The 56,284-nt window shown below is 71.0% G+C and carries 53 protein-coding genes and 1 pseudogene (2 of these 54 only partly in view); 18 read left to right on the top strand and 36 right to left on the bottom strand.

The window, feature by feature from the left end; all coding sequences use genetic code 11:
• Positions 1 to 692, bottom strand: partial view of an acetoin utilization protein AcuC gene (locus tag VTA80_RS11595; RefSeq protein ID WP_407341266.1) — the 5' portion only. It extends 490 nt beyond the left edge of the window; 692 of the gene's 1,182 nt are visible here — the first part of the coding sequence; its start codon is at positions 690 to 692; the stop codon falls past the left edge of the window.
• Positions 693 to 830: 138 nt separating this feature from the next.
• Here VTA80_RS11595 and VTA80_RS11590 point away from each other — a divergent pair, with 138 nt between their 5' ends.
• Positions 831 to 2,213: a TrkH family potassium uptake protein gene (locus VTA80_RS11590; RefSeq protein WP_407341265.1), complete on the top strand. Its 1,383-nt coding sequence runs from the start codon at positions 831 to 833 to the stop codon at positions 2,211 to 2,213.
• Positions 2,206 to 2,904 carry a potassium channel family protein gene (locus tag VTA80_RS11585; protein ID WP_407341264.1) on the top strand — a complete coding sequence of 233 codons (699 nt, stop codon included), beginning with the start codon at positions 2,206 to 2,208 and terminating at the stop codon, positions 2,902 to 2,904. The genes VTA80_RS11590 and VTA80_RS11585 overlap by 8 nt, the downstream gene beginning before the upstream one ends.
• Positions 2,905 to 3,008: 104 nt before the next feature.
• Here VTA80_RS11585 and mmsB read toward each other — a convergent pair whose 3' ends face one another.
• The 6 genes from mmsB to VTA80_RS11555 all read right to left on the bottom strand — a co-directional run bounded on the left by mmsB (position 3,009) and on the right by VTA80_RS11555 (position 10,338).
• Positions 3,009 to 4,190: a multiple monosaccharide ABC transporter permease gene (gene mmsB, locus VTA80_RS11580; RefSeq protein ID WP_407341263.1), complete on the bottom strand. Its 1,182-nt coding sequence runs from the start codon at positions 4,188 to 4,190 to the stop codon at positions 3,009 to 3,011.
• A 6-nt stretch (positions 4,191 to 4,196) separates the two neighbouring features.
• Positions 4,197 to 5,726 carry a multiple monosaccharide ABC transporter ATP-binding protein gene (gene mmsA / locus VTA80_RS11575; RefSeq protein ID WP_407341262.1) on the bottom strand — a complete coding sequence of 510 codons (1,530 nt, stop codon included), beginning with the start codon at positions 5,724 to 5,726 and terminating at the stop codon, positions 4,197 to 4,199.
• A 109-nt stretch (positions 5,727 to 5,835) separates the two neighbouring features.
• On the bottom strand, positions 5,836 to 6,966 hold the full coding sequence (gene chvE / locus VTA80_RS11570) for a multiple monosaccharide ABC transporter substrate-binding protein (protein WP_407341261.1): 1,131 nt from the start codon (positions 6,964 to 6,966) through the stop codon (positions 5,836 to 5,838).
• Between the two features lie 103 nt (positions 6,967 to 7,069).
• Positions 7,070 to 7,822 (bottom strand): DeoR/GlpR family DNA-binding transcription regulator, encoded by a 753-nt coding sequence (locus VTA80_RS11565; RefSeq protein ID WP_407345756.1) that lies wholly within the window; start codon positions 7,820 to 7,822, stop codon positions 7,070 to 7,072.
• A 282-nt stretch (positions 7,823 to 8,104) separates the two neighbouring features.
• Positions 8,105 to 9,613, bottom strand: a complete 1,509-nt coding sequence (gene araA / locus VTA80_RS11560) for an L-arabinose isomerase (RefSeq protein WP_407341260.1) — start codon at positions 9,611 to 9,613, stop codon at positions 8,105 to 8,107.
• A complete protein-coding gene (locus tag VTA80_RS11555) occupies positions 9,610 to 10,338 on the bottom strand; it encodes an L-ribulose-5-phosphate 4-epimerase (RefSeq protein ID WP_407341259.1) in 729 nt (242 codons plus the stop codon). Before VTA80_RS11555 ends, araA begins: the two co-directional genes overlap by 4 nt.
• Positions 10,339 to 10,814: 476 nt before the next feature.
• Here VTA80_RS11555 and VTA80_RS11550 point away from each other — a divergent pair, with 476 nt between their 5' ends.
• Positions 10,815 to 12,449, top strand: coding sequence for a xylulokinase (locus VTA80_RS11550; protein WP_407341258.1), 1,635 nt, complete (start codon positions 10,815 to 10,817; stop codon positions 12,447 to 12,449).
• Positions 12,450 to 12,509: 60 nt separating this feature from the next.
• Here the strand turns inward: VTA80_RS11550 and VTA80_RS11545 are convergent, their stop codons facing one another.
• The 3 genes from VTA80_RS11545 to VTA80_RS11535 are packed head-to-tail and all read right to left on the bottom strand — an operon-like array spanning position 12,510 to position 15,225.
• Complete coding sequence (locus VTA80_RS11545) at positions 12,510 to 13,532, bottom strand: LacI family DNA-binding transcriptional regulator (protein WP_407341257.1); 1,023 nt, start codon at positions 13,530 to 13,532, stop codon at positions 12,510 to 12,512.
• 29 nt (positions 13,533 to 13,561) lie between these two features.
• Positions 13,562 to 14,386, bottom strand: coding sequence for a pyrroline-5-carboxylate reductase (gene proC / locus VTA80_RS11540; RefSeq protein WP_407341256.1), 825 nt, complete (start codon positions 14,384 to 14,386; stop codon positions 13,562 to 13,564).
• Complete coding sequence (locus VTA80_RS11535) at positions 14,383 to 15,225, bottom strand: hypothetical protein (protein ID WP_407341255.1); 843 nt, start codon at positions 15,223 to 15,225, stop codon at positions 14,383 to 14,385. The genes proC and VTA80_RS11535 overlap by 4 nt, the downstream gene beginning before the upstream one ends.
• 94 nt (positions 15,226 to 15,319) lie before the next feature.
• On the opposite strand from VTA80_RS11535, the gene VTA80_RS11530 reads away from it, so the two are divergent.
• From VTA80_RS11530 to disA, 3 genes are all read left to right on the top strand, one after another.
• Positions 15,320 to 16,123 carry a hypothetical protein gene (locus tag VTA80_RS11530; protein ID WP_407341254.1) on the top strand — a complete coding sequence of 268 codons (804 nt, stop codon included), beginning with the start codon at positions 15,320 to 15,322 and terminating at the stop codon, positions 16,121 to 16,123.
• Between the two features lie 79 nt (positions 16,124 to 16,202).
• On the top strand, positions 16,203 to 17,702 hold the full coding sequence (radA, locus tag VTA80_RS11525) for a DNA repair protein RadA (protein WP_407341253.1): 1,500 nt from the start codon (positions 16,203 to 16,205) through the stop codon (positions 17,700 to 17,702).
• A 52-nt stretch (positions 17,703 to 17,754) separates the two neighbouring features.
• The gene (disA, locus tag VTA80_RS11520; RefSeq protein ID WP_407341252.1) at positions 17,755 to 18,840 is read left to right on the top strand and encodes a DNA integrity scanning diadenylate cyclase DisA; all 1,086 of its coding nucleotides are present in this window, start codon (positions 17,755 to 17,757) and stop codon (positions 18,838 to 18,840) included.
• An 18-nt stretch (positions 18,841 to 18,858) separates the two neighbouring features.
• Here disA and VTA80_RS11515 read toward each other — a convergent pair whose 3' ends face one another.
• Entirely contained in the window at positions 18,859 to 19,470 is a 612-nt protein-coding gene (locus tag VTA80_RS11515; protein WP_407341251.1) for a hypothetical protein, read from the bottom strand.
• Between the two features lie 106 nt (positions 19,471 to 19,576).
• On the opposite strand from VTA80_RS11515, the gene VTA80_RS11510 reads away from it, so the two are divergent.
• Positions 19,577 to 20,527, top strand: coding sequence for an A/G-specific adenine glycosylase (locus VTA80_RS11510; RefSeq protein ID WP_407341250.1), 951 nt, complete (start codon positions 19,577 to 19,579; stop codon positions 20,525 to 20,527).
• A gap of 48 nt (positions 20,528 to 20,575) precedes the next feature.
• Here the strand turns inward: VTA80_RS11510 and VTA80_RS11505 are convergent, their stop codons facing one another.
• Complete coding sequence (locus VTA80_RS11505) at positions 20,576 to 21,085, bottom strand: amino-acid N-acetyltransferase (RefSeq protein WP_407341249.1); 510 nt, start codon at positions 21,083 to 21,085, stop codon at positions 20,576 to 20,578.
• 142 nt (positions 21,086 to 21,227) lie between these two features.
• Here VTA80_RS11505 and VTA80_RS11500 point away from each other — a divergent pair, with 142 nt between their 5' ends.
• Positions 21,228 to 21,935: a DUF1989 domain-containing protein gene (locus VTA80_RS11500; RefSeq protein ID WP_407341248.1), complete on the top strand. Its 708-nt coding sequence runs from the start codon at positions 21,228 to 21,230 to the stop codon at positions 21,933 to 21,935.
• On the opposite strand, the gene VTA80_RS11495 is transcribed toward VTA80_RS11500, so the two are convergent.
• Complete coding sequence (locus VTA80_RS11495) at positions 21,871 to 22,914, bottom strand: sugar-binding transcriptional regulator (RefSeq protein ID WP_407341247.1); 1,044 nt, start codon at positions 22,912 to 22,914, stop codon at positions 21,871 to 21,873. The genes VTA80_RS11500 and VTA80_RS11495 overlap by 65 nt on opposite strands.
• 158 nt (positions 22,915 to 23,072) lie before the next feature.
• On the opposite strand from VTA80_RS11495, the gene VTA80_RS11490 reads away from it, so the two are divergent.
• The 3 genes from VTA80_RS11490 (at position 23,073) to glpK (ending at position 27,335) form a co-directional block, all read left to right on the top strand.
• Positions 23,073 to 24,821, top strand: coding sequence for a glycerol-3-phosphate dehydrogenase/oxidase (locus VTA80_RS11490; RefSeq protein WP_407341246.1), 1,749 nt, complete (start codon positions 23,073 to 23,075; stop codon positions 24,819 to 24,821).
• A 133-nt stretch (positions 24,822 to 24,954) separates the two neighbouring features.
• Complete coding sequence (locus VTA80_RS11485; RefSeq protein WP_407341245.1) at positions 24,955 to 25,674, top strand: MIP/aquaporin family protein; 720 nt, start codon at positions 24,955 to 24,957, stop codon at positions 25,672 to 25,674.
• A 143-nt stretch (positions 25,675 to 25,817) separates the two neighbouring features.
• Entirely contained in the window at positions 25,818 to 27,335 is a 1,518-nt protein-coding gene (gene glpK, locus VTA80_RS11480; RefSeq protein WP_407341244.1) for a glycerol kinase GlpK, read from the top strand.
• Between the two features lie 106 nt (positions 27,336 to 27,441).
• On the opposite strand, the gene VTA80_RS11475 is transcribed toward glpK, so the two are convergent.
• The 9 genes from VTA80_RS11475 to VTA80_RS11435 form a co-directional block, all read right to left on the bottom strand.
• Complete coding sequence (locus tag VTA80_RS11475; RefSeq protein ID WP_407345755.1) at positions 27,442 to 28,545, bottom strand: sugar kinase; 1,104 nt, start codon at positions 28,543 to 28,545, stop codon at positions 27,442 to 27,444.
• Between the two features lie 8 nt (positions 28,546 to 28,553).
• A complete protein-coding gene (eda, locus tag VTA80_RS11470; RefSeq protein WP_407341243.1) occupies positions 28,554 to 29,198 on the bottom strand; it encodes a bifunctional 4-hydroxy-2-oxoglutarate aldolase/2-dehydro-3-deoxy-phosphogluconate aldolase in 645 nt (214 codons plus the stop codon).
• A 145-nt stretch (positions 29,199 to 29,343) separates the two neighbouring features.
• Positions 29,344 to 30,099 (bottom strand): SDR family oxidoreductase, encoded by a 756-nt coding sequence (locus VTA80_RS11465; protein ID WP_407341242.1) that lies wholly within the window; start codon positions 30,097 to 30,099, stop codon positions 29,344 to 29,346.
• A complete protein-coding gene (locus tag VTA80_RS11460) occupies positions 30,096 to 31,151 on the bottom strand; it encodes a zinc-binding dehydrogenase (protein ID WP_407341240.1) in 1,056 nt (351 codons plus the stop codon). The genes VTA80_RS11465 and VTA80_RS11460 overlap by 4 nt, the downstream gene beginning before the upstream one ends.
• The gene (locus VTA80_RS11455) at positions 31,148 to 32,182 is read right to left on the bottom strand and encodes a C-terminal binding protein (RefSeq protein WP_407345635.1); all 1,035 of its coding nucleotides are present in this window, start codon (positions 32,180 to 32,182) and stop codon (positions 31,148 to 31,150) included. Before VTA80_RS11455 ends, VTA80_RS11460 begins: the two co-directional genes overlap by 4 nt.
• A complete protein-coding gene (locus VTA80_RS11450) occupies positions 32,179 to 32,976 on the bottom strand; it encodes an SDR family oxidoreductase (protein ID WP_407345634.1) in 798 nt (265 codons plus the stop codon). Before VTA80_RS11450 ends, VTA80_RS11455 begins: the two co-directional genes overlap by 4 nt.
• A 101-nt stretch (positions 32,977 to 33,077) precedes the next feature.
• Positions 33,078 to 33,872: an IclR family transcriptional regulator gene (locus VTA80_RS11445; RefSeq protein WP_407345633.1), complete on the bottom strand. Its 795-nt coding sequence runs from the start codon at positions 33,870 to 33,872 to the stop codon at positions 33,078 to 33,080.
• 33 nt (positions 33,873 to 33,905) lie between these two features.
• Positions 33,906 to 34,745: a 5-dehydro-4-deoxy-D-glucuronate isomerase gene (gene kduI / locus VTA80_RS11440; protein WP_407345632.1), complete on the bottom strand. Its 840-nt coding sequence runs from the start codon at positions 34,743 to 34,745 to the stop codon at positions 33,906 to 33,908.
• 122 nt (positions 34,746 to 34,867) lie between these two features.
• Entirely contained in the window at positions 34,868 to 36,163 is a 1,296-nt protein-coding gene (locus VTA80_RS11435; protein WP_407345631.1) for an MFS transporter, read from the bottom strand.
• 401 nt (positions 36,164 to 36,564) lie between these two features.
• Here VTA80_RS11435 and VTA80_RS11430 point away from each other — a divergent pair, with 401 nt between their 5' ends.
• Both VTA80_RS11430 and nhaA read left to right on the top strand, forming a co-directional pair.
• A complete protein-coding gene (locus VTA80_RS11430) occupies positions 36,565 to 37,605 on the top strand; it encodes a DUF4862 family protein (protein WP_407345629.1) in 1,041 nt (346 codons plus the stop codon).
• A gap of 95 nt (positions 37,606 to 37,700) precedes the next feature.
• Positions 37,701 to 38,954 carry a Na+/H+ antiporter NhaA gene (nhaA, locus tag VTA80_RS11425; RefSeq protein ID WP_407345628.1) on the top strand — a complete coding sequence of 418 codons (1,254 nt, stop codon included), beginning with the start codon at positions 37,701 to 37,703 and terminating at the stop codon, positions 38,952 to 38,954.
• Positions 38,955 to 39,072: 118 nt separating this feature from the next.
• Here nhaA and VTA80_RS11420 read toward each other — a convergent pair whose 3' ends face one another.
• From VTA80_RS11420 to VTA80_RS11410, 3 genes are all read right to left on the bottom strand, one after another.
• The gene (locus tag VTA80_RS11420) at positions 39,073 to 40,125 is read right to left on the bottom strand and encodes an aldo/keto reductase (protein ID WP_407345627.1); all 1,053 of its coding nucleotides are present in this window, start codon (positions 40,123 to 40,125) and stop codon (positions 39,073 to 39,075) included.
• 101 nt (positions 40,126 to 40,226) lie between these two features.
• Entirely contained in the window at positions 40,227 to 41,549 is a 1,323-nt protein-coding gene (locus tag VTA80_RS11415; RefSeq protein ID WP_407345626.1) for an NAD(P)/FAD-dependent oxidoreductase, read from the bottom strand.
• Between the two features lie 62 nt (positions 41,550 to 41,611).
• Positions 41,612 to 42,163: a TetR/AcrR family transcriptional regulator gene (locus VTA80_RS11410; protein WP_407345624.1), complete on the bottom strand. Its 552-nt coding sequence runs from the start codon at positions 42,161 to 42,163 to the stop codon at positions 41,612 to 41,614.
• A 141-nt stretch (positions 42,164 to 42,304) separates the two neighbouring features.
• On the opposite strand from VTA80_RS11410, the gene VTA80_RS11405 reads away from it, so the two are divergent.
• From VTA80_RS11405 to VTA80_RS11390, 4 genes and pseudogenes are all read left to right on the top strand, one after another.
• Positions 42,305 to 43,177, top strand: coding sequence for a hypothetical protein (locus VTA80_RS11405; RefSeq protein WP_407345622.1), 873 nt, complete (start codon positions 42,305 to 42,307; stop codon positions 43,175 to 43,177).
• Positions 43,178 to 43,246: 69 nt separating this feature from the next.
• Positions 43,247 to 43,711: a tRNA (cytidine(34)-2'-O)-methyltransferase gene (locus VTA80_RS11400; protein WP_407345621.1), complete on the top strand. Its 465-nt coding sequence runs from the start codon at positions 43,247 to 43,249 to the stop codon at positions 43,709 to 43,711.
• 184 nt (positions 43,712 to 43,895) lie between these two features.
• Positions 43,896 to 44,852 carry an IS1595 family transposase gene (locus VTA80_RS11395; protein WP_407345371.1) on the top strand — a complete coding sequence of 319 codons (957 nt, stop codon included), beginning with the start codon at positions 43,896 to 43,898 and terminating at the stop codon, positions 44,850 to 44,852.
• A gap of 34 nt (positions 44,853 to 44,886) precedes the next feature.
• Positions 44,887 to 46,476 (top strand): annotated as a pseudogene (locus VTA80_RS11390) (DUF222 domain-containing protein).
• Between the two features lie 195 nt (positions 46,477 to 46,671).
• Here the strand turns inward: VTA80_RS11390 and VTA80_RS11385 are convergent.
• The 10 genes from VTA80_RS11385 to VTA80_RS11340 all read right to left on the bottom strand — a co-directional run bounded on the left by VTA80_RS11385 (position 46,672) and on the right by VTA80_RS11340 (position 55,444).
• Positions 46,672 to 49,239 carry an ATP-dependent Clp protease ATP-binding subunit gene (locus VTA80_RS11385; protein WP_407345620.1) on the bottom strand — a complete coding sequence of 856 codons (2,568 nt, stop codon included), beginning with the start codon at positions 49,237 to 49,239 and terminating at the stop codon, positions 46,672 to 46,674.
• Positions 49,240 to 49,361: 122 nt separating this feature from the next.
• Positions 49,362 to 49,922 carry an O-acetyl-ADP-ribose deacetylase gene (locus tag VTA80_RS11380; protein ID WP_407345754.1) on the bottom strand — a complete coding sequence of 187 codons (561 nt, stop codon included), beginning with the start codon at positions 49,920 to 49,922 and terminating at the stop codon, positions 49,362 to 49,364.
• A gap of 2 nt (positions 49,923 to 49,924) precedes the next feature.
• Positions 49,925 to 50,350, bottom strand: a complete 426-nt coding sequence (dtd, locus tag VTA80_RS11375) for a D-aminoacyl-tRNA deacylase (RefSeq protein WP_407345618.1) — start codon at positions 50,348 to 50,350, stop codon at positions 49,925 to 49,927.
• A complete protein-coding gene (locus VTA80_RS11370) occupies positions 50,347 to 51,369 on the bottom strand; it encodes an asparaginase (RefSeq protein WP_407345617.1) in 1,023 nt (340 codons plus the stop codon). The genes dtd and VTA80_RS11370 overlap by 4 nt, the downstream gene beginning before the upstream one ends.
• On the bottom strand, positions 51,366 to 51,716 hold the full coding sequence (locus VTA80_RS11365) for a DUF2516 family protein (protein WP_407345753.1): 351 nt from the start codon (positions 51,714 to 51,716) through the stop codon (positions 51,366 to 51,368). The genes VTA80_RS11370 and VTA80_RS11365 overlap by 4 nt, the downstream gene beginning before the upstream one ends.
• A gap of 127 nt (positions 51,717 to 51,843) precedes the next feature.
• Positions 51,844 to 52,263 (bottom strand): type II toxin-antitoxin system VapC family toxin, encoded by a 420-nt coding sequence (locus tag VTA80_RS11360; protein WP_407345616.1) that lies wholly within the window; start codon positions 52,261 to 52,263, stop codon positions 51,844 to 51,846.
• Between the two features lie 12 nt (positions 52,264 to 52,275).
• Positions 52,276 to 52,524 carry a type II toxin-antitoxin system Phd/YefM family antitoxin gene (locus tag VTA80_RS11355; protein ID WP_407345615.1) on the bottom strand — a complete coding sequence of 83 codons (249 nt, stop codon included), beginning with the start codon at positions 52,522 to 52,524 and terminating at the stop codon, positions 52,276 to 52,278.
• A gap of 61 nt (positions 52,525 to 52,585) precedes the next feature.
• The gene (locus VTA80_RS11350; protein WP_407345614.1) at positions 52,586 to 53,701 is read right to left on the bottom strand and encodes an FUSC family protein; all 1,116 of its coding nucleotides are present in this window, start codon (positions 53,699 to 53,701) and stop codon (positions 52,586 to 52,588) included.
• Positions 53,701 to 54,831 (bottom strand): YgfZ/GcvT domain-containing protein, encoded by a 1,131-nt coding sequence (locus VTA80_RS11345; protein WP_407345613.1) that lies wholly within the window; start codon positions 54,829 to 54,831, stop codon positions 53,701 to 53,703. Before VTA80_RS11345 ends, VTA80_RS11350 begins: the two co-directional genes overlap by 1 nt.
• A gap of 1 nt (position 54,832) precedes the next feature.
• Complete coding sequence (locus tag VTA80_RS11340; protein ID WP_407345612.1) at positions 54,833 to 55,444, bottom strand: FABP family protein; 612 nt, start codon at positions 55,442 to 55,444, stop codon at positions 54,833 to 54,835.
• A 213-nt stretch (positions 55,445 to 55,657) separates the two neighbouring features.
• Between VTA80_RS11340 and VTA80_RS11335 the strand changes: the two genes are divergently transcribed.
• The gene (locus tag VTA80_RS11335; RefSeq protein WP_407345611.1) at positions 55,658 to 56,029 is read left to right on the top strand and encodes a DsrE family protein; all 372 of its coding nucleotides are present in this window, start codon (positions 55,658 to 55,660) and stop codon (positions 56,027 to 56,029) included.
• Between the two features lie 76 nt (positions 56,030 to 56,105).
• On the opposite strand, the gene VTA80_RS11330 is transcribed toward VTA80_RS11335, so the two are convergent.
• Positions 56,106 to 56,284: the 3' portion of a hypothetical protein gene (locus VTA80_RS11330; RefSeq protein WP_407345610.1), read on the bottom strand. It continues 556 nt past the right edge of the window; 179 of the gene's 735 nt are visible here — the last part of the coding sequence; the start codon falls outside the window, past its right edge; the stop codon is at positions 56,106 to 56,108.

Below are 56,284 nucleotides of genomic sequence, written 5' to 3'. Positions count from 1 at the left end.
CAGCCCGCGTCGCCGGTCCCGGCGGGCAGGGCGACGTTCACCGCCGTCCCCTCGGCGCCCGCGCCGCCGACCTCCGCGGCGTGGCCGGTGCCGGGGAAGAGGCTGCGGCCGCTCTCGTGCACCGAGACGGTGAGCACCCGCGGGTCGTCCCAGAAGATGTGCTCGACGCCGTCGCCGTGGTGGGCGTCGACGTCGACGTACGCCACGCGGCGGGCGCCGTCGGCGAGCAGCTGGCGGATGGCGACCGCGGCGTCGTTGTACACGCAGAAGCCGGAGGCGCCGTCGGGCATGGCGTGGTGCATCCCCCCGGTGATGTTCACGGCGTGCACGGCCGCGCCCGACCAGACCGCCGCGGCCCCCGCGAGGCTGCCCGCCACGATCCGGGCCGCGGCCTCGTGCATGCCGGCGAACACCGGGTCGTCCTCCGTGCCGAGCCCGTGCGCGGCGTCGGCCCGCCCGTGGTCCGAGGCAGCCCGCACCGCCGCGACGTAGGGCGCGCCGTGCACCGTGAGCAGCGATGAGTCGGAGGCCGGCTCCACGCCGATCACCTCGACGCCGGGCGCATCGAGGAGCCCGAGCGCCGCAGCCAGGTCGATCGTGAGCTTGAGCCGGACCGGGGACATCGGGTGCCCCCGGCCGAAGTCGTACCCGAGCAGCGCGGGCGACCACACGATGTGCACCGATTCCGCCATGATCCACACCGTAACCCCCACCCCGCGCCGCGAGTGCGGGTTCTCACGGGCTGTCGAACCGGCGGAAATGACCTCCCCCCGCAGGCTGTGCGCCCGGACGTGCCACAGTGGTTCCGACAACAGCCGGCCGGAGGTGCGATGCGTCAGGGGCTCGGGGGCACCGCCCGATCGGCACGCGAGTTCGTCGACCGCCTTGCCCGGCAGTCACCGGCACGACTGGCGCTCGGGGTCTTCGGCTCCGTGATCGCCGTCGTGACGGCCCTGCTGTCGACGCCGTTCGCGACCTCCAGCGGGGCGCGGGCACCCTTCGTCGACGCGCTGTTCACCGCGACGTCGGCCGTGTGCGTGACGGGTCTGGTGACGGTGCCGACCGGGAGCTACTGGTCGCCGTCGGGCCTGGTCGTGATCCTGGTCGCGATCAAGATCGGTGGGCTCGGGGTGATGACCCTCGCCTCGCTCCTCGGGCTGGCCGTCTCGCGCCGGATCGGGCTGACCCAGCGTCTGCTGGTCTCGTCCGAGACGAAGATGACGCGGCTCGGCGAGGTGGGCTCGCTGCTCCGCGTGGTCATCGTGACCTCGACGTTGTTCGAGGTGGCGATCGCACTCGTCCTGGTCCCCCGGTTCCACGCGCTCGGCGAGGAGTGGGGCGAGGCCACCTGGCACGGGGTGTTCTACGCGATCTCGGCGTTCAACAACGCGGGCTTCATCCCGACGACCGAGGGGCTGGCGCCCTACGGCTCGGACTGGTGGATCCTGCTGCCGATCATCATCGGCGTCTTCGTCGGGTCGCTCGGGTTCCCGGTGATCCTCGACGTCATCCGGCGAGCGCGGGTCCCGCGTCGCTGGAACCTGCACTCCAAGCTCACCCTCGCGACGAGCGGGAGCCTCGTGGTGCTCGGCACGGTCGGTGTCGGGGCGCTCGAGTGGGCGAACCCGAAGACGTTCGCCCCGCTGGACTGGGCGGGCACGATCCTCGCGTCGCTGTTCGCCGGCGTCATGCCGCGTTCGGGGGGCTTCGCGACCGTCGACGTCGACCAGATGCACCAGAGCACCTGGCTGCTCACCGACGCGCTGATGTTCGTCGGTGGCGGCAGCGCGTCCACCGCCGGCGGCATCAAGGTGACGACCCTGGCCGTCATGCTCCTGGCCATCCTCGCCGAGGCGCGCGGTGACAAGGATGTGGAGGCCTTCGGGCGGCGGATCCCGCGCGAGGCGATGCAGGTCGCCATCGCGGTCTCGCTCGTCAGTGCCACGATCATCCTCGTCGCCAGCCTCGTGCTGCTCACGGTCACGGACTGGACGCTGGACGTGGTGCTGTTCGAGGTGATCTCGGCCTTCGCGACCTGCGGGCTGTCGGCCGGCGTGACCGCGGACCCCACCCTGCCCGACGTCGCGAAGTACGTCCTGGCGCTCACCATGTTCATCGGCCGTACTGGCACGATGACCTTTGCCGCGGCCCTCGCCCTGCGCAGCCGCCGTCGCGTGATCCGGTTACCGGAAGAAAGGCCGATCATTGGCTGAGAACGCTCGGGCCCCTCGGGCCCCCAAGGAGACCAAGGCACGCAAGGACGCCGGCGTGCTCGTCATCGGGCTGGGCCGCTTCGGCTCGGCGCTCGCGAGCACCCTCGAGGCGCTCGGCCGGGACGTGCTGGCCGTCGAGAAGTCCCCCGACCTGGTCGCGCAGTGGGCCGGCCGCATCCCGCTGGTCGAGGCCGACGCGACCAACCCCGAGGCCCTGCTGCAGCTGGGGGCGCGCGACTTCGCGGTCGCCGTCGTCGGCGTCGGGTCCTACCTCGAGGCGAGCGTGCTGATCACGGCCAACCTCGTCGACCTCGGCGCGCCGCAGATCTGGGCCAAGGCGATCTCCCCCGAGCACGCGCGCATCCTGCAGCGGATCGGCGCGCACCACATCGTGCAGCCCGAGTCCGACGCCGGCACGCGCGTCGCGCACCTCGTCTCGGGCAAGCTGCTCGACTACATCGAGGTCGAGGACGGCTTCACGATCGTCAAGATGCGCCCGCCGATGGAGACCCAGGGATTCACGGTCGCGCAGACGAAGATCCAGGAGAAGTACGGCGTGACGGTGATCGGCGTCAAGAGCCCCGGCCACGAGTTCGTCTACGCCGAACCCACCACGAGAATCAGCGCCAACGACCTCCTGATAGTGAGCGGCCACGCCGACCTCCTAGAACGCTTCGCCGCCCGCCCGTAAAAAAGGCCCGCCGAACTCGGAGGTTTCCCCTGAACTCGGACACCACAGTGTCCTAGTTCGAGGGAAACCTCCGAGTTCGGCGGGCGGTTTCTTGGTGGGGAGGGTTAGCGGGAGACTCCCGCGCGGCGCTTGTTGTAGACGTCGAACGCGACCGCGCCCAGCAGGACCAGGCCCTTGATGGCCTGCTGGTAGTCGATGCCGATGCCCAGCAGGCTCATGCCGTTGTTCATCACACCCATGATCAGACCACCGACGATCGCGCCGACCACCGTGCCGACGCCGCCGGTCACGGCCGCGCCACCGATGAAGCACGCGGCGATCGCGTCGAGCTCGAACATCGTGCCGGCCTTCGGGTTGGCCAGGTTGAGGCGGGCCGTGAAGACGATGCCCGCGACGGCGGACAGCACGCCCATGTTGACGAAGATCCAGAAGTTGACCCACTTGACCTTGATGCCCGAGAGCGTCGCGGCGTTGAGGTTGCCACCGATGGCGTACACGTGGCGGCCGAAGACGCTGCGCTTGGTGACGGCCGTGTAGACGACCAGGAGCACGCCGAGCACGAGGAGCACGATCGGCAGGCCCTTGTAGTGCGCGAGCTGCCAGGCGAACGCCATCGCGACGACGGCCACGGCCACGATCTTGGCGACGAAGGCCGGCATCCCGGAGACGTCCTGCTGGTACTGCTGACGGGCACGGCGCTCGCGGAACTGCGAGAAGGCGAAGGCAGCAACCCCGAGAGCGGCAAGGATCAGCGTGAACAGGTCATACCCGTTCCCGCCCAGCACCCCGTTGAGGAAGCCCGAGGCGATGTTGCGGAACGTGTCCGGGAACGGCGAGATCTGCGTGTTCCCGAGGGTCACCATCGTCGCGCCACGGAAGATGAGCATGCCGGCCAGGGTGACGATGAACGCCGGGATGCCGACGAACGCCACCCAGTACCCCTGCCAGGCGCCCACGAGTGCGCCCACGAGGAGCGCACCGACGACGCCGAGGTACCACGGCATGTCCATGCGGACGATAAGCACGCCCGCCACGGCACCCGTGAAAGCCACCACGGACCCGACCGAGAGGTCGATGTGGCCGGCGATGATCACGATGACCATGCCGATCGCGAGGATGAGGATGTAGGAGTTCTGGACGACGATGTTCGTGATGTTCTGCGGGGTCAGCAGCGTGCCGTCAGTGAGTACCGCGAACAGCAGCACGATCAGGACGAACGCGATGTAGATACCGCTCTGACGGAGATTCTTGGTGAGGGCCGTCTTTACCGTGTCGAGGGCAGCCATGGGCGATCAGTCCTTTACCTTTGTCATGTACTGCATGAGAAGTTCCTGGGTCGCCTCGGCGCGCGGCACCTCGCCGGTCACCCGGCCCGCGGAGAGCGCGTAGATGCGGTCGCAGATGCCCAGCAGCTCGGGAAGCTCGGAGGAGATCACGATCACGGCCTTCCCGGCGTCGGCCAGGCGGTTGATGATCGTGTAGATCTCGTACTTGGCGCCGACGTCGATCCCTCGGGTCGGCTCGTCGAGGATGAGCACGTCGGGATCGGCGTAGATCCACTTGCTCAGGACGACCTTCTGCTGGTTGCCACCCGAGAGCTTGCCGGTGAGCGAGGTGACGCTGGGCGCCTTGATGTTCATGCTCGCCCGGTACTCCTCGGCGACCTTGACCTCTTCGTTGTCGTTCACCCACCCGCGCAGCGAGATCTTGCGGAGCGAGGCCACCGAGATGTTGCGCTTGATGTCCTCGATCAGGTTGAGGCCGTACTTCTTGCGGTCCTCGGTCGCGTACGCGATCCCGTGCGCGATGGCGTCGTGGATCGTGCGGGCGTGGATCTCCTTGCCGTCCTTGTAGAGCCGGCCGGTGATATCGGTGCCGTAGGCGTGCCCGAACACGCTCATCGCGAGCTCGGTGCGCCCGGCGCCCATGAGGCCGGCCAGACCGACGATCTCGCCCCGGCGGACCGACAGGTTCGCCTTGCGGACGACGACGCGGTCGTGCTGGATCGGGTGGTGCACCGTCCAGTCCTCGATCCGCAGGACCTCGGGGCCGATGTTCGGCGTGTGCTCGGGGAAGCGGTTCGAGAGGTCGCGGCCGACCATGCCGCGGATGATCCGGTCCTCGGTGACGGCGTCGGCCCTCATGTCGAGGGTCTCGATCGTCTTGCCGTCGCGGATGATCGTGGTCGAGTCGGCGATCTGCTCGATCTCGTTCAGCTTGTGCGAGATCATGATCGACGTGATGCCCTGGCCCTTGAGGTGGCGCAGGAGGTCGAGCAGGTGCTCGGAGTCGGCGTCGTTCAGGGCGGAGGTCGGCTCGTCGAGGATCAGCAGCTTGACCCGCTTGGAGAGCGCCTTGGCGATCTCGACGAGCTGCTGCTTGCCCACGCCGATGTCGGCGACCTTGGTGATCGGGTTCTCGTCCAGACCCACCCGGGCGAGCAGCTTGGCCGCCTCGGAGTTGGTCTTGTTCCAGTCGATCATGCCGCGCGTCGACTGCTCGTTGCCGAGGAAGATGTTCTCAGCGATCGACAGGTAGGGGCTCAGCGCGAGCTCCTGGTGGATGATGACGATTCCCTTGTCCTCGCTGGACCGGATGTCACCGAACTGCACGATCTCGCTGTCGTAGAAGATGTCGCCGTCGTACGTGCCGTGCGGGTAGACCCCCGACAGCACCTTCATGAGCGTGGACTTGCCGGCGCCGTTCTCCCCGCAGATCGCGTGGATCTCTCCACGCTTGACCTTGAGGGTGACGTCCTGCAGTGCCTTCACGCCCGGGAACGTCTTGGTGATACTGCGCATCTCCAAGATGTTGTCGTCCATGGGACGCACCGTCCTGTTCGCATCGTCGGGGGGCGGCGCCCTGCGGACGAGAACGTGTCTCGTCCGCAGGGAGCCAGGTGCCGGGTCGTACCGGCGGGGTCGGGCTAGCTCAGGCCAGGTCGGCTTCGGTGTAGTAACCGCCGTCGACGAGGACTGCCTTGTAGTTGTCCACGGTCACGATCTGCGACTTGAGCAGGTAGGACGGGACGACCTTGACGCCGTTGTCGTACGTCTTGGTGTCGTTGACCTCGGGCTCCTTGCCGTTGAGCAGCGCGTCGGTCATCGCAACGGTGACCTTGGCGAGCTCGCGGGTGTCCTTGTAGATGGTCGAGTACTGCTCGCCGGCGATGATCGACTTGACCGAACCGGCCTCTGCATCCTGACCGGTCACGATCGGGTACGCCTGCTCAGACGTGCCGTAGCCGGCACCCTTGAGTGCGCCGAGGATGCCGATGGACAGACCGTCGTACGGCGAGAGCACGCCGGCGACCTTGTCACCGCTGGAGTACGTGCTCGTGAGCAGGTTCTCCATGCGGGCCTGAGCCGTGGCCGGGTCCCAGCGCAGCGTGGCGACCGTCTGGAAGTCCGTCTGGCCGCTCTTGACGACGAGCGTGCCGGCGTCGATCAGCGGCTGGAGGATCGACATCGCGCCGTTGAAGAAGAACGTGGCGTTGTTGTCGTCCGGCGAACCGGCGAAGAGCTCGATGTTGAGCGGGCCCTTGACGTCCGTGGCGGTGCCGCTCGCGTCGAGCAGGCCGAGGCCCGTGACGAGCGACGTCGCCTGCTGCACGCCGACCTCGAAGTTGTCGAACGTCGTGTAGTAGTCGACGTTCGCCGTGTCGCGGATGAGCCGGTCGTACGCGATGACCGGGATCCCGGCCGCCTTGGCGGCCTCGAGCTGGCTCGTCAGGGCCGTGCCGTCGATCGAGGCAATGATCAGGACGTTGGCGCCCTGCGTGATCATGTTGTCGATCTGGTTGACCTGGGTCGGGATGTCGTCCTCGGCGTACTGGAGGTCGACCTTGTAGCCGAGGTCCTCGAGCTGCTTCTTGACGTTGTTGCCGTCCGCGATCCAACGCTCGGAAGACTTCGTCGGCATCGCAACGCCGATGATCTTCTGTGCGCCGGCCGCGGCCGTGGCGGTGCTGTCGCCCGTACCGGCGCCCCCGCCGCTGCAGGCGGCCAGCGCGAGGGTCAGGGTAAGGCCCGCTGCCAGTGCAGCGAACTTGGTGATGCGCATTCTTCCTCCTTGAAGTGCCTTCCTGGTCCGTACCGGTCGGCAGACCGGCGCGGGTTGCCCTGCCCGCCACGTTCGGGCGGTCAGGAAGTGTGTGGTCGAGCGCCTACGTCACCTGGATCACGTCGGTGCCGGCGCGTCTCAGCTTCGCCACCGCGTCTGCCCGTGCGGACGGCCCGGTGATGAGGCTGCCGATCTCGGCGAGGTCGGCGACGCGGACGAGGTGGGTCTGGCCGAGCTTGGACCCCGCGGCGACGACGACGGGCCGCTCGGCCGAGGCGATCATGCGGCGCTTGATCTCGGCCTCGGGCAGGTTGATGTTCGTCACCCCGTGCAGCACGTCCACGCCGTTGCAGCCGATGAACGCGAGATCCGTGTGCAGGCGCTCGAGCAGGATCGTGGCCATCGGGTCGACGAGCGAGTGCTGCAGCCGGCGCAACGTGCCGCCGGTCACGATGACCGTGAGGTCGGACTTCGCGCCTTCGAGCTCCAGGGCGATGTTGAGCCCGTTCGTGATGACCGTGACCTGCTCGAGGTCCGTCCGGGCGACCAGCGCCCGGGCGATCGCCGCCGTCGTCGTGCCGACGTCGATGACGACACTCATCCCCGAGGTGACGAGCGCCGCTGCGGCCTGCCCGATGAGCGCCTTCTCGGCGCTCGACGCGCCGAGCGACTCCTCGAACGACTGCTCCGGGTTGATGCCCTGGGTCCGCGCCATCGCCCCGCCCCGCACGCGGCGGACGACGTTCGACGAGTCCAGCGCGTCGAGGTCGGCGCGCACGGTGACACCCGAGATCCCGAACACGTCGGACAGCTCGGCGACCCGAACGAACTGGCGGTCGGTAATCATCTCTAGCATCCGCTCGCGGCGGACGCTTGCGGGGAGAATCACCGCCTCTTCGTTGAGCACGTATCTACTTTCGACATCTTTCGATTGTCCGTCAAGCGGTTTGGGGCAACTTTTGGTTGCGAAACCATAACGACTTGAGGATGTGGACCGAATGGCCTAATGCAGCCGTTTGACCTGCGGACATGCATGACTGAACCCCGCTCCGCTCGCTAATGCCAACGGAGCCACGGGTGTTCAGTTGTTTCGCTTTCGAAACGAAAGCGTGATGGTTTCGTTACCGTACCGACGCCGTCAGAAGCCCTGCGCAAGGCGGTAGTAGGCCTGGTTCCAACGCAGCTCGCGTGCGAACCCGCGCGAGGTGGTGTCGGCGTCGATCACGAGCAGCTCGGTGCGCGCGATGTCTGCGAAGTCCGCGAACACGTCCACCCCGACCTGGGTGCTGAGCACCGTGTGGTGCGCCGCACCGGCCGTGAGCCACGCCTCGGCCGACGTCGCGAAGTCGGGCGCCGGCTTCCAGACCGCTCGCGCCACGGGGAGCCGGGGCAGGTCCTCCAGCGGTGCGACGACCTCGACAGCGTTTGCGGTCAGCCGGAACCGCTCGCGCATGTCCGACATGGCCACGACCACACCGGGGCCGGCATCCGTGTCGAAGACGAGCCGGACGGGGTCCTCGCGGCCGCCGATCCCGAGCGGGTGCACCTCGAGACTCGGACGCGACGTCGTCAGCGACGGACACACCTCGAGCATGTGCGCGCCGAGGATGAGCTCGGAGCCCGGCACGAGGTTGTAGGTGTAGTCCTCCATGAGCGAGGCACCCCCGGGCAGCCCGGAACCCATGACCTTGGCGGCGCGCACGAGCACCGCCGTCTTCCAGTCGCCCTCTGCGCCGAAGCCGTAGCCGTCGGCCATGAGCCGCTGGACCGCGAGCCCCGGCAGCTGCCGCAGCCCGCCGAGGTCCTCGAAGTTCGTGGTGAACGCGGTCGCACCGAGACCGGTGAGGAACGACCGCAGCCCGAGCTCGATCCGCGCGCCGTAGCGCAGCGAGTCGTGCCGGTCCGCGCCGGCCCGCAGCTCCGGGGCGACGTCGTACAGGTCCTCGTACTCGGCGACGAGCGTGTCGACCTCCGCGTCCGACGCGCCGTCGACAGCCTCGACGAGGTCGTTGACGCCCCAGGTGTTGACCGAGACGCCGAACCGCAGCTCGGCCTCGGTCTTGTCCCCCTCGGTCACCGCGACGTTGCGCATGTTGTCGCCGAAGCGGGCGAGCTTGAGCTCGTGCGTCGCGGACCAGCCCGCGGCGGCCCGCACCCACGAGCCGATCTTCGCGGTGACCAGCGGGTTCGAGACGTGCCCGACGACGGTCTTGCGCGCCACCCCGAGCCGCGACTGGATGTACCCGAACTCGCGGTCGCCGTGCGCGGCCTGGTTGAGGTTCATGAAGTCCATGTCGATCGTCGCCCACGGCAGCTCGACGTTCGCCTGCGTGTGCAGGTGCAGCAGCGGCGTGCGCAGCGCGTCGAGCCCGGCGATCCACATCTTGGCCGGGGAGAACGTGTGCATCCACGCGATGACGCCGATGCAGGCGTCGTCGGCGTTCGCCTCGAGCGCCATCCGCCGGATCGCGTCGGAGCTCTTGAGCACGGGCTTCCAGACGACCTTGACGGGGACCTGGTCTGCCGCGCCGATGGCGCGCGCGATCTCCTGGGACTGCTCCGCAACCTGGCGCAGGGTGTCCTCGCCGTACAGGTCCTGGCTGCCGGTGAGGAACCAGACCTCGCGGTCGGCAAATGCCTTGCTCATGAGACTCCTTCGCGACCGGGCTGGGCCTGGCCGTAGACGTTCTGGTAGCGGTGGTAGAGAGAGTCGATGTCGGCCTGGTCGATCGGCACGAGCTCGCCGAGCTGACGGGCGATGTGCACCGTGCGGGCGACCTCCTCGACCATGACGGCGGCCTTGACCGCCGCGCGGGCGTCGGCGCCGATGGTGAACGGGCCGTGGTTGCGCATCAGCACCGCGGGCGAACGGCTCTCCCGGAGGGTCTCGACGATCCCCTGGCCGATCGAGTCGTCCCCGATCAGCGCGAACGGACCGATCGGGACCGGCCCGCCGAACTCGTCGGCCATCATCGTCAGCACGCACGGGACCGCCTCGCCGCGGGCCGCCCAGGCGGTCGCGTACGTCGAGTGGGTGTGCACGACGCCGCCCACGTGCGCAAGGTGCCGGTAGACGTAGGCGTGCGCCGCGGTGTCCGACGACGGTGCGCGGGTCCCGTCGACGAGGTTGCCGTCGAGGTCGCAGACCACCATGGACCCCGGCGTGAGGTCGTCGTACGAGACACCCGACGGCTTGATCACGAACAGGTCGGCGCCCGGCACCCGCTGGGAGACGTTCCCGGCGGTCCAGACCACGAGGGAGTACCGGGGCAGCTCGGCGTGCAGGGCCGCGACGACCCGCCGCACCTGGCCGACCGCCTCGCGGACCTCGGCGGAGTAGCCCGCCAGGCCCGGGGCGTGCTCGGCGGTCACGCCTGGCCCTCGATCGCGCCGCGCCCGTGGTCGTTGATCATGCTGGGGGCCAAGGCCATCGTTTCCACCGTCATTGGTCTCACTCCAGGTCTGTCCCGCTCCAGCTGCTGCCGCGCGCCGACGCACATCGTCGTCACGGGAAATGTTAGCGCTCACATCGGTTTTGTCAACCATGTCCCGCGATGGACCTGGGTTCGCGTCCACCCGGCTGACTACCGGGCTGGTCGCCGACTCATCTGGGCCCATGACAACGCTTCGAGCTCTCGTCGTCGACGTCTCCACTCAGCGCTAGCATGTCCAGCGGTTCTCAGTCTGCACCGCTCAGCACAGACACATGCCCCTCGCCCGCGTCTTCATAGGCGAACGCGGCGAAGCGTGCCTGTTGCCGGCCCGCCCGCACGTCGCCCGCCTTCGGGCGCCTGGCGACCTCATTTCCAGTACGCCCCGAGACGGGGCCCGAGTCGTAGGAGATCTAGATGCCCCGAACGCCGACGGACATCGAGCCCGAGCAGGGCGCCGATGCGCGCGCAGCGATCGTCGAGGGTCGCACGGCCCTGGGCATCGAGCTCGGGTCCACCCGGATCAAGGCCAGCCTCGTCGGCCCGGACGGCGCCGCCCTCGCGAGCGGGAGCCACGACTGGGAGAACCAGTTCGTCGACCGGATATGGACCTACTCGCTCGACGCCGTCTGGACCGGCCTGCAGGCGTGCGTCGCGTCGCTGCTCGACGACGCCGAGCGGAGGTATGGCGTGCGTCCGACGACATTCGGCGCCCTCGGCGTGTCGGCGATGATGCACGGCTATCTCGCCATCGACGGCGACGGCGAGCTGCTCGTCCCCTTCCGGACCTGGCGGAACACGACCACGGACCGCGCCGCAGCCGAGCTCTCGGACCTGTTCGGGCACAACATCCCGCTGCGCTGGTCGGTCGCTCACCTGTACCAGGCGATCCTCGACGACGAGCCGCACGTGCCAGAGCTCCGGTCCGTCACCACTCTCGCCGGCTACGTCCACCGGCGTCTGACCGGACGCCACGTGCTCGGGGTCGGTGACGCGTCCGGCATGTTCCCGGTCGACCCGGCGACCCGCACCTACGACGCGAAGATGCTGGCGCAGTTCAACGAGCTGATCTCCGACCGGCACCCGGAGCTGCGCCTCGCGGACCTGCTGCCCGAGGTGCTCGTCGCGGGCCAGGAAGCCGGCCGGCTGACCGCTCAGGGCGCTGCGCTGCTCGATCCTTCCGGGACGCTTCAGGCCGGCATCCCGCTGTGCCCGCCCGAGGGCGACGCCGGCACGGGCATGGTTGCCACGAACGCCGTCGCGCCCCGGACCGGCAACGTCAGCGTCGGGACGTCGATCTTCGCGATGGTCGTACTCGAACGCCCCCTCGAGCACGTCCACCACGAGCTCGACCTGGTGACGACGCCCGCCGGGGACCTCGTCGCGATGGTGCACTGCAACAACGGCGCGAGCGAGCTCGGTGCGTGGGCTGAGGTCTTCGGCCGGTTCGCCGCGGCGCTCGGGCACCCGACAGAGCCGGACGCCGTCTTCGGTGCGCTGCTGCGCGAGGCCCTCGACGGGGAGGCCGACGGCGGCGGCCTGCTCGCCTACAACTACCTGTCGGGGGAGCCGATCACCGGCCTCACCGAGGGTCGCCCGCTCGTCGTGCGTACCCCCGACAGTCGATTCACGCTCGCCAACTTCGTCCGAACCCAGGTCTACGCAGCGTTTGCCACCCTCAGCCTGGGCATGCGCGTCCTCGAGGGTGAAGGCGTCGAGCTGGACACGCTGTTCGCCCACGGCGGCATCTTCCGCACCGCCGGCGTCGCCCAACGACTCCTTGCGGCCGCGGTTCGCGCGCCGGTCGCCGTCGCGATCTCAGCGAGCGAGGGCGGCCCCTGGGGCATGGCGCTCCTCGCTGCCTACCTCAAGACCGCGGCGGAGGAGGATCTCGGCACCTACCTGCGCACCCGAGTGTTCGCCGACGCCGCCGTCGACATCGTCGAGCCGGACCCCGCGGATCTCGCGGGCTACGCCAGCTTCCTCGACCGCTACGTCACCGGTCTCGCCATCGAGCGGACCGCCATCGATGCGTCTGCGCACCGGGATTGACCCGAACGTCCATCGTGTCGTCGGTGGGTGCCGCCGTGCGGCACCCACCCCTGGAAGTGCTCAGCTAGGCGCCGCGGTGCTCGACCGGATCACGAGCCGCGGCGGGATGGGGGTCGGATCGAGGTCGACCCCACCCATGGCGGCGACCAGGAGCGCCAGGCAGCGTCGCCCCAGGTCGGCGAACTCCTGCCGCACGGTGGTCAGCGGCGGGTTGAAGTGCGCCGCTCCCGCGACGTCGTCGAACCCGACCACCGACACGTCCTGGGGGACGGCCACCCCGCCCTCGGCGAACGCGTGCAGCAGGCCGAGCGCGAGCTGATCGTTCGCCGCGAACACGGCGGTCGGCGCCCCGTCGCGCACCATGGTCCGGCCGACGTCGTACCCGCGCTCCGCGCTCCAGTCCCCCGTGATCTGCTCGCCGGCCGCGACGCCGGCCGCCGCGAGCTCGGCCCGCCAGCCGACGATCCGGGCGCGCGCGTCGATCCAGTCGAGCGGACCCGCCAGGTGCACGACGTCGCGGTGGCCCAGCTCGAGCAGGTGCCGGGTCGCGAGGCGGGCCCCGAGCTCCTGGTCGACGCTCATCGTGTGGAGCGAGAACCCCGGGCTCGGCTCGGACGCGATCATGACGAGGGGGACCTGCGCGGCGAAGGGGACGAGCGCGTCCCGGACGTCGTCGTGCGGCGCGATGACGATGATCCCCTCGACCGCCTGGCCGAGGAAGTACTCCAGGGCCTTGTCGACGCTCGCGCCGTCGATGCCGGCCAAGGTCGCGATGCTGACGAAGTACCCGGCCGCGCGGGCGGCCTCCTCGACCGCGATGAGGGTCGACGTCGGGCCGAAGTACGGCAGGCCCGTCGTGACCACCCCGATGGTCCCCGACCGGCGCGTGACCAGGGCGCGCGCGGCGATGTTGCGGCGGTACCCGAGCTCGGCGATCGCCGCGAGCACCCGCTGCCGGGTCTCCGGACGCACCTTGGAATGATCGTTCAGCACCCGCGAGACCGTCTGGTGGGAGACGCCCGCCACCCGGGCGACGTCGCTCATCGCGGGCGGCCGTGGCCGTCCGTCGAAGTCCACCGTCATGCCGGTACGCCCGTCATCGTCGTCGACCCTTAGACGTCGGCCGAGCCGGCCTCGGCCGCGAGCTCGCGCGACCGGTCCCGGGCGGCCTCGGCGGCGGCCAGGAACGCGGCCCGCACCCCGTGCGCGTCGAGCTCCCGGAGCGCCGCAACGGTGGTGCCGCCCGGGGACGACACCCGCTCGCGCAGGATCACCGGGTGCTCACCGGTCTCCTCGAGCAGCGCGGCGGCGCCCGCGACCGTGGCCACGGCAAGCTGCCGGGCCCGGTCACGTGTCAGGCCGAGCAGCACCCCCGCCTCCGCGAGCGCGTCCACCACGTAGAAGACGTAGGCCGGGCCCGAGCCGGAGATCGCCGTGACCGCGTCGAGGTCCTTCTCGTCGGCCCGGACCACAAGCCCGGTCCGGGCGAGGATCTTCTCGGTCAGCGCGAGGTGCTCGGGCGTCGCGTGGGTCCCGGCGCTGATCGCGCTGGCTCCCTTGCCGATCACCGCGGGGGTGTTCGGCATGACGCGGACCATGGGCGTACCCGCCGGCAGCCGCTGCTCGTAGAACGCGCACGGCAGCCCGGCGGCGACGCTCACCAGCAGGGTCCCGGGTCGCAGCGACCCGGCGATCTCCGCCAGGACGCCGCCCACGTCCTTCGGCTTGAGCGCCACGATCACCACGTCCGCCTCGCGGACCGGCTCCGCACTGCCCACCACGCAGCTGACCCCGTAGCGCGCCGTCAGATCTGCGGCTCGCGCGGGATACGGCTCGGTGACCACGACGTCGTCGGGCGCCCAGCCGGAGCCGAGCGCGCCGGCGAGGAGGGCCTCCCCCATCACGCCACCGCCGAGGATCGCGAGCCGCGGGTTCACAGCGGGAACGCCTGGTAGAACGACTTCACGGTCTGCGCCGGTCCGGTCGCCTGGAACAGCGCCGTCCCGTTCGTCCAGGTCATCGTGCCGGTGCCGTCGGCAGCCTCCGAGAACGTCCAGCTCCCGACCGAGGCACCGCCGACGTCGACGGAGCCGGTCTCGGTCGCGGGGGTGGCAGCGGCCAGCGGCGTGTAGGCCGCGACGGCCTCCGCCGGGGTCTCCCACTGGCCCGCATCGAGCGCGACGGCGACCGAGCCGCCGTCGGAGTAGTCGAGCCGGTACCCCTCGACGGCGTTCGCGGCGACCAGGGTGGGTTGCGGCGCGATCGCGGTCAGGGCGAGATCCAGGACTGTGCTCGGCAGGGCGTCCGCGAAAGCGGAGACCGGCTGGCGCGCGACCGGCGAGACCGTCGGGGTCGGGGAGGCGAGCGTGACCGTGCTGGCGGCCGGGGTCGGCACGGGCGCCGACGCGTCGAACACCCCGCTGAGCGCAGCGGCAACACCGCCGATGATCACGACGGCGCCGATGGCCGCGGCGATGATGAGGTTCCGGCGCCGGTTCGAGCCGGGCTCCGCAGGAGGGGTGTCACCGGTCGGAGCGTCCCCGCCCGTCGGAGGGTTCCCGCCGGTCGGAGCGTCCCCGCCCGTGGGCGTGTAGCTGCCCGTCGGGGTGAAGCCGCTCGTCGGTGCGACCGCCTCAGCCGCAGCGTCGGCCGCGGCGCGTCGAGCCGCCCGCGACTCGGGTGCGTTCGGCGCGGATGCGGCCGGTCCGGTGGGGTCAGGCAATGGCGGGGTCGGCAGGTCCTCGGCGCCCCAGGTACCACGCGTGCTGTCGGTCATCGTTGCCTCCCTGCGAGCGCCACCGTCGGTCCGCAGCGCGTTCGCACGTGAGCCTACGCAATGGCACCACCGGGACTCGCCGTACGATGCTGCGATGCTCGATCCGCGCGGCGAGACGCCCCTCGACATCCCCCGCACGTGGATCGAGTTCCCCGATCCCGAGTGGAGCCCCGAGAGCGAGCCCGAGGGTCCCCACCAAGTCTTCCGGGCCGACCTCACCTGGCTCACCTCCTCGTGGACCTGCATCTTCGGCCGGGGGTGCGCCGGGATCGAGGCGGGCCGGCCCGACGACGGCTGCTGCACGCTCGGCGCGCACTTCACCGACGACGACGACGAGACCCGGGTCGCCGCGCACGTCGCCACGCTCACCGAGGCGACCTGGCAGCGCGCCGACATCGGGCGCGGTGCGGACGGCTGGGTCGAGGTGGACGACGACGCCGCCCGCAAGACCCGAGTGGTCGACGGCGCGTGCGTGTTCCTCAACGACCCCGGTTTCGCCGGCGGCGCGGGCTGCGCGCTCCACCACCTCGCCGCCGCGCTCGCCGTCGACGGGCTGCACACGAAGCCCGACGTGTGCTGGCAGCTGCCCCTACGCCGCACCTATCGCACCGTGACGCGCCCGGACACCACCACGTACCTCGAGGTCCAGATCGCCGAGTACGACCGTCGCGGTTGGGGCCCGGGCGGCCACGACCTCGACTGGTACTGCACCGGGAACCCGCTCGCGCACGTCGGCGCGGAACCCGTCTACGTCTCGCTCGCCGCCGAGCTCACCGAGCTCGTGGGCGCGGCGGCGTACGCCGAGATCGCCCGCCAGGGCGCCGAGCTGCTCGGCGCGCGCCGCCTGCTTCCGCTGACCGTCCACCCGGCGACCCGGATCGCGACGACCGGGGATTGACCGCTGAGGTCCGGTGCCGGCGACCCGACCTGTGCACGCCCGGACCGGGGTGTGGGTGGTCGCGATTAGCCTTCGCGACATGACTTCCCCCTCGATCGGCGCACCGTCCAACGGCACCCCGTCGAACGGCACGTCGTCGAGCGGCACGTCGTCGAGCGGCAGAGCCGCGAACGGCCGGGCCGCGACCAAGCGCGCCGACCGATCGACCCGTCCCGCCTACCGGTGCACGGAGTGCGGGTGGACGGCCGCGAAGTGGGTCGGCCGCTGCGGCGAGTGCCAGGCCTGGGGCAGCGTGGCGGAGGAGGTCGGCCCGGGCGGTGCCGCACCCCGGACGACGGCGACCACACCCGCGCGCACGCCCGCCCGCCCCATCGGGGAGATCGACGTCGAGGCCGCACGCGCGCGGCCGACCGGCGTCGAGGAGCTCGACCGAGTCCTCGGCGGCGGCCTCGTCCCCGGCGCGGTCGTGCTGCTGGCCGGCGAGCCGGGCGTCGGGAAGTCGACGCTGCTGCTCGACGTGGCCGCGCGGGCCGCGCGCGGCGGGCGACGGGTGCTCTACGTGACCGGCGAGGAGTCGCCGGGCCAGGTGCGCCTGCGCGCCGAACGGATCCGGGCGCTCGACCCGAACCTCTTCCTCGCGGCCGAGTCCGACCTGGGAATGGTGCTGGGCCACGTCGATCAGGTCTCGCCCGACATGCTCGTCGTGGACTCGGTCCAGACGATCGCGTCCTCCCAGGTGGACGGCGCGCCCGGCGGCGTCAGCCAGGTGCGCGAGGTGGCGGCGGCGTTGATCGCACTGGCGAAGGACCGTGACATCCCGACCGTGCTGGTCGGCCACGTGACGAAGGACGGCTCGATCGCGGGCCCACGCACGCTCGAGCACCTCGTGGATGTGGTGTGCCAGTTCGAGGGCGACCGGCACTCACGGCTGCGCCTGCTGCGCGCGACCAAGAACCGGTACGGGCCCACGGACGAGGTCGGGTGCTTCGACCTGTCGGAGACCGGCATCGTGGGGCTGGCCGATCCGAGCGGGATGTTCGTCTCGCACATCCTCAACCACGTGCCTGGTACCTGCGTCACGGTCACCCTCGAGGGCCGACGCCCGCTCGCCACTGAGATCCAGGCCCTCGTCGCACCGAGCGTCTTGAGCAACCCGCGCCGCACGACGAGCGGGGTCGACTCGAGCCGGCTGGCGATGGTGCTCGCGGTGCTCCAGCGCCGGGTCGGGGCGCGACTGGTCGACCAGGACGTCTACGTCTCCACGGTGGGCGGTGCCCGGGCGGTCGAACCGGCCGTCGACCTGGCCCTCGCGCTCGCCACGATCAGCGCGCGCGACGACGTCCCGCTCCTTGCCGGCATCGTCGCACTGGGCGAGGTCGGGCTCGCCGGCGAGATCCGCCCGATCATGGGCGTCGCCCGTCGGTTGTCCGAGGCGGCCCGGCTCGGCTTCACCCACGCGGTCGTGCCCATCGGATCGGTTGACCCCGTCGGGACGCCCGCCGGGATGACACTTTTGGAGGTCGCTGATCTGGCCCAGGCCGTGCTCGTGAGCAGCGGCCCCCGTAACCGCTCGGCGTAACCCCCGCCGAGTCTGGCGGCCCCTCGCCTGGTTGCACCGTTAGGATCCGCTCGTGGCAAACTCCCACTTCTCCCCTGATGACCTCCTTCGCACGACGCTCGCCGCGGTGGCCCCCGGCGGCGAGCTGCGCGAGGGTCTGGACCGGATCCTGCGCGGCCGCACGGGCGCGCTGATCGTGCTGGGCTTCGACGAGACGGTCGAATCCATCTGCTCGGGCGGCTTCGTCCTCGACGTCGAGTTCTCGGCGACCCGGTTGCGGGAGCTCGCCAAGATGGACGGCGCCATCGTCCTCGACGAGGGCGCGACCAAGGTGCTCCGCGCCGCGGTCCAGCTGCTCCCCGACCCGACCATCGAGACGACGGAGTCCGGCACGCGGCACCGCACCGCCGAGCGCGTCGCCAAGCAGACCGGCCTCCCGGTGATCTCGGTCAGCCAGTCGATGCGGATCGTCGCGCTGTACGTGGGCGGTTTCCGCTACGTGCTCGAGGACGCGGACACGATCCTGTCGCGCGCCAACCAGGCCCTGGCCACGCTCGAACGGTACAAGTCGCGGCTCGACGAGGTCAGCGGCACGCTGTCCGCGCTCGAGATCGAGGACCTGGTCACGGTCCGCGACGTCTCGGCCGTCGTGCAGCGGCTGGAGATGGTCCGGCGGATCTCCGAGGAGATCGCCGGCTACGTGATCGAGCTCGGGCGCGACGGGCGCCTGCTCGCGCTCCAGCTCGACGAGCTCATCGGCGGCATCAGCTCGGACCGCGAGGCGGTCATCCGCGACTACGTCGAGACCTCCCGCAACGATCGCGAGGCCGTCGACGTGCAGGCCGCGCTCGCGGAGCTCGACTCGACCGAGCTGCTCGACCATGCCCACATCGCCCGGGTGCTCGGGCTGCCCGGTGGTGGCGACGCCCTGGATGCGGCCGTCGGACCCCGCGGCTACCGCCTGCTCTCCATGGTGCCGCGACTGCCGAGCGCCGTCGTCGACCGGCTGGTCGGGCACTTCGGGAGCCTGCAGAAGCTTCTTGCGGCGGGCGTCGAGGAGCTCATGATGGTCGAGGGCATCGGCGAGCAGCGTGCCCGGGCCGTGCGTGAGGGACTCTCCCGCCTCGCCGAGTCGAGCATCCTCGAGCGGTACGTCTGACCTAGCGGTTCGTCTGAGCTATTGCAGGACGAACGCGACCGGCGCGGCGCTCGTGCCGAGCAGGGTCGCAACCGCCTGGTAGGTGCCCGCACGTGGCGCCGGCAGGTCCAGGGGACACCCTTCGGCCGAGCGGACGCGGCCCCACGGGATCTCGAACGCATCCCGTGCGCCGGCGGCGAGCAGCAGCTGGCGCGAGGCGGTGTCCGCGCTCGCGCAGTCCTTCGTGGACCAGATCCGGTCGCTGCCCGAGCTGATGACCACCTCACGCGCCGCGTCACCGGCGTCCACGATGCACGGGACGGTGCCGGTGTTGGTCACGGAGCCTTGGAGCACGGGGTCGGTGCCCTCCGGGTACTGCGCTGCGTCGGCAGTAAGCGTCAGCGTGAGATCGGCCGGGGCGCACTCCGCGGGGTTCGCGGCGTCGTCCTTCGCGGCAGGATCGCTGCCACCGGATGCCGCGGGCGCACCGCCGCCGACGTCGGCCGCCGCGCCGCTGCCGCGGAAGGCGACCGCCCAGACCGCCGCGGTGACGCCGCCCAGCACGACGACGAGGGCGATCACGACCACGAGCCGGCGGACCCAGTAGACCCGCGGCGGATTGGGACCCACGGGATGCAGCACCGTGTTCATTCGAATCCCCTCCGTTGCGATCAGACCCTGGGCCTACGCTACGGCCGCGCACGCCGAGGGGAAGCAGGGCACGCCGAGAGGACGCGTTCTGGGGCAGGATGCGCGGGTGCCCCTCGCCAGACCATCGACCGCCCCGACCGACGCCCGCGACCCGGACGACGTCCGCGCCGCGATCAGCGCCTGGTTTGTCGCGCACGCGCGCGACCTGCCGTGGCGCAGACCCGACCGGACGGCCTGGGGAGTGCTGGTGAGCGAGGTGATGCTGCAGCAGACACCGGTGGTGCGCGTGCTGCCGGCGTGGACCGACTGGATGGACTGGTGGCCCACCCCGGCCGATCTGGCCGCGGCCAGCACCGCGGACGTGCTGCGCGCGTGGGGCCGGCTCGGCTACCCCCGCCGTGCCCTGCGGCTGCAGGAGTGCGCCCGCACGATCACCGAGCGCCACGGTGGCGCCGTGCCGCGCACCGAGGTCGAGCTGCTCGCCCTGCCCGGGGTCGGCGCGTACACGGCCGCCGCCGTCATCGCGTTCGCGTACGGCGGACGCTCGGTCGTCCTGGACACGAACGTGCGCCGGGTCCTCGCGCGCGCCATCGGTGGCGTCGCCCTCCCACCACCGAGCCAGACCGTCGCCGAGGTCCGCAGCGCTGCGGCGATCGTGCCGCTCGACCCGGCCGAGGCAGCGCTCTGGGCCGCGGCCTCGATGGAGCTCGGCGCGCTGGTGTGCACGGCTCGGGCACCGCAGTGTCCCGCCTGCCCCATCGAGGCGCGCTGCGCGTGGCGACAGGCCGGCCAGCCGACCGACGTGCACCTTGCCCGTCGCCGGACGCAGGCCTGGGCGGGGACGGACCGGCAGGCGCGCGGCCGCATGATGGCACTGCTGCGCGAGGCCCTCGAGCCCGTCCCGCGCGCGGCGATCGACGGGTTGTGGCCGGACCGCGACCAGCTCGACCGCTGCCTCGACTCGCTCGTCGCCGACGGCTTGGCGCAGGAGCTCACCACCGAGACGGCGCCGCCCCGGTACCGTCTGCCGGCCGGCACGGTCGCCGCCGACCGCTGACCTCGGTCGGCCAGGCCGACCGCTCGACCGGTCCCTCGGCCAATTGGCTCAGCTGAGCTCGATCAGCATCCGGGTGTTGCCGAGGGTGTTGGGCTTGACCCGCGCGAGGTCGAGGAACTCCGCGACGCCGTCGTCGTGCGAGCGCAGCAGCTCGGCGTAGACCTCCGGGGAGACGGGCGTGCCCTGGATCGCCCGGAACCCGTGCGCCTCGAAGAACGCGACCTCGAACGTCAGGCAGAACAGCCGGGTCAGGCCGAGCGCGCGAGCACGTGCCAGCAGCGCCTCGAGCAGGGCGTGACCGGTGCCGCGCGCGCGCCAGGTCGGCGCGACCGCGAGCGTGCGGATCTCGGCGAGGTCCTGCCACATGACGTGCAGCGCGCCGCAGCCGACGACCTCGCCCCCGGCGTCGGCCACGAGGAACTCCTGGACGGCCTCGTAGTAGCCGACCATCTCCTTGGCCAGCAGGATGCGCTCGGTCGCGTACGGCGCGACGAGATCGCGGATCGTGTTCACGTCGGCGGGCAGCGCTGAGCGGATGACGGGATCGGGGTGCGGCACGGCCACAACCTAGTCGCCCGACCCCGCCCGAGCCCCGACGGGCCGTAACAGGCTTGTCACACGACGGTGACGGGTTGGGAACCTCGCTGCCGCACGCTGGGGGTCTGGTCTGATCCGCGATCCGACGTGCAGGAGAGCTCCGATGCCCCAGGCGACAACGGCCTTGTTCGCCGACCTACCCGCGCCGGCCGCGATCACCTGGCCCGCGCCGCCCGCTCTGCTGGACGCCGACCTGCTCGTCTGGGCCGAGACCGTGCACGGTGGCCTCTGCGCGAGCGTGGTCGTCGCGAGCGGCACGACGGTGCGTCTGGTCGCCCTGAACGGCGACGCGTGTGCACATCTGTTCGTCCTGAGCGCGGACGAGCCCGCCGAACGCCTCGACGTCGAGCGCACGCTCAGGGCGCGGGCGACGACCGCCCGCGAGGCCGGCTGGCGGCTGCTCTCAGGCGAGGGACGCACGCTGGCGACGATCACGCACCGCTCGACCGGCGGGCCCCACGCCCCGGTCCGCGCCACGGGCGACGCGCCGTTCGCCCGCGCGATCGACCGGCTCGAGCTCACGCGCCCGATCCCCTCGAGCCTCGCGTTCTTCCAGGCCGTCGCCCGGGACGACGACGGCGCCCCGGTTGCCGGGCCGGCCGGTTCCGGGGCGAGCGTGTCGATCCGGGCGGAGATGCCGCTCGTGGTTCTCGTCGCGAACACCCCACACCCGCTCGACCCTCGAACGGGGGTGGCTGGCGGACCGCTGGAGCTGCTCGCGTGGCGCGAGCACCGGACCGCTGGTGCTACTGCACGTCACCCGGCCAGCCGAGACGTCCGCGGATCGGCTGACCGCGCAGCGCGCGCGTGACCCGACCACCCGAGGCGTCCCGCGCGGGGACCATGCTGAGCAGTCGGGAGGCGGTCACCTCGTCGACCACCAGGTCGGTCACGACGCCGGATCGGAGCGCGGCGAGCAACGGTGCCACCTTGTTGTCCCCCGCTACGACGCAGATGCGCCGCGGCACCCGGTGCAGCTTGGCGGGCGTCGGCCCGGTGGCCCGACCGTTCAGCGGGATGTCTTTGTAGCTCCCGTCGGCTCGGAGAAACACCGTGCACACGTCCCCGACGACGCCCTCGGAATGGAGCAGCTGGACGTCGTCGTCGTCGAGATAGCCGGCCGAATACACATGACTAGGCACAGCTCCGGCCACCGCGCCAACCGAGAAGAGCGCAACATCTGCACGTCGTTGCACGTCAAGGACACGTCGCACGGAGCGCTCGCGCCACATCGCGGCCTTGGTATCGGGGAAGTCGAAGAACGCCGGAACCGGGAAATGAATGACCGCCGCGTCGAACGACGTGCCGAAGCTCGAGATCAGATCGCTCGCGTACTCGATGCCGCTCGACCGGTTGTTTGCCGCCCCGTTGAGCTGGACGACGGTGCTCCCGCGGGTCGGCTTGTGGGTGAGGTGACGGCTCACGGCGGCGAGCGTGGTCCCCCATGCGATCCCCATCACCATGTCGGAGTCGAACCACGAGGTCAGGAGTTTCGCCGTGGTGATCGCGACCTGCTCCAGGCGGTCGACGTGCTCAGCGGAGTCCGGGACGGGCACGACATAGGTCGAGATCCCGAAGGTCGCACTGATGCTCTGACCGAGGCCGGGCGCACGACTGCTGGCCGGGCGCAGCGTGATCTCGACCAGGCCCGTCTCCCGGGCACGCTTGATCAGTCGGGACACGGTGGAGCGGGAGGTGTGCAGGTGGCGCGCGATGACCTCCATCTTCATGTCCTGGAGGTAGTACATGGCTGCCGCACGCAGGACGTCCTGCTCGCCGTCCGTCACCACCCGAATCCCCCCGCTTTGCACATCCGTGCATCGATGTTGCGCGTTCGTTCGGCGCACGGCAAGCATAGGGCTGCTACCGGTTCGACACCTCGTCAACGCTGACGGGGACCTGCGGGTGGCGGATGACCCGTGGCGGCCACGGTGCGAGGAGAACGACGGTGAAGACAGCAGCTCTCACGGCACAGGCACGATCAGCAGATCTCGAGGCGCTGAAGGCAAGCACGACCTCAGGTCATGAGCTCGACATTCTCGTCATCGGTGGCGGTGTGACGGGTGCGGGCATCGCACTCGACGCCGTCACCCGTGGTCTGAAGGTCGGGATCGTCGAGGCGCAGGACTGGTCCAGCGGCACGTCCAGCCGGTCGAGCAAGCTCGTCCACGGCGGGCTGCGCTACCTGCAGATGCTCGACTTCCACCTCGTGCGGGAAGCCCTGACCGAACGCGACCTGCTGCTCACCCATATCGCCCCCCACCTGGTCCGGCCGGTGTCGTTCCTCTACCCGCTCGAGCACCGCATCTGGGAGCGCGCGTACGTCGGCGCCGGCATCGGGCTGTACGACACGCTCGCGAGCATCAACGGCCGGCGCCGCGCGCTGCCGCTGCACAGCCACGTGACCCGCACCGGCCTCGAGAAGCTGTTCCCCGACCTGCGCCACGAGGCCGCGATCGGCGCCGTGCGGTACTGGGACGCGACCGTCGACGACTCTCGTCTCGTGTCCACCCTGATCCGCACCGCCGTCACCTATGGCGCGCATGCGGCATCGCGCACCCAGGTCATCTCGATGTCGACCACCGAGGGCGGCACCGTCACGGGGGCCGTGGTCCAGGATCTCGAGACCGGCGAGCGGTTCGACGTGCGGGCACGTCAGGTCATCACCGCGACCGGGGTCTGGACCGAGGAGACCGAGTCGCTGGCCAACACCGACGGCGGGCTGCGCGTGCTGGCCTCGAAGGGCATCCACATCGTGGTGCCGCGCGACTGCATCGCCGGGGAGACCGGGCTGATCCTGCAGACCGAGAAGAGCGTGCTGTTCATCATCCCGTGGTCGCGCTACTGGGTGATCGGTACGACCGACACCTCGTGGAAGCTCCAGCTCACGCACCCCGTGGCCACGTCCACGGACATCGACTACGTCATCGATCACGCCAACGCCGTGCTGGCCCGGCCGCTGGCCCGCAAGGACGTCATCGGCACGTGGGCGGGCCTGCGGCCGCTGCTCCAGCCGGGCACCAAGGAGGGCACCTCGTCGGCGAAGGTCTCCCGCGAGCACACCGTGGCCTCCCCCACCCCGGGCCTGACCGTGATCGCCGGCGGCAAGCTCACGACCTACCGGGTCATGGCCAAGGACGCCGTCGACTTCGCCCTCGGCGGTCGCGCCCACTCGGTCCCCTCGATCACCCACACCCTCCCGCTCTCCGGCGCCGAGGGGCTCCAGGTCCTGCAGCGGCAGGCGCCGACGATCGCGCGGCGGTTCGGGTGGAGCCGCGCGATGCTGGACCACCTGCTGCACCGGTACGGCTCGCTCATCAGCGAGCTGACCGAGTCCGTCGACGCCGATCCCGGTCTGGGCAAGGCGCTGGCCGGGGCACCGGCCTACCTGCGGGCGGAGATCGCCTACGCCGTCACGCACGAAGGTGCCCTGCACCTCGACGACGTGCTGATGCACCGGACGCGGCTCAACTACGAGCAGGCCGACCGTGGCGTGGGCGCGCTGGAGGAGATCGCCGACATCATGGCCCCGCTGCTCGGCTGGGACGACGAGACCCGCACCCGCGAGATCACCGTCTACCGCGAGCGCGCCGAGGCCGAGGCCGCTGCCGAGCTCACGACCGACGACGAGGCGGCCGAGGCAGTTCGACTCAAGGCGGCCGAGATCGCGCCGCTGAGCGGCCCGGCCAGCCCCTAAGAAGCTTCCGGCCCGCCGTCTCGAGAAAGCGGGGGGCTCGAAAGACATCCGGGGCGCCCTCGCCCCGGATGGCCATGACAACGAAGTCATAGAAACGAGGTAGACCGTGGACAGTCTCCTAGCAGACGCATTCGTGTCGGAGATTCTCGGCACAGCCGTCCTGTTGCTGCTTGGTGCGGGTGTCGTAGCCACCGCAATCCTGCCCAAGAGCAAGGGCTTCAACGGCGGCTGGCTTCTCATCAACTTCGGGTGGGGGTTCGCAGTCTTCGCGGGTGTTTACGTCGCCTACAAGTCGGGCGCCCACATCAACCCGGCCGTCACCCTCGGGCTTCTTGTCGCTGACCTCCCGTTCGCCACGGTCGGCGACCAGGTCATCGAACCGACCTTCGCGAACATGATGGTCTACTGGGCAGCCCAGCTCATCGGTGCCTTCATCGGCGCTGTGCTGGCCTTCGTGGCGTTCAAGAAGCACTTCGACGAGGACGCGGATCCCGCAACCAAGCTCGGCGTGTTCTCGACCGGCCCGGCGATCCGCTCGTACTCGTGGAACTTCCTCACTGAGCTCATCGCCACGTTCGTCCTGGTCTTCTGGGTCATTGCCAGCGGGAAGACCCCGACAGGCCTCGGCCCGCTAGCCGTCTCCCTGATCGTTGTTGGCATCGGCGCCAGCCTCGGTGGTCCCACCGGGTACGCGATCAACCCTGCTCGTGACCTCGGCCCGCGCATCGCGCACTTCGTCCTGCCCATCAAGGGCAAGGGTTCGAGCGACTGGGCCTACAGCTGGGTCCCGGTCCTCGGTCCGCTCGTCGGTGGCGCGCTCGCCGGCCTCGTCGGGGCCTGGTACGTGGTCTGAGCTGATTTCTCGGTCGGGGCTCTCCTCGCGCCAACGCGCGCCCGGGGAGTCCCGGCCCCACGGCCGTTCCCGGACATCCCGCCCGGGTGGACCAACCGCATGTAACGAAACCGAATTTCCTCGAAACGAAGGATTGACGAACCATGGCTGATTACGTACTCGCCATTGACCAGGGAACCACCAGTTCCCGCGCCATCATCTTCAACCACGGCGGGACCATCGTCGAGACCGGGCAGCTCGAGCACGAGCAGATCTTCCCGCGCGCTGGCTGGGTCGAGCACAACGCCGAGGAGATCTGGACCAACACGCGTGAGGTCGTCGGCATCGTTCTTGCCCGCGCCAACCTCACCTACTCCGACATCGCCGCGGTCGGCATCACCAACCAGCGCGAGACCGCGGTCGTGTGGGACAAGACGACCGGCAAGCCCGTCTACAACGCGATCGTCTGGCAGGACACCCGTACCGCCAAGATCGCCGAGGACCTCGGTGCCCTGGGCGGCGGCGCGGACCGCTACAAGGCACGCGTCGGCCTGCCCCTGGCCACGTACTTCTCGGGCCCGAAGATCAAGTGGATCCTCGACAACGTCGAGGGCGCCCGGGCGAAGGCGGACAAGGGCGACCTGCTCTTCGGCAACACCGACTCGTGGGTCCTGTGGAACATGACCGGCGGCGTCGACGGCGGCGTGCACATTACCGACCCGACCAACGCCTCGCGCACCATGCTGATGAACCTCGACACGCTCACGTGGAACGAGGAGATCGCGGCGGAGATGACCATCCCGCTGTCGATGCTCCCCGAGATCCGCTCGTCCTCCGAGGTCTACGGCCACGGCCGCGCCGGTGGGCTGGTCCCCGGAGTCCCGATCTCGGGCATCCTCGGCGACCAGCAGGCCGCCACGTTCGGCCAGGCGTGCTTCGAGGTCGGCAACGCGAAGAACACCTACGGCACCGGTAACTTCATGCTCCTCAACACGGGCACCGTGCCGATCCCGTCGAAGAACGGGCTCCTCACGACGGTCTGCTACAAGATCGGCACCCAGCCGACCGTGTACGCGCTCGAGGGCTCGATCGCCGTCTCCGGATCGCTCGTGCAGTGGCTGCGTGACAACCTCGGGATGATCTCCTCGGCCCCCGAGATCGAGCAGCTCGCGGCCACGGTCGAGGACAACGGTGGCGCGTACTTCGTGCCGGCGTTCTCGGGTCTGTTCGCGCCGTACTGGCGTGCGGACGCCCGTGGCGCCCTCGTCGGTCTGACCCGGTACGTGAACAAGGGTCACATCGCCCGCGCCGTCCTGGAGGCCACGGCCTTCCAGACGCGCGAGGTGCTCGACGCCATGAACGCCGACTCCGGCGTCGACCTGACCGAGCTCAAGGTCGACGGCGGCATGGTGGGCAACGAGACCCTCATGCAGTTCCAGGCCGACATCCTCGGCGTCCCGGTGATCCGTCCGAAGGTCGCCGAGACGACGGCACTCGGTGCCGCGTACGCCGCCGGCATCGCCGTCGGCTTCTGGAGCGGCGAGGCGGACGTCATCGCCAACTGGGCCGAGGACAAGCGCTGGACCCCGTCGATGGACGAGGACGAGCGCGCCCGTCAGTACCGCCTCTGGAAGAAGGCCGTCACGCGGACCTTCGACTGGATCGACGAGGACGTGCGCTGACCCGCACCGTTCCCCCGCACGACACCGATGGCCCCGTCCGCACGGACGGGGCCATCGGCCTGTTCACCCGCCGGGTCGCCCCACCGTGGCCGGGCGAGGACATTCGCTACCGGTCGACGCGTGCGCCGCCGCCGGCCGCGAGCTTGAGGACCTCGGCCTTCGTCGCCATCGTCGTGTCGCCCGGGGTGGTCATCGCCAGCGCCCCGTGCGCAGCGCCGTACTCGACCGCGGTCGCCAGACTCTGGCCGTCGAGCAGGCCGTAGATCAGACCGGATGCGAACGAGTCGCCCCCGCCCACGCGGTCCATGATCTCCAGCCGCTCCCGGTGGGTCGCCTGCACGACGCCGGTTGCCGGTGACCAGGCGATCGCGCCCCAGTCGTTGACCGAGGCCGACCGCACGGTGCGCATCGTGGTGGCGATGGCGCGGAAGTTCGGGTACGCCGCCGCGGCCGTGGCGATCATGGCGGCGAACTTGTCGACCTGCAGCTCCGTGAGGTTCTCGTCGGCGCCCTCGACCTCGAACCCCAGGGACGCGGTGAAGTCCTCCTCGTTGCCGATCATCACGTCGATGAACGGCGCGATCGCGCGGTTGACCTCCTGCGCCTTGGCCTGGCCACCGATCGCCTTCCACAGGGACGGGCGGTAGTTCAGGTCGTAGGACACCACCGTGCCGTACTTCTTCGCCGCGGTGACGGCCTCGATCACGGTGTCCGCGGCGGACTGCGACAGGGCCGCGAAGATGCCCCCCGTGTGCAGCCACCGCACGCCGAGCTCGCCGAACAGGTGGTCCCAGTCCACGTCGCCCGGCGTGAGCTGCGAGACGGCGGTGTGGCCGCGGTCGGAGACGCCGACCGCCCCGCGCACCCCGAAGCCGCGCTCGGTGAAGTTCAGCCCGTTGCGCACCGCCCGGCCGATCCCGTCGTAGGTCGCCCACGAGATGAACGAGGTGTCCACGCCGCCGGCAAGGATCAGGTCCTCCACCAGCCGGCCGATCTCGTTGTCAGCGAGCGCGGTCACGACGGCGGTACGCAGTCCGAAGGCTCGCCGCAGGCCGCGGGCCACGTTGTACTCCCCGCCGCCCTCCCAGGCCCGGAACGACCGCGCAGTGCGGATGCGCCCCTCCCCGGGGTCGAGCCGCAGCATCACCTCGCCCAGGGACACCGCGTCGTAGCGGCACTCGGCAGCGGGCCGAATCACCAGGTCGTTCATCGACGCGGTCACGAGCGCACGGTTGCGGTCAGGGACGCGGCGAGGGCGACCGCCTCGGACGTCAGCGCGCTGATGCCGGCGAAGTCGCCCGCCTTGACGAGGTCACGGGGGCACATCCAGGAGCCGCCGACGGCGACCACGGCGGGCAGGGCGAGGTAGTCGGCGAGGTTCTTCGGGCCGACGCCGCCGGTCGGGACGAAACCGACTCCGCCGAACGGCGCCGACAGGGCCTTGATCGCCGGCGCACCACCCGAGGTGCCGGCGGGGAAGAACTTCACCGTCGTCAGGCCGAGCTCGAGCGCTGCGGTGACCTCGGATGCCGTGATCGCGCCCGGCAGGGCAAGCACGCCGAGCTCGGCGCACCGCTCGACGACCGCGCGGGACAACCCGGGCGAGACGATGTACTGCGCCCCGGCGGCCACCGCTTGGTCGACCTGGGCCACGGTGAGGATCGTGCCGGCACCCACGAGGATGTCGCCGCGCGCGGCCATCGCGCGGATCGAGTCCTGCGCGGCGGCGGTGCGGAAGGTGACCTCGGCGACCGGCAGGCCGCCGGCGACCAGCGCGCCGGCCAGCGCATCGGCATCGGCGGCGTCGTCGAGCACGACGACGGGCACGAGGCGGGCGGCACTCAGGGCTGACAGGACGTCCATCGGAGGATCCAATCCAGGAGGGGGAAACGGGTGGGAGCCGCCGTGCAGGCGACCGGCGATCGGGCAGAGCTGTGGCCAGGAGCCGGCGGTCAAGCTCGGCCCGGGAGAGGTCTCAGTGGGGAGGTGGGGGTGGGCTAGGGGCGCATCAGCGGGCCATCCAGCCGCCGTCGACGGCGAGGATCTGGCCGTGCACGTACCGCGCGGCGTCCGAGGCGAGGAAGACCGCGACGTTGCCGATGTCGTCGGGCTGGCCCCACCGGCCGGCGGGGATGCGGGCCGACAGGGCGGCGAGGCGATCCGGGTCGGCGAGCAGGGCGGCGTTCATCTCGGTGGCCATGTACCCCGGGGCGATCGCGTTGACGTTCACGCCGTGGCTCGACCACTCGTTGCACAGCGCCTTGGTCAGCTGCGCGACGGCGCCCTTGCTCGCGGCGTACGCCGGCACGGTCAGGCCACCCTGGAACGAGAGCAGCGAGGCGAGGTTGACGATCTTGCCGTCGCCGCGCTCGAGCATCGGCCGGCCGAACAGCTGGCAGAGCTGGAAGACCGCGCGCAGGTTGACGTCCAGGACCGCGTCCCACGCCGCCAGCGGGAAGTCGACCGCCGGGTGCCGGTCCTGCGTGCCGGCGTTGTTCACCAGGATGTCGACGCGGTGGTCAGCCAGCACGACGGCGGCCGTGGCCGCGATCGCGTCGGCGTCGGCCAGGTCCAGCGCCACGAAGTGCACGGACCGGCCGAGCGCCGCGGCGCGGTCGGTCAGCTCCGCCGGCACGCCCGAGCGACCGAGCACGACGACGTCCGCGCCCGCCTCGAGCAGCGCCGTCGAGATACCCAGGCCCAGGCCTCGGCCGCCGCCGGTCACCGCGGCGGTCCTGCCGGTGAGATCGAAGGGGGTGCTCATGCGTCGGCCTTTCCTGCCAGGGGGGTGACCAGGACCTTGAGGCAGTCCTGGCCGGAGGTCGCCGCGTCGAACGCCGCGGCCACGTCGTCGAGCGCGAAGGCCTTGGTCGGGAACCGCTCCAGGCCCAGCTCGCCGCCGGCGATCAGCTCGATCGCGCGGGTCATGTTCGCCGAGGTGTACACGCGCACCCCGACGACCGTCTGCTCCTTGAAGCACACCGACTGCAGGTCGATCGCCGTGGGCTGCTTGTAGACGCCGACGACGACGATCCGCCCCCGCACCCGCGTGGTCGCGGCCAGCTCGGCGGCGACCGACGGGTGCGCGGCGGAGTCGAACGTGGTGTCCGCGCCCTCGCCGTCGGTCAGGGGGGCGAGCGTGGCGGCCATGGTCGAGTCGGGGGCGACCACGGTGAACCCGAGCCCGGCGGCGACCTCGCGGCGCCAACCGCTCGGCTCGGTGATCACGACGGCGCTCGCCCCCGCGTGCCGGGCGACCAGCGCGGTGAGCACGCCGATCGGGCCGGCGCCGTAGACCGCGACGACGTCACCGATCTGCATGCCGGACAGCTCGACCGCGTGCACGGCGACGGCCAACGGCTCGGCCAGGGTCGCGGTGCGCGGCGAGACGCCGTCGGGCACGGCGTGCAGGACCTCGGGCGGCAGGGCGACGAGCTGGGCCATGCCGCCGGGGGCGTCGATGCCGTACAGCCCGAGGCTGCGGCACACGTGCGCGAGCCCGCTGCGGCACGAGCGGCACTCACCGCAGCTGATCAGCGGCTCGACGACGACCAGGGTCCCGGCCGCCGGACCGGTCGCACCCGCGCGCTCGACCCAGCCGGACATCTCGTGCCCGAGGACGAGCCCGGGGGTGGCGCGCGGGTGCTTGCCGTGCAGGATCGCCAGGTCCGTGCCGCAGATCCCGTTGTAGGCGATCTTGACCAGGGCCCAGCCGGCGGGCACCTCGGGGACGGGCAGGTCGGCGACCTCGACCTCGTCGGTCGCGGTCCAGCGCACTGCCTGCATGGTGCTCAGCGCTGCGGTCGTGGTGCTCATCTGTCTGCTCCTACCGTCACGAAGGGGGCGCACGCTCGGTTGCGTCCGGGGGCCCCGAGGACCTCGGGGTTGACGATGTTGCGCGGCGTGCGCCCGGCGCAGACCTCGACCACGTTGGCGACCGTCCGACGCTTGAGCTCGTCGTAGGACTCCTCCGTGTACCAGGCCAGGTGCGGGGTGAGCACGACCGAGTCGAAGGTGGTCAACGGGTCGCCGGCCGACAGCGGCTCGGACTCGTGCACGTCGATCGCCGCACCGAGGATCGAGCCGGTGCGCAGCGCCTCGACCAGCGCGGCGCCGTCGATCACGCCGCCGCGGCTGGTGTTGACCAGGATCGCGTCGGTGCGCATCCGCGCCAGCTGCTCGGCGCCGATCATCCCCCGGGTGACCTCGGTCAGCGGGGTGTGCAGCGAGACGACCTGCGCGCGCTCGAGGAGCTCGTCCAGGGACACCGAAGCGAACCCGTGGAACGTCGCCGCGCCGGGCTCGGCGGCGGTGTCGTACCCGATGACCTCGTAGCCCAGGCCGGCGGCCTTGCGCGCGGTCGCCGTCCCGATCAGGCCGAGGCCGACGACGCCGAACACGCGGCCGCGCGTCTGGAAGAGCGGACGGACCGCCGCGAGGTCGAACGACCCCGCGCGGAGCCCACGGTCGAGCCGCGGGATCCCCCGCGCGGCGGCGAGTGCCATGCCGATCGCGTGGTCCGAGACGGACTCGGTGCCGTAGTCGGGCACGTTGCACACCGCGATGCCGCGGGCGGTCGCGGCGGCGATGTCGACCGAGTCGACGCCCACGCCGTACCGCCCGATGGCACGCAGCCGCGGCAGCGCGTCCATGATCTCGGCCGTGATCGGCGCGTACTGCACCAGGATCGCGTCGGCGTCGGCGGCGTTCGCCACCAGGTCCGCCGCCGTGAACGACTGCGTCAGCACCAGCTCGGCACCGGCCGGGTCCGTCACGAGCCGCTCGGCCGCGAACGAGTCGTGATCGCACTCCGTGATGACGATCCGCATCGTCGCGGCGACGGTCATCGCGCGAGCCAGCCGCCGTCGACCGGAAGGATGATGCCGTGGATGTAGTCCGCGGCGTGCGAGCACAGGAACAGCACGGCGCCGGCGACGTCGGACGCCTCGGACCAACGACCGGCCGGGATGCGCTCGAGGATCGCCTGGCTGCGGGCCGCGTCCGCCCGCAGGTCCTTGGTGTTGGCCGTGGCGACGTACCCGGGGGCGACCGCGTTGACGTTCACACCGAGGGGCGCCCACTCGTTGGCGAGCGCCTTGGTCAGGCCGGCGACGGCCGACTTCGAGGACGTGTAGCCGGGCACGTTGACGCCGCCCTGGAAGCTGAGCAGCGAGGCGGTGTTGACGATCTTGCCGTGGCCGCGGGTCATCATCGAGCGGCCGACCTCGCGGGAGAGCACGAAGGTCGAGCGCAGGTTGACGTCCATGACGTAGTCGAAGTCCGCGTCGGTGTGCTGCGCGGCCGGCTCCCGGCGGATGGTGCCGCCGTTGTTGATGAGGATGTCGACCCCGCGCCCGGCGAGGTCCTCGGCGAGCTCGGTGACCTGCTCGCGCACCGAGAAGTCGGTGCACAGCGGGGTGAACTTGCGCCCCAGGCCCTCGACCACGGTGCGAGCGGCGCTGTCGCCGTCGGGCATGTCGTAGCTGACCCCGATGATGTCGGCGCCGGCGCGGGCCAGGCACTCGGCGATGGCGAGGCCGATCCCCTGGCTGGCGCCGGTGACGACGGCGAGCTGGCCCTCGAGGCTGAACAGGCTCTCGAGGTAGCCGGCGGGGGTGGCGAGGGTGTCCGGGACGGTCATGGTGGTGCTCCTTGGTCGGTGGCGTTCGAGCGAAAGTGCGCATGGCAAAGCTGAACGGGAAGCTGGTACGTGTCGTAAGTCGCCGCGGCGCGGCGGGTCGATCAAGCCAGGTAGCCGAGGGCCGCCGAGATCTTCTGGGCTGTCGCGACCGCCATCGGGGCCATCGCCTCGATCTGCTCGTAGGTGTGCTCCAGGAGGAGCGTGGAGATGCTGACGCCGTACTTCACCGTGCCGGTGAGGTCGCGGATCGGGGCTGCCACGCACGCGAGGCCGGGCACGTTCTCCTCGCGGTCGAGCGCGTAGCCGAGGCGCCGCACGTCGGCGATCTCGGTGTGCAGCCCGTCGGGCGTCGTGATCGTGTGCGGGGTCCGGGCCGGCAGCCCGGCCCGAGCGACGAAACGGTCCAGCTCGTCGTCCGTGTAGTCGGCGAGGACGACCTTGCCGATCCCGGTGGAGTGCAGCGGAACCGACAACCCCACCCGGGAGGGCATGAGGTACGGCTTGTCGGAGTCGGCCCGGATCAGGTAGACGATCTCGTCGCCGTTCACGGCGCCGAGGTGGATGGTGCAGTGGGACTGGCCCACGAGCTGCTCGACGAAAGGCTTCGCGATCGCGGAGATGTCGATGCGGAGCAGGGCACGGCCGGCGAGCGACAGGATCTTCGGGCCCGGGAGGTAGCTGCCGTCACGGTCGACGGTGACGAACCGGCGGTCCACGAGCGTGCTGAGGATCCGGTGCGTCGTCGCCTTGGCCAGCCCGGTGGCCTCCACGACCTCGGTGAACCGCGAGTGGGTGAGCGCCGCCTCCAGCACGAGCAGCGTCTTCTCACTCGCGCTCGCGCCCGACGCGCGCGACGCAGCCACGCCCGTACCCGTCACGACTGTCTCCGTGCTCACTGTGTTCTCCCCGGTCGTCCTGCTCTGTACCTGTCAGCGCATGTCCGCGATGGCAAAGCCGTCCATGTCGTCGAATGACTGATTCTCCCCGGCCATGGCCCACACGAACGAATATGACGCAGATCCCACGCCGGAGTGCACGGACCAGCTCGGCGAGATGACCGCCTCGCGGTTGCCGACGACGAGGTGCCGAGTCTCGGACGGCTGCCCGAGGAGGTGCACGACGCGGGCGTCGTCGGGCAGGTCGAAGTACAGGTAGCACTCGGTCCGGCGGTCGTGCGTGTGTGCCGGCATGGTGTTCCACATGCTGCCCGGGTGGAGCTGCGTGACGCCCATGACGACCTGGCAGCTGCGCACGCCGTTCTCGTGGATGTACTGGTTGAGCGTGCGGCGGTTCGAGGTGAGCGCATCTCCGAGCTCGCGCACGGTGCCCTGACCGGCCTCGACGAGCGTGGTCGGGTAGGCGGTGTGCGCGGGCGCCGAGATCACGTAGAAGCGGGCGGGACCCTGCTCCCCTGTCACGTCGGTGGAGGCCAGCGTGACGACGCGCGCACCGCGCCCGATGTAGAGGCACGACCCGTGGGTCAGGGTGAAAGAGACGCCGTCCACGGTGATCGTGCCCGGCCCGCCGACGTTGACGATGCCGGCCTCGCGGTGCTCGAAGAAGTAGTCGCTGCGGATCTCAGGAAAACCGAGCAGCTCGAGCGTGGTGGTGATCGGGCTGATGCCGGCGAGCACGATGCGGTCGTGGTGCGTGTAGAGCGCTGTGACCTCGTCGTCGACGAACAGGTCCTGGACCAGGTAGCGCTCGCGGAGTTCCGCGGTGTCCATCCCGGGGACGTGCTCCGGGCTCGTGGCGTAACGCTGTTCCATGGCAATCCTCGTGTTCGTCGATGCGGGTGATGCACTGCGGTCGTGACCTGCGGGTGGGGAACCGGCCGGATGGAATCGAAGGGAACCTTCCACCCGGCCGGAACAGCGGTGGTGTCGAGTGGTTACGCGTCCTCTTCCAGGAGCAGGTCGCGGTCGACCGTCTCCGGCGCGAACAGCGTCGTGCCAAAGGTGATCGCCATGATCACCATCATGTAGATGGCGACCGGCCACCACGATCCGGTGGCCCACTGCACGAGCGCGGAGCAGATGAGCGGGGCCAGGCCGCCACCGAAGACGGAGGAGAACTCGCGCCCGAGGGCGACGCCTGCGTAGCGGTAGCGGGACCCGAACAGCTCCGGGAAGTACGCGGCCTGCACGCCGACCGTGCCCTGCGAGGCGACCATGAACCCGATCACGATGACGATGCAGATGATCACCAGGTTGCCGGTGGTCATGAGCAGGAACGCGGGTGCCGCGAACAGGAAGAGGAACCCGGTGGTGAACAGGTACATGCGGCGGCGACCGAACTTGTCGCTCATGATGCCGAAGCCCACGGCGGAGACGCAGGCGCACAGTGCGCCGATGAGCAGGAACTTCGGGATCCACGTGGGGTCGACGTGGATCTCGTTGATCAGGTACGCGCCGGCGAAGACCTGGAAGATGTACGAGTGCGCGTTGGCGCCGACGTTCATGAAGAAGATCCGGGCCAGGTGCTTCTTGCCGTGCTTCCAGACGTCCGCGACGGGCGACTTCTCCTTCTCGATGACGCCCTCGACCTTGAGCTCCTCGAAGACCGGCGACTCCTTCACCTTGCGCCGGATGAGCCACGCGGCGAACGTGACGAAGATCGAGCTGAAGAACACCAGGCGCCAGCCGTAGGAGAGCAGCGCCTCGTCGGACATGCGCTGGACGAGGATCCAGACGACGGCGGCTGCCGCCGCTCCGGCCGCGGCGCCCACGAACACGAGCGAGGCGTAGCGGCCGCGCTGGCCGTTCGGCGCCGTCTCGGTGAGCAGGACGATCCCGCTCGCTTGTTCGGCGCCGGCACCGAAGCCCTGGAGGAACCTCACCATGAGCAGCAGGACGGGTGCCCAGAGCCCGACGGCGGCGTAGCTCGGCAGCAGGCCGACCGCGAACGTCGCGGTCCCCATCAAGAACAGGGTGGCGACCATGACGAACTTGCGACCGAGGCGGTCGCCGTACTTCGAGAAGAACAGGCCGCCCAGCGGGCGTGCGCCGAAGCCGACGAAGAGCGTGCCGAACGACGCGATGGTGCCGACGGTCGGGTCGAGGTTGGGGAAGAAGATCTTGCCGAAGATGATGGCCGACGCCGTGCCGTAGATCGTGAAGTCGAAGTTCTCCAGCGCGGTGCCGATCCCACCCGCCCAGGCGGCCCGTCGAAGGTTCTTGCGGTCCACGGGCGGAAGCACTGAATCCGGCGACGGGCTCGGAGCGATCACGCTCTCAGTCACAGTGCACCGTTTCCATGGACGCTCGCGCTGCTCTGGCCGCCGTCGGCCACGCGTCGAGCGGTCGTCGCGAGCGCCGAGGCGCCCGTTTTCGCAAAGATCGAAACAACCTTGTTTCGCCTCAATTGAAACTCCTTAGTCGGCCCACACGTGAGCTGGCGTGCCGCGGGTGTTCCTCGGAGGAGGCCCGGGCCGTTCGCGTAGCCGTTGCCGCCCGGGACACCTACGTCCCGGCCCGGCCGACGACCACGTTAGTCTGCTGTACGGAACTCAGTTCCGGTACGCGGAACAAACTAGCACTGGATTCGGTGATGTCAACCGGGTCTGAAGTCCTACGGAAGGCAGCTGCCATGACCACGAACGCAGATCTCCTGCTCGGCGCGTATGCCCTGGAGCCCGCCGCACCGGGCGCGGCGGAGGCGTTCTACGCGGGCGTCGCCGCGCTCGGCGTGGGCGGCCTCGAGCTGCCTCTGCCGCTCGAGGGGGCTGCCTGCTTGACCCCGGCCTGGGCCGTGCGAAACCTGCAGCCGGACTGGGATCTGCTCGTGACCTGCATCCCGACCGTGATGGGACGCCTCACGACGGAGCCCGGGTACGGGCTCGCCTCCAGCGACGAGGCGGGTCGCGCGCGCGCCCTGGCCGACGTCGGTCGGGCACGCGACCTCGCGCTGCGGCTGGCCGACGTTCATGGCCGACGGCGGGTCGTCGGCATCCAGGTGCACACCGCCCCGGGGCCGGTCGGCGGCTCGAGGGACGCGCTCGCACGATCGTTGGACGAGCTCCTCACCTGGGAACTCGCCGGTGCGGAGCTGCTGATCGAGCACTGCGACGCGCTCGTGGCAGGCCAGGTGGCGGCCAAGGGCTTCCTCACCCTCGAGGACGAGATCGCCGCGGTGCGATCCACGGGCGCACCGGCCGACCGGCTCGGGTTGAGCATCAACTGGGGCCGCTCTGCGATCGAGGGCCGCAGCGCGAGGACCGCCGTCGGGCACGTGCAGACGGCTGCCGCGGCGGCGATGCTGCGCGCGGTGGTGTTGTCGGGGGCGGCCTCGACGTCGACGCCATGGGGAGCGGCCTGGGTCGACGCGCACATCCCGCCGCGCGGGGACGACGTCGCGCTCGAGGCGTCGTCCGAGTCGCTGCTGGGGCCGGGCCAGCTCGCCGAGACCCTCAGGGCAGCGGCGGGCTCACGGCTCGCCGTCAAGGTGTCGGTGCGACCGCGAGACGCCGACGTCCCCACCCGCCTGGCGGTCGCCGCCGCCGCCCTGGACGCGGTCTGCGGTGCCGCTCCCGCGAGTTCCGTCGAGTTCGCTGGTACGCGCCGAGTTCGCCGGTCTGCTTCAGCGACCTCGGTCCGTACCAGCGAACTCACGACTCACACCCGGGTCTGAGACCTCGAGCCCCCGGCAAACCCTGGGTTAGCGTTCGGCGCAGCGGGCCACACACCGGCGCCTCACGCTCCCCGCACACGAACTGGGGAACGCGCATGAGCAACCGACCGACCACGCTGTACAGCCGCCTGACCCCGGGCGGCGAGCGCAACTTCGCCGACGATCTGCGCGCCGAGAACACCGGCGCGATCTTGCTGCTGCTCGGCGCCGTCGTCGCGCTGGTCTGGGTGAACTCGCCGTGGAGCGCGGGCTACCTGGCGCTCGGCGACGTCGTCGTCGGACCGTCGGCGCTGCACCTCGACCTGCCGATCGCGCAGTGGGCCACCGACGGGCTGCTGGCGATCTTCTTCTTCGTCGTCGGCCTGGAGCTCAAGCGCGAGATGGTCGACGGCCAGCTGCGGCGGCCCTCGACGGCGATCGTGCCGATCCTCGCGGCGGTCGGCGGGATGGCCGCCCCGGCGGCGATCTACGCGGTGATCAACGCGACGTCCGCGGGCGGTGTGATGGATGGCTGGGCCGTGCCGGTGGCCACCGACATCGCGTTCGCCGTGGCGGTGCTGACCGTGTTCGGCAAGCGCCTGCCCACCGCGCTGCGCGCGTTCCTGCTCACGCTCGCGGTCGTCGACGACCTGCTCGGCATCGTGGTGATCGCGATCTTCTACGCCGACGGGCTGCAGTTCGCCTGGCTCGGGGCGTCGTTCGCGACCATCGCGGTGTTCGCGTTCCTGGTCCGCCGGCGCGGCATGACGGCGTGGATCTTGGTGCCGCTCGCGCTGGCCGCGTGGGGGTTCATGCACGCGTCCGGGGTGCACGCCACGATCGCCGGCGTGATCCTCGGCTTCACCGTGCCCGCGCTGGCCCGCGGCGACGAGAGCACGAGCCTCGCCGAGCACCTCGAGCACCTGTGGCGCCCGGTCTCAGCCGGGCTCGCGGTGCCGGTGTTCGCGCTGTTCGCCGCCGGAGTGTCACTCAGCCCCGAGGACCTGGCGAGCACCGCCGGCGACCCGGCCGCGCAGGGCGTCGCGCTCGGGCTCGTCCTGGGCAAGCCGATCGGGATCCTCATCGCCACGTTCCTGCTGGTCAAGCTCACCGGGGCGAACCTCGACCCGTCGGTGCGCTGGCCGGACCTCGCGGCCGTGGCCGTGGTCGCGGGCGTCGGGTTCACCGTCTCGCTGCTGATCGGCGAGCTCTCGTTCGACGCGAGCTCCCCGCACAGCGCACACGTCAAAGCCGCAGTCCTGATCGGCTCGCTCACGTCGGCCGCCCTGGGCGGGGCGCTGCTCACCTGGCGCACCCGCGTCCAGACCCGCACCCAGCCCACCCCGGAGCTGGATTCCCTCCCGGCGTGAACCCACCCCGAACTGCGGCTCGCGAACTCGGAGGTTTGCCTCGAACTAGGACACCCCAGTGTGCGAGTTCGAGGCAAACCTCCGAGTTCGGCGGGGGGTGGTCCAGCGGGGGGTTGGGTTAGCGGGTGCCGTCTATCGCGTGGGGGTTGATTGCCGTGAGTTCCGCCTCAGTCAGTCGGGGGGCCTTCAGGGCGGCCACGTTGTCTTCCAGCTGGGCGACGCTGCTGGCGCCGATGATGGCCGAGGTCACGCGGTCGTCGCGCAGCACCCAGGTGAGCGCCAGCTGCGCGAGGGACTGGCCGCGGCCGGCCGCGATCTCGTTCAGGGCCCGGGCCCGCGTCAGGTAGGTCTCGTTGATGCGCTCGGCCGTGAGGAAGTGCCCGACGGCGGCCCGCGAGCCCGCCGGGATGTCGCCGCGCAGGTACTTGCCGGTCAGCAGCCCCTGCGAGAGCGGGGAGAACACGATCATCCCGATCCCGAGGTCGCCGACCACCTCGAGCTGGCTCTCGCCGACGGTGCCCGCCGGCGCGTCCGGGGCGACCTGCGGCAGCTCGACATGCCGGTTGAACATCGAGTAGGACGGCTGGTGGATCAGCAGCGGCGTGCCGAGCTCGCCGAGCACGCGCGCGGCCTCGCGCGTCTGCGCCGGGGAGTAGTTCGAGATGCCGGCGTACAGCGCCTTGCCCTGCTGGACGGCGGTGTGCAGCGCCCCCATCGTCTCCTCGATCGGCACGGACGCGTCCGGGCGGTGGGAGTAGAAGATGTCGACGTAGTCGGTGCCGATGCGCTTCAGCGACTTGTCGAGCGACGCGAGCAGGTACTTGCGCGACCCCCCGTCGCCGTACGGGCCCGGCCACATGTCATACCCGGCCTTCGAGCTGATCACGAGCTCGTCGCGGTACGGGCGCAGGTCGGCGGCGAGGTGCCGGCCGAAGTTCGCCTCGGCCGACCCGTAGGGCGGGCCGTAGTTGTTCGCCAGGTCGAAGTGGGTGATGCCGAGGTCGAACGCGCGGCGGATGACGGCGCGCTGGGTCTCGAAGGGCGTGGAGTCACCGAAGTTGTGCCACATCCCGAGCGAGAGCCGAGGCAGGTTCAGGCCGCTGCGCCCCGCGGGTCGGTAGGTCATCGACTCGTACCGGTCGTCGGCGGGCAGGTAGGCGGACGTCGACATCGGGGGTCCTCTTCATCGGGGGTGCGGAGCGCAACAACCGTACCGAACCCGAACGGGTGTGCGAACCGCGGCGGCACGCCGTCGGACGCCCGCGCGCCGTCCTACGCCCGAGTGCCCGCCAGCGCGTCGAGCGCCGGCCGCGGCGGTACGGCAAGGCCCAGGTGCGCCAGGACGGCGTCGGCCGCGCGGCGACCGGAGACGAGTGCGCCCTGGCTCGAGGCGGAGTCCCGGTGGTCGCCCGCGACGAAGAGCCCGTCGCCGAGCGCCACGGTCCGGCGCACGTCCAGCGGCGGGTCCATCGCGGTCAGCGCGTGCGGGATCGCGTGCGTCGTCGCCAGGTCCCAGCGGGAGGTGTCGACGCCGTAGATCCGGGCGAGCTGGCGCCGGACGCCCGGCTCGGAGGTCGGGTCGGACGCCTCCGGCGACGGCAGGCCGAGGATCGTCGTGGCGACCAGCGCGCGGTCGTCCGGGGAGTACCCGCGCGCGGCGTTGCTCAGCACGACGGTGTTGACGACCGGTCCTCGACGGTCGCCGTCGAGGTGCAGCGCGCCGTACGGGCTGGGCGGTTCGGGGGTGACGTGCCAGAACGTCGTCAGCGGTCGGACCTGGGGAACGGACAGCCCGGTGAGCCCCGCGGCGGCGCCGGGGTCGGTCGCCACGACGACGGCGCGGGCCCGGACCGGGCCGTCCGCGGTGCGGACCTCGCGCCGGGAGCCGCCCGCGCCCGAGCCGACGTCGTCCACGGTGATCCCGCACTGCACGGTCCCGGCGGGCAGGGCCGCGGCGAGCTGGTCCCCGATGCGCTGCATGCCGCCGAACGGGACCGATGGGCGACCCCGGACGAACGAGCGGATGAGCAGCTCGACGAACCGGCGCGAGGTGGATCCGTCGGACTCCGCCAGGATCCCGGCGAGGAACGGGTCCAGCACGGCGCGGCGCAGCCGGCCGTCGAGCCCGAGCCGGTCGAAGGCCTCGCCCCACGGCTCGTCGGGGGCGAGCAGCAGGCCGGCGGGGTCGCGCAGGGCGCTGCGCAGCGCCCACCGGCCGAACGCGACCTTCTCGCGCAGGCTGCCGGCGGCGGTGAGATCCCCCAGCAGCACCCGGCCGAGCAGGGGCGCCGGGGTGCGGCGCGGGTCACCGAGCAGCCGGCGGCCCGACCCGGACGCGACGACGACCGCTCCTGGAAGCGGCTGGAGCCGCAGCGACGGCACGTCGAGCGCGCGGCGCACCTCGGGGTAGGCGGGGTTGATGAGCTGGAAGCCGCGGTCGCAGCGGAACCCGTCGATCAGGTCGGTCCGCACGCGCCCCCCGACGGCGTCGGCCTGCTCGAGGACCGTGACCTCGATCCCGGCGGCCGACAGGCGAAGCGCGCACGCGAGCCCGGCGAGCCCGGCACCGACCACGACGACCTCGCTGGAGTGCATGTGCCGAGGTTATCTCGGCCCCGCACCGCCGACGGCGCTCGGGGCCCGTCGGTCGCGTCGCGTCAGGCCCGCGGCCGCAGCCCGACCAGCACGAGGTCCAGCGCGCGCTGGACCGACGCCGGGCCGGCCAGCCCGGCAGGGCTGTTGACGACGCCGAAGACCATGCCCACGACCATGAGCAGGTCGTCGACGGTGAGGTCCGCGCGCACGACCCCGGCCTGCTGGCTGGTCCGCAGCGGCTCCTCGAGCAGCGCGATGGACCGTTGCCACAACGGGTCGAGGTAGGTCTGGCCGGGGCCCTCGGCGAAGATCAGCCGGAACAGCCCGGGGATGTGCCCCTGCTCGGCGGTGATCGCCGCCATCAGGGTGAGGACGACTGCCGGGTCGTCACCCTCCCGTTCGACGAGCTGCTCGTACCGCTCCAGCCGTTCCCGGTACAGGGCAGCGGCGAGCGCGTAGCGATCGGGGAAGTGCCGGTAGAGGGTGCCGCGGCCGACCCCGGCGCGCTCGGCGATGCGCTGCAGCGGCACGGTGACGGACTCGGCCGCGAAGACCTCCTCGGCCGCCCGCAGGATTGCGTCGCGGTTGCGGCGCGCGTCGCTGCGTTGGGTCATGGCGCTCCATCGTAGGTCGGGGCCAAGGTCCCGGCTGTCGAGCCGGGAGGTGCGGGAGGCTTTCAGCGTAACGGACACCGATGTCCGTTTAATTGCGGGAGCCGCGAGGTCGCGGACCCACCGAACGAAGTGGACTGCTCGATGAACCTGCCCTGGTGGTCGTACGTCATCTCGATGCCGCTGTACTTCTGCTTCCTGCTGTGGGTGGTCGACTACTTCCGTGCGCATCCCAAGGCCTCGGCGTACTTCTGGATCGCGAGCCTGCTGACCTTCCCGTTGTGGATCCTCACGGGCGGGGTCGAGGGGTGGTTCCGCTGGTTCAAGATCCTGTCGGTGATCCTGCCGACCATCGTCGTCGGGCTCGCGCGGATCGCGGTGCACGACGACCGGACCGGCCGGATGTGGGACACGCTGAAGAAGCCCGGGTTCGTATGGTTCTTCTACGGGATCCTGTTCCTCAACATCACCGAGGCGTCGGTCAAGGACCTCCAGCTGGGCAACTACCCCAACGCGATCGCCGGCTTCCTGCTGTGCCTGACGATCCCCTACGTCCCCAAGTTCTGGAAGATCACGACGACCGGCGGCTCCGACCTGATCGCCTACACGACCATCGGCTGGAACCTGCTCTACACGACCTGGAACGCGTGCTTCGTGTACGCCGAGGCCCCGAAGTACTTCGCCTCGACGGTGTGCATCCTGCTCGCCGCAGAGATCTACCCGATCCTCAAGAAGCGCCCGGAGCTGTACGTGATCGCCCGCGTCTACACGCTCGCCGCGCACCTGCTGCTGCGCGCGTGCGTCGACTACTTCCCCCAGGTCATGGACGCCTCGCGCTGGTTCAACGCCGACGTGCTGCAGTGGTGGGGCATCGGCAACCTCGTCGTCGCGATCCCGTTCGTCTTCTGGTTCACCTGGCAGCTCGACTCGGGCAAGTCCGCCGTGAGCTTCCGACGGGGCCGGCTGCCCGACGACGACGTCCCGCTCGCCCCGGAGCCCGTCGCCGCGCCTGCCTAGAAGGGCCTGGCATGGGGGGCGGCCGACGCGCTGCGGGGACCCGGCGACGACAGGTGGGACCATCGTCGGGTGCCCCGCATCATGTTCTTCGAGCCCCGCATCCCCCAGAACACCGGCAGCGCGATCCGGATCTCCGCGGTGACCGGCGCCGAGCTGCACCTCGTGGAGCCGCTCGGCTTCGACCTGTCCGAGCCCAAGCTGCGCCGCGCCGGGCTCGACTACCACGACCTGGCGCACGTCGTCGTGCACGCCGACCTGGCTGCCGCCTGGGCCGCACTGCCGGACGCGCGGGTGTTCGCCTTCACGACCCGGGCCACGCGACGCTTCACGGACGTGGCCTACGAGCCCGGGGACGTGCTCCTGTTCGGCCCCGAGCCCACCGGGCTGCCCGACGACGTGCTGGCCGACCCGCGCATCACCGACCAGGTGGTCATCCCGATGATCCCCGGTCGACGGTCGCTCAACCTCGCGAACTCGGCGGCCCTTGCCGTGTACGAGGCGTGGCGGCAGATGGGGTTCACCGGCGCCGTCTGACCCGCTCCCCCGTCGTCGCGACCGGCGGTCGCCGAGGCCTCGCTCGCGCGGGGATGTCCGATGGCGGTTGCCACGCTCCATGCCCGACGGCGGGTTTCGTGCGTCGGGGGGTGCGTGTGGGTGGCTCGTTCTAGAGTCATACACATGTAATGCCTCTCTGCTTGAGTCCAGTAGAGTCGATCTCATGGATGAGGCCAGCGCGCCGGTCGCCGGCGTGGGCTACCCGAGCACCCACCAGCAGTTGGTGTCGTGGTTTCCGGACGACGACGCGTGCGCGGACTATCTCGCCAAGCTGCGGTGGCCGAACGGCTTCGAGTGTCCGCACTGCCACAGCACAAATTCGTGGCGCACCGCGCGTCGGGGAATGTGGATGTGTGCCGATTGCAGTAAACAAACGTCGGTGACGGCCGGGACAATCTTTCATCGCTCGCACACGCCGCTCTCGACGTGGTTCGCTGCGATCTGGTTCGTCTGTGCGTCCAAGAACGGGATCTCCGCGGCCACGTTGCAGCAGATCTTGGGGTTCAGGTCGTACGAGACAGCATGGGCGTGGCTGCACAAATTGCGCCGCGTCATGGTCCGCCCCGAGCGAGACCTACTCTCCGGGACCGTCGAGCTCGACGAGGCGATGATCGGGGGGCGAAGCAAGGGCAGGCCTGGCGCGGGCTCGACGAAGGTCCCCGTGATGATCGCGGTTGAGGTGACCGACGGGCGCAAGATCGGACGGATCCGGTTGGGTCTGGCGACCGCGAAGAACAGCGACCAGCTCGTCGATTTCGCGCACAAGGTCATCGCACCGGGCTCAACGATCCGATCCGACGGCGCACCAGCCCTTCGCAAGCTAGCCGACGAAGGATTCACCCACGAATTCCATGTCATGGTGTCCGCGGCCGAGCCCGCCCACGAGCACCTGCCCGGCGTCCACCTCGTCGCCTCATTACTCAAGCGTTGGATCGCCGGAACAATGCACCACGGAATAGCGAAGCGACAACTCGTCTACTATCTGGATGAATTCACATTCCGGTTCAACCGGCGAAAGTCGCGCTCTCGCGGACTGCTGTTCTACCGACTCCTGCAACAGGCCGTCGCGACGGACCCGCACCCACTGACCTCGCTGGTCGGGGGAGCCAAGCCACTCTGAGGTCCAACTGGACTCAAGCAGAGAGGCATTACACATGTTCGAACGAGCGGGTTCTCGGAGCGTCATGGCTGGTCAGCGGCCTAGTTCTGCCGCGGGCCGGTGCGCGTCCGCGCAGCCTTCGACGCCGTGGGACGCACCGGCGTCGTGGGTGGAGCCGTCGGCGGACCTGGCAGGCCTGTGGGCGGCGATGGACGCCGCGTTGGGTGAGCCGGTCGATCCGCGGGACTACACCCAGGTCGCCGCCCAGCGGTTGGACGACTTTCACCTCGTGGAGCTGATCGCCCGCCTGGAACGCGACGCGTCCACCGCGCGGGCCCACCAGCTGGCCGCGATCGAGGTGCTGTCCCGGCGGGAGTCGATGAACCCGTACTGGCCCGTGAGGGTCTCCCAGCCGAACGTGGCCGGGGAAGAGGTCGCCGCCGCGCTGGGGACCTCCCGGCAGGCCGGACGGAACCTGGTGGACACCGCCCGGCTGCTGGCCGGCCCGCTGACCCTGACCGGGGTCGCGTTGGAGGCCGGTCACATCGACTGGGGCAAAGCGAAGATCTTCGCCGCCGTCCTGGGTGATGTCGCGGTGCAGGTCGCGGTGGACGTGCAGGCCCGGGTGCTGCCCGGCGCGGGCCGACGCACCCACGCCCAGCTACGCCGCGACCTGGCCAAAGCCGTGATCGTGGTGGACCCCGTCGACGCCTAACAACGCACCATCCGCGCGGTCAAGGGCCGCCGGGTGTGCCACCCCAAGGTCCTGCCCGACGGCATGGCCGGCATCTGGGCCGTGCTGCCCGGCGCCACCGCCGCCGCGATCGACACCGCCCTGTCCGCCGCCGCCCGCACCACCAAGACCACCGGCGACCCCCGCACCCCCGACCAGCTGCGCGCCGACGCGTTCACCACCGCCCTGCTCGGCCACCCGGGCACGCAGGCCGCGGGCCCCCCCACGCGACCTGGCGCCACGACCTGCCCGGCCGGTGCCGCGTTCCCGCCCGGTGCGGCGTTCGGGCTGTCCCGGGGCTCCGCACCCGTGCCGGCCGAATCCTCACCGACCGCGGCGAACCCGCCCGGGCTGGGGGTCGGGGGTTTCGGTGGGGTGCGGGTGGACGTGACCGTGTCCCTGGCGACCCTGCTCGGCCTGGACGACAACCCCGGGGAGCTGGCCGGGTACGGGCCCATCACCGCACAGACCGCCCGCCGACTCGCCACCGCCGGGACGTGGCGGCGGCTGGTGACCGACCCCGTCACCGGCACCGTCCTGGACGTCGGTCGGACCCGCTACCACCCACCGGCCGACCTCGCCCGGATCGTGCGCGCCCGCGACCGGCAATGCCTGTCCCCGATCTGCTCCATCCCCGCCCACCGCTGCGAGCTCGACCACCGCGAACCGTTCCACCCCGACGGCACCGGCGGAGCCACCTCCGCCGCCAACCTCGGCAACCTGTGCAAACGCGACCACCTCATCAAAACCCACGCCAACTGGCGCCTGACCACCCGACCCGACCAGCCCGGCACCGTCACCTGGACCACCCCCACCGGGCACACCTACACCCACCAACCCGAACCACCCCCGGCCACGAACCACCCCTCGACTGGGACCCCGAACCACCGTTCTGACGCACGGCTGCTCTGACGCGCAGCCCAGCACACGGTCGCGACCCGGCCAAGATCGATGCGCTGTCGTGCTGGCACTCCCCCACGCAGGCACTTCCCGCACGCCCGCTCCCGATTGCCGACCTGAGCGGGCGGAGAACGACGAGGGGCCCGGATCCTGGTGGATCCGGGCCCCTCGTCGTCGTGCGGTTCGAACTGAGTCGGCGCGAGCTGACTAGTCCGAGATAGGCATCGTCTGCGTGTCGCCCGAGGTGGACGACGGCGCAGCGGGCGGCAGGTCGGTGCCGGACACGGTCGCGGCAACCGCGACCGGCTCCAGGACGATCTCGCCCTTGGGGACCCCACGGAACGTGAACTCGCCCAGCAGGCCCTCACCGACGGCGTCGACGAGGATCAGCTGACCCGCCTTGATCTCGCCGAAGAGGATCTTCTCGGAGAGCGAGTCCTCGATCTCGCGCTGGATCGCGCGACGCAGCGGGCGAGCACCGAGGACCGGGTCGTAACCCTTCTCGGCGAGCAGCGCCTTGGCTGCGGGCGTGATCTGGATCGCCATGTCCTTGTCAGCCAGCCGCAGGGCGAGCTTGGCGATCATCAGGTCGACGATCGCGAAGATCTCGGGCTGCGAGAGCTGCGGGAACACCACGACGTCGTCCACGCGGTTGAGGAACTCAGGCCGGAAGTGCTGCTTGAGCTCGTCGAGCACCTTGGACTTCATGCGCTCGTACGACGTCGACAGGTCCCCGCCGGCCTGGAAGCCGGTCTGCAGTCCCTTGGCGATGTCCCGGGTGCCGAGGTTCGTGGTCATGATGATCACGGTGTTCTTGAAGTCGACGACCCGACCCTGCGAGTCGGTCAGGTGACCGTCCTCGAGGATCTGCAGCAGCGAGTTGAAGATGTCCGCGTGCGCCTTCTCGACCTCGTCGAACAGGACGACCGAGAACGGCTTGCGGCGCACCTTCTCGGTGAGCTGGCCACCCTCGTCGTACCCGACGTAGCCGGGGGGCGAGCCGAACAGCCGCGAGACGGTGTGCTTCTCGGAGAACTCGCTCATGTCGAGCTGGATGAGCGCGTTCTCGTCGTCGAACAGGAACTCCGCGAGCGCCTTGGCGAGCTCGGTCTTCCCGACGCCCGTGGGCCCGGCGAAGATGAACGAGCCACCGGGACGCTTCGGGTCCTTGAGGCCGGCGCGGGTGCGACGGATCGCCTGGGAGAGGCTCTTGATGGCCGCTTCCTGGCCGACGACCCGCTTGTGCAGGGCGTCCTCCATGTGGAGCAGGCGCGAGGACTCCTCCTCGGTCAGCTTGAACACGGGGATGCCGGTGGCGAGCGCGAGCACCTCAGCGATCAGGTCCTCGTCCACCTCCGCGACCGAGTCCATGTCGCCCGACTTCCAGGACTTCTCCTTCTCGACCCGGCGCAGCCCGAGCTGCTTCTCCTTGTCGCGCAGGCGCGCAGCCTTCTCGAAGTCCTGCTCGTCGATCGCGGACTCCTTGTCCCGGCGCGCGACGGCGATCTGCTCGTCGAGCTCGCGGAGCTCGGGCGGAGCAGTCATCCGGCGGATGCGCAGGCGCGCACCGGCCTCGTCGACCAGGTCGATGGCCTTGTCGGGCAGGAACCGGTCGTTGACGTAGCGGTCGGCGAGCGTCGCGGCGGCCACGAGCGCACCGTCCGTGATCGAGACGCGGTGGTGGGCCTCGTAGCGGTCGCGCAGCCCCTTGAGGATCTCGATCGCGTGCTTGAGCGTGGGCTCGGCGACCTGGATCGGCTGGAACCGGCGCTCGAGAGCGGCGTCCTTCTCGACGTACTTGCGGTACTCCTCGAGCGTGGTCGCCCCGATGGTCTGGAGCTCACCGCGCGCGAGCATCGGCTTGAGGATGCTCGCGGCGTCGATCGCGCCCTCGGCGGCACCGGCACCGACGAGCGTGTGGATCTCGTCGATGAACAGGATGATGTCGCCGCGCGTGCGGATCTCCTTGAGCACCTTCTTCAGGCGCTCCTCGAAGTCACCTCGGTACCGGCTACCGGCGACCAGAGCCCCCAGGTCGAGCGTGTAGAGCTGCTTGTCCTTGAGCGTCTCGGGCACGTCACCGCGCACGATGTCCTGGGCCAGGCCCTCGACGATGGCGGTCTTGCCGACACCTGGCTCTCCGATGAGGACCGGGTTGTTCTTGGTGCGTCTGGACAGCACCTGCATGACCCGCTCGATCTCTTTCTCACGTCCGATGACGGGGTCGAGCTTGCCGTCACGCGCAGCCTGGGTGAGGTTGCGGCCGAACTGGTCGAGCACGGCAGAGCCCGCAGGCTGGCCCTCGGCCGGGCCGCCGGAGGCGACCGGCTCCTTGCCCTGGTAGCCGCTCAGGAGCTGGATGACCTGCTGGCGCACGCGGTTGAGGTCGGCACCGAGCTTGTTCAGCACCTGTGCAGCGACGCCCTCGCCCTCGCGGATCAGGCCGAGCAGGATGTGCTCGGTCCCGATGTAGTTGTGGCCGAGCTGGAGCGCCTCGCGCAGCGAGAGCTCCAGCACCTTCTTGGCGCGGGGAGTGAAGGGGATGTGGCCCGACGGCGCCTGCTGGCCCTCGCCGATGATCTCCTGGACCTGCGAGCGCACGCCATCGAGGGAGATGCCCAAGGATTCGAGCGCCTTGGCGGCAACTCCCTCACCCTCGTGGATGAGGCCAAGCAGGATGTGCTCGGTACCGATGTAGTTGTGGTTGAGCATCCGCGCCTCTTCTTGCGCGAGGACGACTACCCGGCGAGCTCGGTCAGTAAATCTTTCGAACATGTGCACTCCTCACGAGCGACGTACAGCCAGGGCTGGGATCCGGGCGGGAACGGCGTGATTTCCAGGCTAACCGCGACATGCGCCCAGAACAGCCCGTGTTCGCCGCAGGCGTGACGCCGGGCTCACGCTCCTGGCGAACACTCCCGGGCGAAAGCCGCCAGCGCATCGTCGGAGAACAGCACGAATCGCACCAGGTCAGGGCCTCGGCGGGGGTCCGACGACGACGCGGACGACGCGGCCGACGACGCGGCTACCCACGCCCGCACCGCGCCGACGGCGATCCGGGCGACGTCGGCCGCGGCCCAGCCGTAGACGCCCGCGCTCACCGCGGGGAACGCGATCGATCGAGCCCCCAGCTCCGCGGCGACGTCGAGGGACCGCGTGAAGCACGACGCCAGCAGGGCGGGATCGGTCTGGCCGACATGCGCGTTCGGCCCGACCGTGTGGATCACCCAGCTGGCCGCGAGCCGTCCCCCGCCGGTGGCGACAGCGTCGCCGACAGCGAGCCCGTCCGGCAGCGAGGTGCGGCGCAGCTCGCGGCACTCGGCCAGCAGGGCCGGTCCGGCTGCGGCGTGGATCGCGCCGTCGACCCCGCCGCCGCCGAGAAGCGAGGAGTTGGCGGCGTTCACTATGGCGTCGGTGTGCTCGCGGGTGAGGTCCCCGCGCACGGCCTCGATGCGCATGCTCACGCCTCCAGCAGGATCGTGACCGGGCCGTCGTTCACGAGCTCGACGGCCATGTCGGCGCCGAAGGCTCCCGTAGCCACCGAGAGCCCGCGAGAGCGCAGCGCGGAGACGAGGCTCTCGACGAGCGGCTCGGCGACCGAGCCGGGCGCGGCCTTGTTCCACGTCGGACGGCGACCTTTGAGCGTGTCGGCATACAACGTGAACTGGCTGACGACCAGCACCGGCGCCCCGACCTCGTGCGCGGACCGCTCCTCGCGCAGGATCCGCAGCTCGGCGATCTTGCGCGCGATGAGGTCGACCTGCGCCGCGCCGTCGTCGTGCGTGACGCCGACGAGCACCAGGAGGCCCGGGCCGTCGATCGCCCCGACGACCTCACCACCGACGGTGACCGAGGCGCGCGTGACCCGCTGCACGACGGCCCTCATGAGTTGATCCCCTGCGCGCCGAACGTCGCGGTACCTGTCTGCGCGCCGAACGTCGCGGTGATCCCCCCGACCGGGCGCCCGTGGCCGAGGACCGGCGTGTGCCCGAGCGCGCGGATCGCGTCCGAGTCGACCCCCGCGAGGGCGAGCGCGGCGGCGAGGATGGCCGGCCGCGGCCGGTCCGCACCGTCGATGACCTTGAAGGCGAGGGCGCCGCCGTCGGGCAGGCCCGCCGCATAGACGCCGTCGGCCCCGTCCTTGGCGACGAGGCCGGGGACGGCGGACATCGCGAGCGTCGCGTCGCGGCCCGTGCCTCCGACGAGTCCCGGGTGCGCGGACATCGCGGCCGCGACCCGGGCCTCCGGGCTGCCCGGCTCGCGCAGCGGCGCGGCGGCGATCCGGCCGAACGCCCGGGCCAGGCCGAGGACCGTCGTCGAGAACAGCGGTGCGCCGCAGCCGTCGAGCGTCGCATGGGTGACCGCGACCCCGGTGAGCCGTTCGATCTCCGTGCGGACCGCGCGCTGCAGCGGGTGCCCGGGGTCGAGATAGTCGGCAGTGTCCCAGCCGGCCGCGACGCACGTGGCGAGCATCGCGGCGTGCTTGCCCGAGCAGTTCTGGGTCAGCGAGCACGCATGGCCGCCGGCGAGCTGCCACGCGACCGAGGCGGCCGGCCCCAGCGGCAGGTCGGGGGTGTTCTGCAGGTCGGCCTCGGTCAGGCCGGCGCCCGCCAGGAGGGCGCGCACGCCCGCGAGGTGCACGGCCTCACCGGAGTGGCTCGCGCACGCGAGCGCGAGCGCGGCACCGTCCAGGTCGAGCCCGGCGCGGACCATCGCGGTCCCCTGCAGCGGCTTGAGCGAGGATCGCGCCCAGATGACGGCGTCGGGCTCCCCGAGCGCGAACCGGACGGACCCGGCCGGCGCGAGCACCACGAGGTGGCCGGAGTGCACGGACTCGAGCAGCTCGCCGCGCACGACGTGCGCGAGCGGCACGGCCGACGACGCGAAAACCGGAGCCGGGCTCACCAGCCGCCGCGCGGCGGTGTGCCGCCCCCACCCTTCCCACGCCCACCGCGGCCACCGCGGCCGGAGTACGGGCGGACCGCGGGGCGCACGTCGACGAGATAGACGATGCCGCCGACTGCGGCCGCGAGCGCCAGGAAGCCCATCGCGCCGAACCCGAGCGGCGGCGGGATGGCGACGAACGACACGGCGGTCGACGCGCCCGTGATCGCCAGCCAGAAGTTCTTCGTCCGCTTGCCCGCGCTCACGAACGCGCCCGTCGGACGGGACAACGCATCGATCAGCGCCCAGGCCGCCAGGACGAACACCGTCAGGTAGAGGGCGAGGTAGACATACGTCTGCAGGGTCATGATCACGGGGTTCAGACTAAGAGATGACGGGCAGTGCCGTAAGGCACCACGGGCAGTGCCGTAAGGCACCACGGGCAGAGCCGTCAGGCACCACGGGCAGAGCCGTCAGGCACCGCCGGCAAATCCGTCAGGGCACGACCAGCAGACCCTCGGCACGGGCCGCCTCGGTGAACGGCGCGTCCCAGCTGAGAACCGCCAGGTCGGGGCTCCGCAGCACCAGCGCGCTCGCGAGGTGCACCGTGTCGGTGGCGCGCAGCGGGTGGTGCTCGGCGAGCTCGGCCGCGCGATCCATGAGCTCGTCGCCCAGCTCCACGGTCCACAGCCCGCGCCACAACCGCGCCCAGCGCCGGTGCGCGCGCTGGAAGGCGGCGTCGTCGAGCTTGCCCATCCGCAGGCCGCCCGCCAGGACCGTGCGGACCTCGAGGTCCGCCACTCGCGAGGTCACGACCGTGTCCGCGCCGTCCCACAGCGCCGCTGCGACGCCGGACCCTGCAGCGGGCATGCAGAGCCGGACCAGCGCCCCGGGATGAAAGTAGACGAGAGCCATCGCGGTACCCGGTCAGCGGCGCAAACGGCGGGCGAGCCCGGACAGCGCTTGCGCGGGACCGGTCCGGTCGTGCACCTCGGCCGTGGGGCGCGCTGCGACAGGGGCGGCGATGACCCCCTCGCGCTGCAGGCGGGTGAGCAGGTCGGTCGACGCGATCGGCGACAGCCGCGCCACCGGGACCCCGCGATCGGTGATCACGACGTCCTGACCGGACTTGGCGGCGTCGATCCATTGCTTGAGCTCAGCGCGCAGGGCGCTCACGGAGACCTCCATGGCAGATCAACGTACAGGAGCGCCAGAACGCGCTGTACGCACCTGGGCGTCAGAACTCAGGCAGCTGCTCCCGGGCGGTGGCGGGATCGACGCCGGCGACCTCGAGCAGGTCGACCACCAGCGAGCGCAGCAGCAGCACCAGGCTCTGCGCCTGCCAGTCCTCGGGCGCGAGCGCGAACGGATCCGTGCGGGCTGCGAGCGCGAGCAGGTTCGCCCGGACGCGGTCGAGGGGCAGGTCGGTGCCGAACGACACGGCGATCTCGACGGAGGCGTCGGCGAGGTCGTCGACAAGCTCCGCCAGCGGGCCGAGCTCGCGCCCGGTGCCGAGCACCGCGATCGCGCGCCGGGCCAGGACGCGCGCGTTCCGCATCGCGTGGTCGGCCTTGGCCCCCGCCTCCTGGAGCGCCGTGAGCTCGTCGCGGTACCGGATCCAGCCGGGCGAGACCCGCGCGATGTCCCGCGCACTGGCGGCGTTGGTGCGCCAGTCCGCGAACGCGGGCTCGGCCGACCGGCCGCGCACGAGGGAGTCCTCCGCCCCGGCCGGGTCGTCCGACCGCAGCCCGGTCGCGAGGCTGCGCAGCATCGCCGCCATCTCGTGCATCGCGGCGCGCGCCGCCTCGCGCGGTCGACGCCGAGGGTCGGTGGAGCCGAGCGTGGCGACGAGCAGCGCGACCCCGCCGCCGACCAGCGCGTCGGTCCACCGGCCGACCGGCCCGTCGGTCAGCACCGCGGCCGGCAGCCCGACGATGACGATCGCCTGCACGCCGGCCTGCGTGGTCAGCAGGACGCCGCGGTCGATGAACCGACCGACCAGCCCCGCGACCGCGAGCACGACGGCGATCTGCCACCAGCCCGAGCCCATGAGGTGCACGAACAGGTCTCCGGCGGCAACCCCGACGGCCACCCCGATCGCGAGCTCGGCGACCCGCCGGACCTGACGGTCGGCACTGAACCCCAGCGCGACCCAGGCCGAGACGGGCGCGAAGAAGGGGTAGTGGTGACCGAGCGCGTAGCGCGCGACGCCGAACGAGATCCCCGCCGCGACGCTCGCCTGGAGCACCGGCACGAACGACGTGCGCACGCGCGCCCAGCCCTGGCGGGCGCGGGCGTCCAGGACGACCCGGGCCCGGCTCGAGGCCGTCCGCGGGGCGGGGACCTGCGCCATCACAGGCTCGGGTGGTGTCCCAGCCCACGCGCCACGGGCCCGCGGGCCTCCGGCCGGTCCGCCGAGACGCCCTCACCCGCGACGATGACTTCCTGCCCGGCCGCCACCGCGCCGCCCTCGCAGTCGACCTGGAGGTCGATGTCCTCGGGCACGGACCGCTTGAGGACCGCCAGCGCGATCGGTCCGAGCTCGTGGTGCCGGGCGACCGAAGTGACAGTCCCGACCACACGCTCGCCCGCGCGGACGTCGGCGCCGGCGAGCGGCAGCAGGTGTCCCGACCCGTCGAGGTGCAGCATCACCAGGCGGCGCGGCGGCCGACCCATGTTGTGCACGCGCGCGACGGACTCCTGACCCCGGTAGCAGCCCTTGTGCAGGTGCACGGCGGTGCGCAGCCAGTCGAGCTCGTGCGGGATCGAGCGGTGGTCGACCTCGAACGCGAGCCGGGGCCGCCAGGCCTCGACCCGGGCCGCCTCGCTCGCCCACGTCCCGGCCAGCCGCCAGCCGGCCGCCTCCCGCTCCGCCACCGCGGCCTCGAGGCCCGACCGGGGGACGAGGACCAGCCGCCACGGCCGCTCGGCGCCGGGGTGAACGACGTCGTCGGGCCCGTAGCGGGTGCCGCCGGGCAGCGTGCGCGGCCACGGGTCACGCCACGTGACGGGCTCACCCGGACCGCCCTCCGCGTCGACCGGCTCACCGAGCACGGCCCACTCGTCGGTCGCGTCGGTGACCTCGACCCGGAGCATGAACTTCATCGAGGTGAGCCACGCGGCGAGGGTCGGGGCGTGGTCGCCCTCGGTGATCAACCAGGTCGCCTCGCCGTCGTCGACGACGCCGGCCGCGTGCTCGATGTGGCCCTGCGGGCTGAGCACGAGCAGCTCGGTCGACGTGGCCGGCGCGAGCGCGGTGAGGTCCTGCGAGGTGATCGAGTTCAACCAGCTGAGGCGGTCGGGGCCGGCGACGCGAACCACGCCGTAGTGCGACAGGTCGACGACGGCGCCGCCCGCCCGCAGCGCGCGCTGCTCGGCCGTCGGGTCGCCGTAGTGCCACGCCACGCCGGCGTCGGGCCCGGAACCGCGCACCGCGCCGTGACGGGAGAGCAGCGGGCTCGCCATCTCAGGCCTCGGCGCCATCTCAGGCCTCCACGCGGGCGAGCCGGGCGGACGCGTAGGTCTGCAGGGGCTGGCCGAACGCCGCGAGGTCCCACGCCCACATCAGGTCGCCCTGGACCAGGCCGTACAGCCGCGTTCCCGCGGACACGTCGACGGCGGTCGACGTGCTCGCGATGAGGTCGCTCGCGAGCTCGATCCGGCCGCTGCCGACGACGCCGAGGTACAGCGCGAGGTGCCCGGCCGGGTCGGCCAGCAGCAGCTCGACCGGGAACTGGCCCTCACCGAGCTCGTCGGGCCGTTCGGGCGAGATGCGCCAGTACCCCGACTCGGTCGACCACACGGGGCCGGCCTCGATGGCGAGGCGATCCCCGGCGGGCTCGACGGCGGGCTCGTCGGCGGCCTCGCGGACGATCTCGTCGATCAGGGCGGCCGGGTCGTCGGGGACCACGACGAGCCGCATCGTGGAGGTGTACCGCAGGTACGGGCCGCCGTCGTGATCGATGTGGACGTCCTGGACGAACGCCGACTCCTCGATCCCGGGGTAGCCGACGACGCCCTCGCCGCGCCAGTGTCCTACCAGCCACGCGAGCGGGTACACCTCGGGGGCAAGGCCGTCGGGAAGGTCGAACGGCATGGTGAAACCTCTATCTGTCCGAGCTGCTCGCGCTGGTCGCGCGTCGGACGGTCAGGCGGCGGAGGTCAGCGCTGACCCTTGTAGAGCCGGAAGACGACCAGACCGGCGATCCCGCCGATCGAGAGGGTCGCCAGCACGAGTAGTCCGATGAAGAAGAACTCGAGAGCATGCATGACGGTGATCTTACCGAGTGGAAAACTCTACGCTGGCGCAATGAGCACCCCTTTTCGCTCCCTCGTCGTGAAGACCACCTCGGGCGCCGACCGGCCCGAGGCCTGCAACCAGGCGTTCACCGTCGCCGCGACCGCGGTGGCCGCGGGCGCCGAGGTGAGCCTGTGGCTCACGGGCGAGGCCGCCTGGTTCGCGCTGCCGGGGCGTGCCGCCGGGCTCGTGCTCGAGCACGCGGCGCCGCTGGACGAGCTGCTCGACGCGGTGCTGGCCGCCGGCACCGTGACGCTGTGCACCCAGTGCGCCGTCCGGCGAGGCATCACCGCGGACGACGTCGTGCCGGGGGTGCGGATCGCGGGGGCCGCGAGCTTCGTCGAAGAGGTCCTCGCGCCCGGGGTCCAGGCGCTCGTCTACTAGCCGACCGTTGTTCTAGCCGACCGTTGTTCTAGCCGACCGTTGTTCTAGCCGACCGTTGTTCTAGCTGACTCGGGTACTACCCGACGAGGACGCGGCCGACGACGTAGACGAGGATGCCGGTCACAGTCACCGGCAGGATGAGCGCCGCGATCGACGCCCAGCGGCGGCTGAGCGACTCCAGCCCGCTGAAAAGCTCGATCAGGGCGGCGATGAGGATGCCGACGGCGAGACCGATCAGGCCGCCGACCTCGGGGT

Origin of the sequence: Pengzhenrongella phosphoraccumulans, assembly GCF_045689905.1 — a bacterium.
Taxonomy (GTDB): domain Bacteria; phylum Actinomycetota; class Actinomycetes; order Actinomycetales; family Cellulomonadaceae; genus Pengzhenrongella; species Pengzhenrongella phosphoraccumulans.
Note: the sequence above shows the minus strand (reverse complement) of the source record. Positions and strands in the feature narration are given on the sequence as shown.

Coding starts and splice junctions, on each gene's coding strand:
- VTA80_RS11590 (WP_407341265.1), top strand. CDS start 831: ATGCGTCAGGGGCTCGGGGGCACCGCCCGATCGGCACGCGAGTTCGTC.
- mmsB (WP_407341263.1), bottom strand. CDS start 4,190: ATGGCTGCCCTCGACACGGTAAAGACGGCCCTCACCAAGAATCTCCGT.
- mmsA (WP_407341262.1), bottom strand. CDS start 5,726: ATGGACGACAACATCTTGGAGATGCGCAGTATCACCAAGACGTTCCCG.
- chvE (WP_407341261.1), bottom strand. CDS start 6,966: ATGCGCATCACCAAGTTCGCTGCACTGGCAGCGGGCCTTACCCTGACC.
- VTA80_RS11565 (WP_407345756.1), bottom strand. CDS start 7,822: ATGCTAGAGATGATTACCGACCGCCAGTTCGTTCGGGTCGCCGAGCTG.
- araA (WP_407341260.1), bottom strand. CDS start 9,613: ATGAGCAAGGCATTTGCCGACCGCGAGGTCTGGTTCCTCACCGGCAGC.
- VTA80_RS11550 (WP_407341258.1), top strand. CDS start 10,815: ATGCCCCGAACGCCGACGGACATCGAGCCCGAGCAGGGCGCCGATGCG.
- VTA80_RS11545 (WP_407341257.1), bottom strand. CDS start 13,532: ATGACGGTGGACTTCGACGGACGGCCACGGCCGCCCGCGATGAGCGAC.
- VTA80_RS11535 (WP_407341255.1), bottom strand. CDS start 15,225: ATGACCGACAGCACGCGTGGTACCTGGGGCGCCGAGGACCTGCCGACC.
- VTA80_RS11530 (WP_407341254.1), top strand. CDS start 15,320: ATGCTCGATCCGCGCGGCGAGACGCCCCTCGACATCCCCCGCACGTGG.
- radA (WP_407341253.1), top strand. CDS start 16,203: ATGACTTCCCCCTCGATCGGCGCACCGTCCAACGGCACCCCGTCGAAC.
- VTA80_RS11515 (WP_407341251.1), bottom strand. CDS start 19,470: ATGAACACGGTGCTGCATCCCGTGGGTCCCAATCCGCCGCGGGTCTAC.
- VTA80_RS11500 (WP_407341248.1), top strand. CDS start 21,228: ATGCCCCAGGCGACAACGGCCTTGTTCGCCGACCTACCCGCGCCGGCC.
- glpK (WP_407341244.1), top strand. CDS start 25,818: ATGGCTGATTACGTACTCGCCATTGACCAGGGAACCACCAGTTCCCGC.
- VTA80_RS11475 (WP_407345755.1), bottom strand. CDS start 28,545: ATGAACGACCTGGTGATTCGGCCCGCTGCCGAGTGCCGCTACGACGCG.
- eda (WP_407341243.1), bottom strand. CDS start 29,198: ATGGACGTCCTGTCAGCCCTGAGTGCCGCCCGCCTCGTGCCCGTCGTC.
- VTA80_RS11465 (WP_407341242.1), bottom strand. CDS start 30,099: ATGAGCACCCCCTTCGATCTCACCGGCAGGACCGCCGCGGTGACCGGC.
- VTA80_RS11460 (WP_407341240.1), bottom strand. CDS start 31,151: ATGAGCACCACGACCGCAGCGCTGAGCACCATGCAGGCAGTGCGCTGG.
- VTA80_RS11455 (WP_407345635.1), bottom strand. CDS start 32,182: ATGACCGTCGCCGCGACGATGCGGATCGTCATCACGGAGTGCGATCAC.
- VTA80_RS11450 (WP_407345634.1), bottom strand. CDS start 32,976: ATGACCGTCCCGGACACCCTCGCCACCCCCGCCGGCTACCTCGAGAGC.
- kduI (WP_407345632.1), bottom strand. CDS start 34,745: ATGGAACAGCGTTACGCCACGAGCCCGGAGCACGTCCCCGGGATGGAC.
- VTA80_RS11430 (WP_407345629.1), top strand. CDS start 36,565: ATGACCACGAACGCAGATCTCCTGCTCGGCGCGTATGCCCTGGAGCCC.
- nhaA (WP_407345628.1), top strand. CDS start 37,701: ATGAGCAACCGACCGACCACGCTGTACAGCCGCCTGACCCCGGGCGGC.
- VTA80_RS11420 (WP_407345627.1), bottom strand. CDS start 40,125: ATGTCGACGTCCGCCTACCTGCCCGCCGACGACCGGTACGAGTCGATG.
- VTA80_RS11415 (WP_407345626.1), bottom strand. CDS start 41,549: ATGCACTCCAGCGAGGTCGTCGTGGTCGGTGCCGGGCTCGCCGGGCTC.
- VTA80_RS11410 (WP_407345624.1), bottom strand. CDS start 42,163: ATGACCCAACGCAGCGACGCGCGCCGCAACCGCGACGCAATCCTGCGG.
- VTA80_RS11405 (WP_407345622.1), top strand. CDS start 42,305: ATGAACCTGCCCTGGTGGTCGTACGTCATCTCGATGCCGCTGTACTTC.
- VTA80_RS11395 (WP_407345371.1), top strand. CDS start 43,896: ATGGATGAGGCCAGCGCGCCGGTCGCCGGCGTGGGCTACCCGAGCACC.
- VTA80_RS11385 (WP_407345620.1), bottom strand. CDS start 49,239: ATGTTCGAAAGATTTACTGACCGAGCTCGCCGGGTAGTCGTCCTCGCG.
- VTA80_RS11380 (WP_407345754.1), bottom strand. CDS start 49,922: ATGCGCATCGAGGCCGTGCGCGGGGACCTCACCCGCGAGCACACCGAC.
- dtd (WP_407345618.1), bottom strand. CDS start 50,350: ATGAGGGCCGTCGTGCAGCGGGTCACGCGCGCCTCGGTCACCGTCGGT.
- VTA80_RS11365 (WP_407345753.1), bottom strand. CDS start 51,716: ATGACCCTGCAGACGTATGTCTACCTCGCCCTCTACCTGACGGTGTTC.
- VTA80_RS11360 (WP_407345616.1), bottom strand. CDS start 52,263: ATGGCTCTCGTCTACTTTCATCCCGGGGCGCTGGTCCGGCTCTGCATG.
- VTA80_RS11350 (WP_407345614.1), bottom strand. CDS start 53,701: ATGGCGCAGGTCCCCGCCCCGCGGACGGCCTCGAGCCGGGCCCGGGTC.
- VTA80_RS11345 (WP_407345613.1), bottom strand. CDS start 54,831: ATGGCGCCGAGGCCTGAGATGGCGAGCCCGCTGCTCTCCCGTCACGGC.
- VTA80_RS11340 (WP_407345612.1), bottom strand. CDS start 55,444: ATGCCGTTCGACCTTCCCGACGGCCTTGCCCCCGAGGTGTACCCGCTC.
- VTA80_RS11335 (WP_407345611.1), top strand. CDS start 55,658: ATGAGCACCCCTTTTCGCTCCCTCGTCGTGAAGACCACCTCGGGCGCC.